Below are 56,873 nucleotides of genomic sequence, written 5' to 3'. Positions count from 1 at the left end.
TTCGATGGTGGTCGGGGACGGCGTCGATCCGTCGACCTCCGGTTTTTCAGACCGGCAGTTTCAGTGGTCTGACCTGGGGCGTTGGGTAGCGGAGTCGGCGTGAGTCCGTCGGCGCGTCAGGCTTGGGCGGCGAGTTCAAAGATGGAGCGCATGGCGCGGACCGCCCTTCTCGCTTCGTCACGGTGGGGTCCACTTCTTCGTACTGTGCCTTGTGTTTGATCGACAACAATGTCTCCAGGTGGCGCCTCGCGTCCCGGCCCACCTCTCCTGCCTCCTCGACGAGCGCGAGTGCCCTCTGGTGGTCGTCGCCGGCGGCGTGGCGGCCGAGACGTCGGCAGCAGATCGAGTCGGCGGCTGCGATCCCGGCCAGGACGGCGTTGCTGACCGCTGCCGACCGTTTCGGTCCGTCGTCGGCCTCTGGATCCAATCCGGCCAGGTCGGCGAAGGCTGTGGCTTGGTCGTATCGCTGCGCCGCGTCCTGAGGACTGCAGGGCCGGATGCGGGCTTTCCTGGCCATCAACGAGCGAGAGCTCCGATCAGATCGATCCCTTCGGAATCGATGGCTGCACACAACTCCGGGGCCCTCTCAGCGAGGGTGTCGAGTTCCTCAGCGGTGTAGTGGAGAAGGTTGCAGGCGTTTCCAGTCAGCTCGCTGACCCGAGAGGCGATATTCCCTTCGGTCTCTTCGTCTGCCTCCGCGTCTGGCCACACCAGCGCGATATCGATGTCGCTGTGCTCGCCGGCGCTGCCTCTTGCCAGCGAGCCGAACAGAATCGCCCGCCTCGCCTCCGGAGCCTCCTCGGAGACGATGGTCGCGAGTCGGTCGATCAGCTCGCCTCTCAGACTGACGATGCGGCTGATGTACGGAGCCAGGATGTGCTGCCGGTTGAGCGTGTTGAGGATCGATCCTCCGGCGGACACCTGTTCGACGATCCCGTGGGCTGCCAATTCGTCCAGGGCATTCTGGACACCCTGCTGGCTGGCCTCCCGACGCAGCAACCGCATGACGTGTCGACCAGACAGGGGATAGGAGGTGTTGACCAGCACCTCGAGGACCTGTCCTGAGAGGGTGGTCACCAGTGATGAGAGCGGATGTCCTAGGTTCATCGGTGCCAAGTATAGTGGGCGATTGCCAATAATACTAGGCACATGTTCAAAGCGACTAGCCGATTCTGATCTCGTCCCTGTCGGCCTTCGCGAATCAACTCGTCGAACTTGGACGCGAGCTCGTCGAGACGATCTGGGAAGAGGTGTCCGTAGATGTCGTAGGTGATGGAGATGGAGGAGTGGCCGAGCTGAGTCTGGATCAGCTTGGGATCAGCGCCCTGGTTGATCATGAGGGAGGCTGCGGTGTGGCGTAGCTCGTGGATCTCCAGAGCCGCGAGCCCGGCCCGCTCGACTGCGGGGGAATGGGCGTTTCCGGCACATCCGCCTGGTGGTCAGGGACGGCGTCGATCCGTCGACCTCCGGCTTTTCAGACCGGCAGTTTCGCTGACCTGACCTGGGGCGTTGCGTTGGCGAGTCCGCGAGGAGTCCGTCCTTTCGGCTGTCCCGCCTTCGTTCCCCGGACTCAGGACCCTTATCTGGAGTGACGCCCGTTGGAACCTTGGTGCCGGCAGTACTGATCGGGAGCCATGACCCAGACCAAGACATCGGACCGCGTTCTCGCGGCATTCGAAGGTTGCTACGAAGCGGAGAGGGCCGCAGCGCTAGCGCACAGCCGCACACACCACTCTCGGTGAGATATCGATGTGTCCGGGATTGCCGGATGTGGGCGGTTTCCGGTACTCGTTCTCGGCGGCCCTCGACCCATCGCCGTAGACCGAACTACAGTGAGCGCCCGAAGCCAGCGCAGATCAGTTGGCTCGGCACAAGCCGAAAGGATCAGTCGTGCGCGGTTTCACTGCGATTCCGATTGTCGCGTTCTCATTGATCGCCGTCGGGTGTTCCTCGGATTCCGGTGGCAACGCCTCGGACTCGACATCAACAACCATCCCAGCTGCGACCACAACGACGGCAGCAGCAGCAGCGACCACAACGACGGCAGCAGCAGCGACCACAACGACGGCAGCAGCAGCGACCACAACGACGGCAGAACCGAGCTTTGTTGAGACAACCGACTTGGTCTATATGACGATCGGTGATGCCGAGCTCTTGGTGGATGTCTACACGCCCGTTGGCGACGGACCGTGGCCCGTCGTGGTTGCGTTCCATGGCATTGACTCAGACGGGAAGGACGGAGATGACACCGCCACGTTGGCAGAGGCTGCGGTAGCGGAAGGACTAGTCGTCTTCGCCCCGTCGTGGATCGTCTGGCGGCCACCGATCCCGCCAGTCCCGGTCCCTCTCGTGACGTTCCGCGAGTGGACGGACGCAGCTAGCTGTGCTGTGGCGTTCGCCCAGCAGAACGCACCTGATTTCGGTGGCGACCCTGCCAACACGATCGTGTACGGGTTCTCGGCAGGGGCGGGGGTAGGGCTGGCAGCGTCCATGGACGCAAACGAGGACCCGATACCGGGATGTTCGACCGACTCACCACCCGCACCGGTGACCGGCGCTGTCCTCGGCGACGGCGAATACTGGCTGCATTCGGAGAACTTCGACCCTGCGTTTGAAGCCGACCCCGCTGCAATGCAAGCGGAACTCGCCGCACTGATGGATCCGGCGTCCTGGCCAACAGACCTCGACGCCAAGTTCCACTTGTGGGTTGCCGATGATGGCACGAGCCCCAGAGCAATCGATGACCCGTCAGACCCGTCTGGGTGGTTCGCCCTGCGTGACCCGGATGGCTCGATCCAACGTGATCTCGAACGACTCGATCAGTTTGACGACGGAACCGTGACGTTCATCGACGCTGGCCAACTGCTCGAACTCCGCCTCTCCGAAGCCGGAATCGAGGTGACGATGGACGAGTATCCCGGCGGTCATACTCCCCTCAACAAGGTGGCTGAACTCGTTGCCTATCTGAAGACAGCTGCTCGGTAGGGCGCACATATCGGCACTTCCAGGGTGCCTTTTCGTTGCCAGGCCACCACTCAAAGTGATCAACACTCGAAGGCCATAGGCCATTCATTGCGGTTCCGACCCAATGCAGAGTCCGCGAGGCTCCGCAAAACGCCCAGAAAGGTCGCGAAAAGTTGCGAAACCGGAAGGAGTGGAGGACGCCCCAGAAACCCAACTGATAAGGGCGAATTGGGCGTTTACGCAGCTAGATGGATGGTGGTCAGGGACGGCGTCGATCCGTCGACCTCCGGTTTTTCAGACCGGCGCTCTACCAACTGAGCTACCTGACCAGGGCCCGAGCGAGCCCGGGCAGCGATCTGCGCCGTGCCTCGACCGTCGCGTACGGCGGTCGCAACCACAGCACATGGCGGGAGCGACGGGATTTGAACCCGCGACCTCCGGCTTGACAGGCCGGCGTGAACTCCAGACTTCACCACGCCCCCGCGTGTGCCCCCAGGGGAATTCGAATCCCCGTTGCCGCCTTGAAAGGGCGGAGTCCTGGACCGCTAGACGATGGGGGCTCAAAACGGCCCGGATGTTACATCCTCGCCTGGCGCACCACTCCTGGGCGACCGCGAGTATAGAGGTCAGACAGGGGACCAGACGGCCCAGGTTCCGCTCGAGATCCTCACCGGCTCGGCGTCGGGTCGGGCATCCTGGCGCCAGATCCCGTCGACTCCGTCAACGCTCCCCGGGAACACGAACGCCGAACCGTCCGGCGCCCACAGCGATGAGCTCTGGGCGTACTGGTCGAAAAAGGCCAGGTAGTCGCGGATGAAGGTTGGGGAGGGCACGATGTCCGGAAAGGCGGTCGAGCCCCCGTCGTCCCAGACCTCCCAGTGGATGCTCCGACCGTCCCCGGTCAGGGAGAGCAGCCTGTCGCCACCGGGGCTCCAGAAGAACGCCGCCACCGGGTTCGCGCCTGCCTCGACGTGCTCGCCGGTCGCAACGTCGATCACGACGAGACGGCCGGCAGCCAGTAGGGGCGCGTCTTGTAGGTAGGCGGCGTCGATGCCCGCCCCCTCGTCTACGAGGCTCTGGACGGCGACCCTGGCACCCGACCTGGCCGCCGTGAATATCGATGGCCCCGGAACGGTGGCGAGAATGCGCGGTTCGCCGTCCGGGTCGGTGAGCGTGAGCGCCTGGTTCACGGCAAGCACGCTGAGGTGGAAGATGCCGAGCGGCGTCCACTGGGGGGAGGGGAAGGCGCCCGGACGGGATCCGAGCTCGACCGACCCCCCGGCGGGATCGAGCAGCTCGAGCCTGTCGACGCCAATGTGCGTCGCCAACCGATCCGAGTCGGGACTCCAGGAGTAGTAGAGCGGCTGCCCGCCGTCGATCGTGCGCACATCGTTCGCCTCGACGTCGAGTATGTCGAGCTGCAGTCCGCCGGCTGCGGATTCACGGAGAGACGTGAGCCGTGAGCCGTCGGGTGACCAGTACATGTAGAACACGTTCGAGTCCGTCGCGAAGCGTTGTGGCTCCTCGCCGTCGTCCGACGTCATGACGACGGCGGGGCCGTCCAACGACACCTCGCTGTATGCCACCCGCACGCCGTCGGGCGCCCATGTCGGCTGGAACGGGATGACGTCACCGGCGTCGGCGATGGTGCGGCGGCTTGCGCCGTCACGGTCCATCGTGACGACGGCTCCCTCGTCGATCACAAGGATCCGATCGACGGCCGCAGGCCCCGCGGTCGACGTCTGCTGCGGGGTCGTGTCCACGGTCGACGTCGTCTCGGTGGCGGACCGCGTGCACGCCACCGAGAGCACCACGAACGTGACGAGAGCCGCTGCCGGACGCCAGGAAGCCATCGCCATCAGCGTACCGCTTCGCCTCCCGGTCGGTGGGTTTGCGCGTTCATTGTTGTTTGACGATGTATTGCAGTATGTTGTCGCCACGTTCTCGCAGAGGCAGGCTCGATGACGCAGGTGGCGATGACGCGGATCCGCGGAGTCGGATATTCGATCTCGGTTCCCCGAGACTGGAGGACGTCGAACATCGAGCCTCGCACCACCGTCTTCGTCGGGCCAGGCAGCGCCGGCGCGGACGCCACGTTCGCCGTCGTGGCGCAGCAGGCGACCCTTCCGGCCGGCCCATGGCTGCGAGCCATCACCGCCAAGCAGCTGGAGCTCCGTGCCGGCTTCACGATCCTGCGGGACGACGCCGTCTCGTTCGACAGCGGCGAAGCGTTCGCCCGCTATGCGACGTGGCATGACGAGATTCGCCGGATCACACGGTTCGAGCGACTCGTGGCCGTCGTTGTCGCCGGGACGCGCTGGGTGATGGTCGCCGAGCAGCCCGACAATCCTGCGCGCAAGCTGGTCGACCAGGTCTTCAGGGAGATGATCCTGTCCTTCAGGGCCACGGCTTCGGGGGCGGGGTGACCGGGAGGTCTGCCCGGACCCTCGCGAGGCGGTGGCTCAACAAATCCTGGCGACGTGCCGATGGAGCTGGAGAAGGCGCGCCTCGCCGCGACACTGCCGATCCGAAGGCCCACCGCCCGTGAACCAAGCCCTAGCAGACATCTTGCACGACCTCGCTCTCGACAGGAACGAACGCCCTGCGACCAGCGGAGGATGGAGGCGCCTCCTCGACCGCGTCTCGAGCGCGCTCGACGCCCGTTGTGAGGAAGCCAAGTGGCGAGAGAAGGCTGACAGGACCGAGCACCACTACTCCCACCTCTTCGAGGAGTCGCCGATCCCGAGCTGGGAGGAGAACTTCACCGCAGTCGGCGCCTGGCTCGATCAGCTCGAGCGCGCCGGGGTCGCCGACCTCTCCGGGTACTTCGAGGCCAACCCCCACGAGCTGCTCCACGGCGCCTCACTCATCGAGGTCACGAACGCCAACACGGCCGCCCTCACGATGCTCGGAGTCAACTCGAGAGGCGACGTGCTCGGTCGCTTCGACGTCGAGTCCTTCAACGAGGACTCGCGCCACTCGTACCAAGCTCAGTTCCTTGCCATCTGGGACGACGTGTCACGGATCGCCTACGAGATCACCGGCCAGAGAGCCAACGGCGAGCGGGTGGACGCCATCCTGCACTGGAGCGCCCCGCGGGTTGGCGGTGCGCTCGATCTCAAGAAGGTCGTCGTCCAGATGGTCGACATCACCGAACGCAAAGAGGCGATGGAGAGAATGCAGGCTCTCATCCGCTCGAAGGACGACTTCCTGGCGACGGTGAGCCACGAATTGCGCACGCCGCTCACGTCCGTGTACGGGTCGTCCGAGACGCTTCTCGACCAGTGGAGCTTGCTCGATTCGACGGTCAAGCTCGAGCTGGTGCAGTTCATCGCGCAGGAGAGCGGCGAGCTCGCCGACCTCGTGGAGGACCTCCTGGTGGCGGCGCGGGCGGAGATCGGCCTCGTGTCGATCGCGCCGCGACTCGTCGAGCTGCGGCCCCTCGTCATGGGCGCCGTCGAGGCAGCCACCCGATCGAGCACGGCGAAGCACATCGACGCCAGTCGCGTCGACCAGACCGCATGGGCCGATCCGCTCCGTCTCAAGCAGGTCGTGCGCAACCTCCTCACGAACGCGATTCGTTACGGCGGCGACCACATCGTCGTCGAGGCCGAGCAGGCAGGCTCGCAGGTTGCGCTCACCGTCCTCGACGACGGGAGCGGCGTGCCCATCCACCACCGGGAGTCCATCTTCGAGCTGTACCAGCGGGCGCACTCGCGTGCCGGCAACGTGGCGTCCGTCGGCGTCGGCCTGGCGGTGTCGCGCCAGCTCACCGAGTTGATGGGCGGCGAGCTCACCTACGACTACGCCGCCGGGTGGAGCCGATTCAGGATCGAGATCCCGGCCTTTCGCCCATCGACGCTCCAGGCGGAAGAGATGGCCGCCGGCCGCTGAGCGCACCACACGCCGTGCCGCCGCCCCGCGGTGATTGCGCCGCCCTGCGGCGGTTGCCACCTAGATTCCAGCGGATGACTCAGGTCGCTCCGGAGACCGGCTTCATGATCGAGGCTTCGGGAGGCGACACCGCCGTCCTCCTCCATGGATGGACGGGCTCGCCTGCCCATCTGTGGCCCCTCGGCCAGGCACTGGCGGCCGGCGGGATCTCTTCGATCGCGCCGCTGCTCGCGGGACACGGCACGTCCGAAGCACACATGGCGCGCACCGGGTGGCGGGACTGGGTCGCCAGCGCTCTTCAAGCCACCGCAACAGCACCCGGCGATCGCAGGCACCTGGTCGGGCTCTCCATGGGTGGGCTCATCGCCATCCTGATCGCGGCAGTCGACGACGTGGCGACGATCACGACGATCAACACGCCCCAGAAGGTCTTCTCGCGTTCCGCCCGCTTCGCCGGCATGTACCGAGGGTCGGCCCGGATCAGGGTGGCACCCGATCCGGACCCCTACCCCGAGGAGACCGCGCAGTTCGCTCGCCAGTACCGCGACGTGCCGATCGGAACCGTGGCCGAGTTGACCGACCTCATCAGGGCCGCCAACCGCGCCCTTCCGAGGGTCACGGCCCCTGCCCTCGTGATCCAGTCGAAGGCCGACCAGACCGTGAGGCCCGCCAGCGCCCAGGTCATCTACGACCGGCTCGGATCCCGTGACAAGAAGCTCCGCTGGCTGCGCGGGAGCCGTCACGTGGCGACACTCGACCGAGAACGCGATCTGATCCACCTGCTCGTCTCCCAGCACATCCGACCTTCGACGTGACCTGCGTCCCGTGTGGGCGCCGGGCGCCGCCGGTGATCCCATCCGGATGACAGGCCACGGAACCGTCGCCGAGGCCACCGGTACGATGTCGGCGACGAATACGGAGAAGGAGCCTCACGTGGCCGAAGGCAGCCAGGCGATCGAGAACCTGCTCAACGAGGACCGAGTGTTCCCACCGGCGCCCGAGTTCGCCGCCAACGCCAACGCATCGCCAGACATCCATGCAGAAGCCGCCCAGGACTGGAAGGCCTTCTGGCACTCGCAGGCGCTCGAACGGATCACCTGGTTCCGAGAGCCGCGAGAGATCGTCGACGAATCCGATGCCCCGTTCTTCAAATGGTTCGAGGATGGTGAGCTGAATCTGGCATACAACTGCCTCGACCGACATCTCGACGAGAGGGGCGACAAGGTCGCCTACCACTGGATCGGCGAGCCGGGAGACACCAGGACGATCACGTATCGCGACCTGTACGAGGACGTCTGCCGGTTGGCGGCCGCCATGTCGGAGATGGGGATCGAGAAGGGTGACCGGGTCGCCGTCTACCTCGGGATGATCCCGGAGCTTCCCGTCGCCATGCTGGCGTGCGCCCGCATCGGCGCCGTCCACTCCGTCGTGTTCGGGGGGTTCTCCGCCGATGCGCTCGCCGACCGCGTCGAGGACGCCCAGGCCAAGGCGATCGTCACCTCGGATGGCGCATGGCGGCGAGGCTCGGTGGTCGCCCTGAAGGACGCGGCGGACGAAGCGGCCGCCCGCTGCCCGAGCGTGGAGCACGTCATCGTCGTGAAGCGCACCGACAGCGACGTCGCCTGGGTCGAAGGCCGTGACGTCTGGTACCACGAGGCGGTTGCCGGCAGGCATCCCGAGTTCGAGCCCGCCGTCATGAACGCAGAGGACCTGCTCTATATCCTGTACACGTCCGGCACAACGGGGACGCCAAAGGGGATCGTGCACACCCAGGGCGGCTACCTCACAGGAGTGACGACGACCCACCACTACGTCTTCGACGTGAAGCCCGACGACGTCTACTGGTGCGCCGCCGACATCGGCTGGGTCACCGGGCACTCATACATCGTCTACGGCCCCCTGGCGAACGGCGTGACCGGGGTCATGTACGAGGGAGCGCCCAACTTCCCGGGCCTCGACCGGCTGTGGTCGATCATCGAGGAGTACGGCGTGACGATCTTCTACACCGCCCCTACTGCGATCCGGTCGTTCATGAAGTGGGGAGACGAGCATCCCGCCGGCCACGACCTCTCGTCGCTGCGGGTGCTCGGCACCGTCGGCGAGCCGATCAACCCCGAGGCGTGGATGTGGTACCACGAGCACATCGGGGGCGGCAGCACGCCGATCGTCGACACCTGGTGGCAGACCGAGACCGGGGCCATCATGATCACCCCCCTCCCGGGAGCCGTGGCGACGAAACCCGGCTCCGCCACCAAGCCCTTCCCCGGCATCGGCGCCGACGTGGTCGACGACGACGGCAATTCGGTGCCACTCGGCGGGGGCGGGTACCTGGTGATCGATCGGCCGTGGCCTGCCATGCTCCGCACCATCTACGGAGACGACCAGCGCTACGTCGACACGTACTGGACGCGCTTCCCGGGGCGCTACTTCCCGGGCGACGGGTGCAAGCGGGACGCCGACGGTTACTACTGGCTGCTCGGGCGGGTCGACGACGTGATGCTGGTGTCCGGCCACAACATCTCGACCACCGAGGTCGAGTCCGCTCTCGTCGACCACCACGGCGTCGCAGAAGCCGCCGTGGTCGGGAGGACGGACCCCATCACGGGTCAGGCAATCGCGGCGTTCGTGACGCTGCGTGACGGCATCGAGGGCAACGCCGACCTGATCGAGGAGCTGCGGAACCACGTCGCCAAGAAGATCGGGCCGATCGCCAAGCCGAAGAGCATCGTCTTCACGAACGACCTTCCCAAGACCCGCTCCGGGAAGATCATGCGCAGGCTGCTGCGAGACGTGTCCGAGCATCGGCGCCTCGGCGACGTCACGACCCTGGCCAACGCAGACATCGTCGAGGAGATCGCTGCCAAGGCAGCCGTCTCGGACGAGGATTGAGCCCGTCCCCACGATGCGGCGCCGGTCGCTCGAGCGGTCGAGGCATGTCGGCGTCTCGTCCCCGGAGGTCCCGCTACATTCTGAAGGATCCTCGAGAGGGGTTCGTGGATGTCATGGCGAGACGACGAGCCGGGGCTGCCGATCAAGCTCGGGCCCGTATCGAACGGGGAGTTCCTGCCTCAGCCGCTCGCTCCGACCGTCACCGAGGCGCTCCGGCTCGCCCGAGAGCAGTGTGATCGAGCCGCCCGCAAGCTCGGCATGGATCGACGTGAGTTCCTCAAGTCGGCGACGGCGTCTGCCATCACGCTCTTCTTCCTCGACAGGATGACCGCCTCGGCGCATGCGGACCCGGGCGGCAGGTACGCCATCCCCGCCGACGCGCTCTGGGAGCCGCTGGCCGCCGAGGAGCGGCTGACGGGCGACGAGTTCATCATGGACGTCCAGGGGCATCTCCTCGAGTACGAGCTCAACCCGGCAACCAGGGGCAGGCGATTCTGGGGCGACCAGTTCCCGCAGATGAACTGCGGGGACGACGACCCTCGCTCGTGCTTCTCGATGACGCACTTCATGGAGGAGATGTTCCTTCGGTCGGACACGTCGATGGCCGTCGTCTCTGCATTGCCGATCCATCCAGAGGGAAGCCCTCTCCCGATCGAGGTGATGGACGAGACGAGGCGAGTCTCGGTGGGCCTGACGAGGGACGACCGGATCAAGCTGCACGCCCAGGTGTTGCCTCAGGTCGGCTCGATCGAGGCCACTCTCGAGGAGATGGAGCGCACGGTGGCGCGCTACCCGATCGCCGGCTGGAAGACGTTCACCCACTTCGGAGACCCCGTCACGGGAAACAGGTACTGGCTCGACGACCACGAAGAAGGCGTCCCACACGTCGGCCGGCGGTTCATCGAGAAGTCGCTCGACCTCGGGGTGAACATCATCTGCGTCCACAAGGGGTTGTCCGGCGGCAGTCGATTCGGATCTCCCGTCGACATCGGGCCCGCAGCCAAGGCATACCCGGAGATGAACTTCGTCGTGTATCACTGCGGATTCGAGGTCGACCACGTGGAGGGTCCGTACAGCGATGAGTCGAACGGCGTCAACCGCTTCATCGCCACCCTCCGAGAGCACGGGATCGGTCACGCTGGCAACGTGTACGGCGAGCTCGGATCGACGTGGTGGTACCTGATGCGCACCCCGACGCAAGCGGCACACGTGCTCGGCAAGCTGCTCGACACACTCGGCGAGAACCGCATCCTGTGGGGCACGGACTCGATCTTCTACGGGTCGCCCCAGGATCAGATCGAGGCCATGCGAGCTTTCACGATCACCGAGTCGTATCGGGAGCGCTTCGGCTACCCGGTGCTCGGGGGGCGCACCAAGCGCCGGATCTTCGGGCTCAATGCCGCCGAGCTCTACGGGGTCGACCCGGTGAAGGTCCGTTGGGACTTCACTCGTGAGGAGCTCCGTGAGATCCGGCTCACGTTCCCGGACGGGAACAACACCCTCGGGCCGACGAACGCAACCGAGTTCCGCCGCTTTCACGAGCACCACCGAGGCTGGGCGTGACAGGCCCGGGCCGGTATCGGCGGCGCGGCGTCAGAGGTCGCCGCGTCCGGTCCTCACGTCTGGTGCGCCCAGGCGGGCCGCGTCGGCGGTGTGGTCGTCGGGCATCGTCTGCGATTCGAGCTCGGCCTCGACCCTCGCCAGGTAGTGCTCCAGCTCACGAGCCTTGGTCGCCTCGTCCCATCCGAGCACCTCGGCCATCAGCTCGGTGACCGCAGGGGCGGCGGCCACCCCCCGATCCGGGGTCTCGATCGAGATCCTCGTCCTCCTGGTGAGCACGTCGTCGAGGTGCAAGGCCGCCTCATGGGTCACCGCGTGCCGAATCTCGGCTGTCAGGTAGCCGGGGGCCCCTGGGACCGGCGCTCCGAGCTGGCGCCGATCGGCGATCGCCTCCATGATCTCCGACGTCTCGGAGCCGTGGCGGCTGAGCAGGTGCTCGACCCAGTGAGGATCGATACCTGCCGCCTCGGCCGCTGCGTGCCGGGCGGTCCATGCCTCGTGGTAGCCGGCCGCGCCATGGATGGGGATGTCCGCCGTCCGCGAAGCGGGCGCTCCGGGCCCGAGCGCCGCGTCGACTGCGTCGCGAGCCATCACGCGGTACGTCGTGTACTTGCCACCCGCAACGGTGAAGAGCCCGGGCACCTGCTCGACGACGGCGTGCTCACGACTCAACTTGCTCGTCGAATCGGACTCGCCGCGCAGCAGCGGTCGCAGCCCGGCGTAGACACCGACCACGTCGCTCTCGTCGAGGGGATCGGCGAGGAGCTCGTTGACGTGACCCAGCAGGTACTCGATGTCGGTGCGGCTGGCAGCCGGGTGGGCGAGTCCGAGGCGCCACGACGTGTCCGTGGTTCCGATCAGCCAGAAGTCGCCCCACGGGATCACGAAGAGGACGCTCTTCTCCGTGCGCACGATGATCCCCGTGGAGGATGCGATCCTATCTCTCGCGACGACGAGATGGATCCCCTTCGAAGCGGCAACGTCGCCCGAGGACTCGCCGGCGAGTCTCTCGACTTCGTCCGTCCACACGCCGGTGGCGTTGACCACCGCCCGCGCCTCGACGCGGAGCCTCCTCCCGGTCTCGAGGCAGTCTGCGTCGACCGCCGCCACCCTTCCCGAGACGCGGTCGAAGCCGGTGACCCGCGTGCTGGTGAGGACGACTGCGCCCAGGGCGGCCGCAGTGCGGGCGACGGCGAGCGCGTAGCGGGCGTCGTCGACCTGAGCGTCCCAGTAGCGGATTCCCCCGACGAAGACATCTGGACGCAGGCCGGGGAACAGCTCCAGCGTCGTCCGCTTCGTCAGGTGGCGGTGGCCGGGCAACGTGCTGCCGGACGAGCGCGCCAGCGTGGCGTAGAGCAGCACCCCGGCGCCGACGTAGGCGCGCTCCCAGATGTGGTGCCGCAGCGGGTACACGAAGGACACCGGACGGACGAGGTGCGGTGCCAGCTTGGTCAGCAACAGCCCTCGCTCGCGCAGCGCCTCTCGTACGAGGCCGAGCTCGAGCTGCTCCAGGTATCTCAGGCCACCGTGGATGAGCTTGCTCGACCGGCTCGATGTGCCGGCGGCGAGGTCCCTCTGCTCGAGCAGCGCGACAGATCTGCCTCGCGAGACGGCATCGAGGGCGCTGCCCGCCCCGGTGATGCCGCCGCCGATCACGACGAGATCGAAGGATTCGTCGTCGAGGCGGTCGAGGTTGGCGGCTCGCTCTCCGGGCCCGAGTCGCGCCGATCGTCTCTCGATCACACCAGGTGGCCGCCCCCGTCGACGCGCAGGATCTCGCCCGTCACGAAGTCGTTCTCGACGAGGTGCCGAACGGCCGCAACCACGGGGTCCGTGCCACCGACGCGGGCGAGCGGGATCTGTGCGGCAAGCCTCTCGGCGTACGACTCGTCCTCGCCGGCGGGCGGCAAGATGATGCCGAGGGCCACCGCGTTGACCCGGATGCGGGGCGCCAGAGCGACTGCGGCGGCTCTGGTGAACGAGTCGAGCGCACCCTTGGCGACGATGTAGCTGAAATGCCGCCGGTACGGGGTGGCGGTTCTCACGTCCGTGACGTTGACGACCGCCCCATCGAGGTCGGCGGGCACCGAAGCGGCGAAGGCCTGCGTGAGGAAGATCGGCGTCAGCAGCGACAGGTCCTGGGTCTTCCTGAAGCCGTCGACCGTGACATCGGCCAGCGTGTCCTCGGGGAAGCCGGACGCGCTGTTGACGAGCACCGAGATCGGCCCGAATTGCTCGTTGGCTGCTCGCACGAGCGAGCCGGCCGCGGCGGGATCGGTGAGGTCGGCAGGCCCGACGAAGGCGCGCACCCCGTGGGCCCGGGCGACTCCCGCCGTCTCCTCGGCGGGTGCCGCCGACGAGTTGTAGTGGATGAAGACGTTGGCGCCGGCCGCCGCCAACTCGAGCGTGATGGCCCGGCCGACTCGGTGTGCGCCTCCCGTTATCAACGCGTTGCGGCCGGCGATATCCATGGCGCTGAAGGGTAGATCGGCGGCACGACGGCCCGGCGACCGCCCCCGCCAACTACGCCCGATGCTCTATCGTTCCGAGCCGTGAGCAGAGCCGATCCCAAGCCCGGGCGATGGATCCTCCCGATCGTCATCGCCGCCCTCGTCATCTTCACGTACACGTTCGTGAACGCCCTGCCACAGGCGGAGGTGGGTCCGACGACGACGACACTGGCGGCGCAAGACACCACGACGACCGTTCCGGAGACGACGACGACGACACTCGAGCCGTCCGTGCAGGCGTTCCTCAACGCCGTCGGCGACTTCAGGGTGACGACGGCGGAACTGAGCAACGACGCCCGGACGACAAACGAGGACTGGGATGCCAGGGACATCGAGTTCGGCGACGCCCGGGACCTCCTCATCGACCTGGCCGGCAGGACCCAGGACTTCGCAGCCGAGGTGGCGGCGTTCGAAGTGCCCGAGTCCGTCACGGAGGTGTGGGAGGACGTCAACGCCTCCGCCGAGGACATGATTCAGGCGGCCGAGGGAATGATCGACGGGCTCGTCAATGCCGAAGGATCGGAAGAGCGGCTGGCGGCGCTCGACGACTACGCGGCGGCAGGTGAGCAGCTCGACGCGGCCCTGCAGGCCGCAGTCGACGCCGCCGGCGGGTAGCGAGAGCATGCGCCGGCTCTGGGTGACAGCCCTCGTCGTGACGGTCGCATTGGCGAATGCCCCAGCCGCCGCATCCGGCGGCGCGCCGGCGCCGATTCTGCCACCGCGTTGGATCGACGACGTCTCGTCAGGGCATCTGTCCTCCAATGTCTGGGGCGTCGCGATTCCCAGCGGCGGGGGCGTCTACGTCGCCGACCGAACGGACCACGAGATCGTCCGCTACGACTCGGCTGGCACCTTCGTCGCAGCATACGGCGAGCAGGGCACCGGCCAGGTGCAGTTCACCTTGCCAAGTGGCATGTCGTTCGGCCCCGACGGCAACCTGTACGTCGCCGAGCTCGGCGGCGACCGGGTCCACGTCATCACCCCGGCGGGCGGGTTCGTCCGAACGATCGGCTCGCATGGCGCCGGCAACGGCCAGTTTGTCGCGCCCGCAGACGTTGCGTTCGACACGTTCGGGCGGATGCTCGTGGCGGACGCCCTCAACCACCGCATCCAGGTCATGGAGCCCGACGGTACGTTCATCACCGCATTCGGCACGCTCGGCTCGGGCGACGGCCAGTTCGATGAGCCGATCTCGGTCGCCGGCCTCACGAACGGGACGATCGCGGTGGCCGAGGAGAATGGCTCGCGGTTCCAGCTTTTCGACAGCTCGTTCGCCCACATGGCCACGATCGACGACGCCGACGGCACTCCGTTCGGGACGATCAGGGGCATCGAGGTGGACTCGGCTGATCGTATCCACGTGTCATCCGACACTCACGACAAGGTGTTCATCTTCAACCGCGGCGGCGCCTACCTCACCGAGTTCGGATCGAGCGGCAGCGGTGGCGGGCGCTTCCAGGCGCCCGTCCACATCGCATTCGACCCGGCGGGGCGCATCCACGTGACCGACTCGGGGGTCGCCCGCGTCGCGGTATGGGACTACAGGCGATGCGGCGGCAAACCGGCGACGTGGGTCGGCACCGACTCGGCCGACGCCTATTCGGGCACGTCGATGCGAGACGTGATCATCGCTCGTGGTGGTCCGGACGACATCGACGGGGGCAGGGGCAACGACTTGATCTGCCTCGGAGGTGGCGAGGATCGCGGTCGAGGCGGCCCCGGAGACGACCGGATATTCGGCGAGGTCGGCGACGACGACCTGCGGGGGGAGGCCGGGGAGGATCACCTGCTCGGAGGTGACGGCAACGATCTGCTCTCCGGCGGCGACAAGGGCGACCGGCTCGAGGGCGGCCGCAGCCGTGACGTGGTCAAGGGCGGCAGGGGCGGTGATCGCCTCTTCGGGGGTGGGGCGAACGACGACCTGCGAGGGAACACCGGCAAGGACAGGCTGGCTGGTGGCAAGGGAACCGACACGTGTTCCGGCGGCGCCGGCACGGACACCGCGTCGACGTGCGAGGTGACGACCGGCGTCCCATAGCCATGACGACGCTGCGGCCACCAACCGTGGTGGCAGACGGCCGCGCCGCCCGGTCATCGGGTCCCGATCAGCCGCTGGTGTCCAGGTAGCTGCAGACCGTGCTCGTGATGAGCTTGGTCACCACGTAAGGATCCATGTTGGCGTTGGGACGCCGATCTTCGATGTATCCCTTCTGATCGACCTCGGTCTGCCAAGGGATCCGGACCGACGCACCGCGGTGCGAGACCCCGTAGCTGAACTCCGTCCACGGGGCGGTCTCGTGGAGACCGGTGAGGCGCTCCTCGATCCCGGCCCCGTACTGGCTGATGTGCTCGTCGTGCGCCTTGCCGAGGGCCTCGCACGCCGCGATGATCGGCTCGTAGCTCTCTCGCATCGACTTCGTCGAGAAGTTGGTGTGTGCACCTGCGCCGTTCCAGTCGCCCTTCACCGGCTTGGGGTGGAGATGGGCCGAGATGCCGTAGTCCTCGGCGATCCTGTAGAGGAGCCAGCGGGCCATCCAGAGCTGGTCGGCGACCTCCACCGGCCCGAGCGGGCCGACCTGGAACTCCCACTGACCGATCATGACCTCGGCATTCGTCCCCGAGATCTCGATGCCGGCATCGATGCACGCCTTGGTGTGGCCCTCGACGACGTCCCGGCCCCAGATCTCGTCCGCACCCACGCCGCAGTAGTAGCCGCCCTGTGGAGCGGGGAAGCCGCCGATCGGCCATCCGTGCGGGCGACCGTCCTTGAAGAAGGTGTATTCCTGCTCGATCCCGAACCACGGCTCGTGCGCCGCGTGCTTCTCGGCGACCTCGACGCACGCCGCCCGCGTGTTCGACGGGTGCGGCGACAGGTCCGTGAGCAACACCTCGGCGATGACCAGCACGTCGTCGCCGCCGCGGATCGGGTCCGGTTTGACGAGCACGGGCCGCAACACGCAGTCCGAGTTGCTGCCCGGGGCCTGTTCGGTGCTGGATCCGTCGAAGCCCCAGATGGGCGGCTCGGCGCCATCAGGGACGATCTTCGTCTTCGACCGGAGCTTGGCCGTCGGCTTCTGCCCATCGATCCAGATGTATTCCGCCCGATACGGCATGGACTTCCTCCGTTTCAAGTGTTCGGTTCGACTCTGGCCGCGCCAACGCCAACGAGGCCGCAATGCACGCTCCTCCACGATCGTAAGCCGCCGTTTCACGGCGATTGCGGAAATGTGAATTCTGTGTTTCGTGGCAGTCGAGGGGTGTCTGGCGAGCTTGGCGGCGGGTTACGATGCGCGCCCGGCCAGGAGGCTTCGGTGGACAACCAGAAGGAATACGTCCTCAAGACGGTCGAGGAGCGCGGGGTTCGCTTCGTGCGCTTGTGGTTCACCGACATCCTCGGCTTCCTCAAGTCGTTCGCCATCACCCCCGCCGAGCTCGAGACGGCGTTCGACGAGGGTATGAGGTTCGACGGGTCGGCGATCGACGGCTTCTCCCGCGATCAGGAGTCCGACATGCTCGCCATGCCCGACGCCCGGACGTTTCAGATCCTGCCATGGCGTCCCGGCGACGCCGGGGTCGCCAGGATGTTCTGCGACATCGTGACGCCGGACGGCGAGCCATTCCCCGGCGACCCTCGCTGGGTGCTCCGGCAAAATCTCGAGCGGGCCCACGAGCTCGGCTACTCGTTCTACGTCGGGCCCGAGGTCGAGTACTTCTACTTCCGTGACAGCGGCCCGGACCCGCAGGTTCTGGATCGCGGCGGGTATTTCGACCTGACACCTCTCGACGTCGCCCAGGAGTACCGGCGGGCAACGATCATGGCGCTCGAGAACCTCTCCATCTCTGTCGAGTCATCGCACCACGAGGTATCCCCCAGCCAGCACGAGCTCGACCTGCGCCACACGGACGCCCTCAGCATGGCAGACAACCTCGTCACGACCCGCCTCGCTGTGAAGGAGGTGGCCATGGAGCACGACATCTATGCCACCTTCATGCCCAAACCGCTCGAGAACTACGACGGGTCGGGCCTCCATCTGCACCTCTCGCTCTTCCAGAACGACGAGAACGTCTTTCACGAGGACGGCGCCCCGTACGGTCTGTCGAAGATCGCCACCAAGTTCCTGGCCGGGTTGTTGCGGCACGGCCGTGAGATCACTGCGGTCACCAACCAGTGGGTGAACTCGTACAAGCGCCTCGTTTCGGGGTTCGACGCTCCCGTCTACGAGACGTGGGGCGTCAGCGATCAGACGGCCGTCGTCCGAGTGCCGACGCCGAAGGTCGGCAAGGCGTCGGCAGCTCGCATCGAGTACCGGGCACCAGATCCTGCGTGCAATCCATACCTCACGTTCTCGGTGATCCTGGCGGCGGGCCTGGCAGGGATCGACAACAGCTACGAGCTCCCGGAGCGACCCGGCGAGGTGGCCGGCCCGCCTGTCGGCGCACACCGTCTCCCGGCCAGCCTCGCCGAAGCACTCGACGCCATGGAAGGGTCGGAGCTGGTCCACAAGGCACTCGGCGACCACGTCTTCTCGTGGTTCCTCAAGAACAAGCGCCGCGAATGGGAGCGCTACGAGCACCACGTCTCACGGTTCGAGCTGGACAACTACCTACCAGTGCTGTGATGTACGTCCCCATCCACCCCCCGACCCCATCGACGTCCCTGACGGCGGCATTGATCGGGGCCGGCTGCCAGCCGGTGCCGTTCGAGGCACTGGACGAGTTGGAGAGCAAGTCGCCCAAGGGTGGCTGGGGCCCGGCCGTGGTCGAGGTGCGCGACGACATCGGGTCGGCGGCGGCGATCGCAGCCAAGGTGCGGGCCGAGCTCGGCCTGGCGGTGCTCCTGGTCGTCGACCGGACCGCCACGGAGCTGCTCGCCGAGATCGACGAGTACGACGACTTCCTCCTCTCGCCGATCGACCGCACCGAGCTCGAGATTCGCCTCGCCAAGCTGGGCGGGATCGACGTCGCCGATGCGGACCCGGGCAAGGACGTCATCCGTTTCGACGACCTCGAGCTGAACACGGCCACGTATCAGGCGACCGTCGGCGGGGCGCCGCGCGACCTCACGTACATGGAGTACGAGCTGCTGCGCTTCTTCGTCGAGCATCGCGGCCGCGTCTGGTCCCGCGAGCAGATCCTGTCGAAGGTGTGGGGCTACGACTACTTCGGCGGGTCCCGCACCGTCGACGTCCACGTCCGCCGCCTGCGCGCCAAGCTGGGCGAGGAGCGAGCGAGCTGGATCACCACGGTCCGCAGCGTCGGCTACCGCTTCGGGTGATCCGGCGCTGCAGGTAGCGCCTCGCCGGCGGCGCCGCCAAGTCCCTCTTCCTGACACGCTCGCCCCACTGAGCACCCCGCCGGCGACGGGAATCTCGCCCCGGCGACGACTAAACCGGTGAGAGATGACCCAGCGGGGACCGGATGAACATCCGATCGTGCTCGACGAAGACTCGTTCCGCGAGTTCTACGACCGTGCCCTCCCGGCGGTCTACGGCTATCTCTCGAAGCGGTGCGGCGGGCGTCGAGACATCGTCGAGGACCTGACACAGGAGACTTTCGTGGCAGCGGTGAAGGCGATGCAGGCGGGCGAGCCGATCGGAGCGCCAATGGCGTGGATCGTCACGATCGCCAGGCGGCGGCTCGTCGACCACTGGCGGCGGCAGTCGGCATCCCTTCGCCGCCTGGCGATACTCGAGGCGACGAGCGGGTCGCGATCGCTGGACCCCCCGGAGCCGGCCAGTCCGATCATCGCGGCCCTCGAGTCGCTCACGCCACCACACCGGGCTGTGCTGGTGCTGCGTTACGTCGACGACCTCTCCGTGAGGGACGTCGGGAAGCTCCTCGGCAGGAGCGAGCGAGCCACCGAATCGCTCTTGGTGCGCGCCAGGACCGCCCTGTCGGCGGCGTATCGAGGTGCCGCAGGTGGCTGACATGAACGAGAGAGACGTTGCCGCCCTCCTGCGGTCGCTCGACGAGCAGGCCCCCTCGGCCGAGTTCGCCGAGCGCCTCTATCGCACGCTCACCGAGTCCGGCCGCCCCGGCGAGGGCGCCGTCAAGGTTCTCGATCCGGGAGCCGCCGACGGGTGGGCAACCCCATCTCGCCGACGTCGGACGGTTGGCGCTCGGTGGCGCCTCGCGGTCGCCTCGGCGGGCGTGGTGCTGCTCGGCGGGCTGCTCGCCTGGATCGGAACCCCGGGGGACGAGCCTGTGTCGCCGGGCACCACGCCGAGCGGCACGACCTCGGCGACGACCGCCCAAGAGATCGACGCCGAAGCCGTCGGCGACGTGATCCGAGCCCCCGACGGCATGGGGATAGTGTCGGCAGCGTTCGACGGGAGCCGATTCTGGGTGATCGCGGTCGCCAATCCGCCCCTCGACATCGATGAACCTCGGGAGCAGTCGATCGTCTTCTCGCTCGACCCGCTCACCGGCGCCGAGCTGACCAAGACGCCACTGTCAGACGGACCATTCCAGATCGACGCCGACCCGGCCGCCGGGGTGTGGGTGGCGCACTGGCCGTCGGGAAGGCTCACGAGGCTCGACCCCGTGACCGGAGCAGCCGTCGCACAGGTCGAGCCGAGCCTTCCGTTCGCCGTGGGGTCAGGACCCGAAGCTCGCCGGTTCGTGCCGTCGAAGCTGCTCGTCGCAGAGGGTTCGGTGTGGCTGTTGACGGCTCGCGGGGCGCTGGCACGCATCGATCCGGCCGCAAACGAGGTGACGAGGATCTACGAGTTGGGCACGTCGATCCCGGGGGACGTCGCCATCTCCGGGGGCGACGCCTGGCTGGTCATGAGCGCAGGTGACCCGCTCGTCCGCCTCGACCTCGAGTCGGGATCGCTCGAGACGATCGTCGACGTTCGTACTCACTCCGATGGAGTGCTTGCACTCAACGGCAGCACGGTGTACATCGCAGGCGACACGCCGCCCGACGACCCGGACGCCTCCAGCCGGGTCACCCGGATCGATACGACGTCGTCGTCGGTGACGGACACACGCGGGTACCACGGCAGCGTTCGCTTCATCGGGTGGGTCGACGGCGCCTTCGGGGTCCTCGATTCGACCGGCACGCTGCATAGCTCCGCGCCCGACGAGGAGCTCGCCCTCCGGACGAACTGGGAAGACAACTGGGCGGGAGCGGAAGGCTTCGTGACCATCGGGGTGCAGACCTGGACCGTCGACCGAGGAGCCGGGTACGTGCTCCGTCGACTTCGGATCACGGGCACACTGCCGCCGCCTCTTCCGATCGCCATCCCCGACGAGTTCGAACCGCGGCCCGTTCCGAGCGATCTGGCTCTCTCGCCAGACTGGGAGGCGCTCGATCCCGGGCCGCCGGCTCCGCAGTGGCCCAACGTGGCTCAGTGGACCGGCGACGAGATCGTCCTGTGGGGCGGCGAGCCGGGGGGCTCCACCAGCGGCGCGGCGTATGCCCCGGACACGGGGACGTGGCGCCAGATGGCGGAGGCACCCATCGCCTCGGTCGGCGACGCAGTGTCGTCGGTGTGGACCGGTCGGGAGCTGATCATTTGGGCCGGTGGCAGGGCCCATGCGTGGCAGCCGTCGACGAACGCCTGGCGCACGATCGAGGACTGGCCCCTGCAGCCGTCGCACGTGACCAGGGCGGTGTGGACGGGGAGCGAGATCATCGACGTCGACGCCCGCCTCGCCGTCGATCCCGAGAGCGGCTCGGTACGACCGATCGCCGCTCCTCCCGCGGAGTTTCACGAGAGATCGCGTGCCGTCTGGGCCGACGGGCTGGCGGTGGTCGTCCCGAACGGCCCCTCCTACGACGCCGCCGCCGACGAGTGGATTCCCTCCGTGAGCAGCCTCACGCCGCTGGCGACGTCGGGCGTCTGGACCGGTACCGAGGTCTTCGCCGCCGACTACGAGATGCGCGCCGCAGGGTTCGACCCCGACACCAGGGCGTGGACCGCCTACCCCCCGGTGCCGCTCCGCTTCTACGAGTGCCAGCCGCGGGCGCACGCGGTGAACGGCCGTCCCGTCGTCGAGCATTGCGCCGGCTATGCCCTCTGGAGCACGGGGTCCGAATCGTGGCTCCCGATCACCGCCCCGTCGTTCGACGCACCCCAGATGACGATCTCGACGGGCGAGCACCTCTACGCATGGACGGCCGAGGGCTTGTACCGCCTCGATCCGGCGGTGCTCGAGTCGGGGCCGCGCCGCCTCGCCATGAACACGAGCATTCTCGACATCCCGGCGGGCTGGGAGCTCATCGCCGTGACCGGGAGCAGCGGGACTGACGACTTCTACGAGGCGTCGCGCATCCGTGTCGAGCTGGCGCACCCCGACGGCGGCCGCTGCACCGTCACCGGAACTCACGGTGACGCCGAGGCGGCGATCCGAAGCGCCCTCGGCCACGAGGCGGTGGTGGTCGCCTTCGACTACGCGGTCGGCGGCGATCCGGTCGAGGGGCTCTCCTACTCGGCAGCCGGCGAGGAGCATCTGCTGTGGCCCACCGGGTCGACGGACGTCGTCGACGTGGCCTGCCGGACGCCCGAGGTCGCTCTCGACATCGCCCGGCACGTGTGGACTCCATGGCAGTGACCGCCTGAACTATCGTTCACGGTGTAACCGTCTTCATCGGCTTGACCTATTACACACCTCGTGATAATCTGCAAGGGTCGTAATCGGCTACACCTATTACGGCTGAAGTGTGAAACGAGGTGAAACATGATGAACGTGCACCCCATCGTGGCGGTTGCCCTGGTACAGCAGAAGCTGCGGGAGGATCGCCGCGCAGCAGAACGCCGGCGTCGCAACCGCGGTCGCTGAGCTCAGCATCGGGCCCGGATGAGCACCCCGCTCCCGGGTCCGACTCGCGTCCGGGGGACGACCTGGGGCCCGGCTCACCTCAGCCGATCGACGATCCCCCGCAAGTAGCGGGCCTGGCCGGCGTGCTGGATGTTGTCGCTGATCACGCTGACGAGGCGGACGCCCACCGACACTGGCGGGTCGTAGGCAGTGTCGATGATCCTGTCGAGCTCGTCCTCGTCGACGGTCGCCAGGTAGCGCCTCGTCCGATCGGCGACGGCGTCGTGGTAGGCGAGCAGGTCGTTCGGGGTCTTGGGGCTGATCGCGGCGACTTCGTTCGGACCGTCTCCCTGCCCGGTTCTGGCCGGGTCCGGGTCCATGCCGAGGCGTGGCGCCCACCCCTCCCCCACCCATGCCTGCTCGAGCCCGGCGATCTCTGAGACGTGGTCGTCCTGGATGCGGGTGAGGTGCCACACGAGCCATGCGATCGAGTTCGCCCCCGGCTCCGGACGGTATGCCAGATCCTCTGCACCGATCGCGTATGCGGCGACATGCACCAGTTCCCTGATCCGGTTGTAGGCATCGGCGAGCACGTCCCGTGACTCCATCGCACCTCCTCGTCGTGGTTGGCCGACGGTACCCGCCCGGGGCGTCCGGCACATCTCGATCGCTATCTTCGGAACATGACCACGATCAGACGCCTCACGGACTCGTGTCTCCTCATCACCAGCGACGACGGGGTGACGCTCACCGATCCGGGATTCTTCACGTTCGAGTCCGGCGAGGTCGACCTGGCCTCGATCGGCCAGGTCGACCGGGTGCTCATCACGCACGAGCATCGCGACCACGTCAACCCCGGGTTCGTGAAGTGGCTGCGTGACCGTTCTCCCGACGTCGTGGTGTACGCCAACACGGCGGTCGCCGGACTCCTCGCCGAGCACGACATACCGGCAGTGACGGACGACCTGCCCGGCTACGTGACGGCCGAGGACGCCCTCCACGAGCCTTTGCCGAACGGGTCGACCGTGCCCAATCGCAGCTACACCATCGGCAACGTCGTCACCCATCCCGGCGACAGCTACTCGCTGACGAAGACCGCCCCGGTCCTCGCCTTGCCCCTGCTGGCTCCCTGGGGATCGACGACGCAATCGGTTGCCTTCGCCAAGAGGCTCGGACCACGCCAGGTGATCCCGATCCACGACTTCTTCATGAGCCCCCTCGGCCAGGAGTTCCTCTACGGGATCGCCGGAGGCGTGCTCGCCAACGCCGGCATCGAGTTCGTCCCCCTCAAGTGGAACGAGAGCTACTCGGTCTGAGGGTGGCCTCGACCGGGGGCCTCAGCCGAACTCGATGCCCTGGGCGAGCGGCAGCTCCGAGCTCCAGTTGATCGTGACCGTCTGGCGGCGCATGTAGGCCTTCCACGAATCCGAGCCGGCCTCGCGGCCGCCACCGGTCTCCTTCTCGCCTCCGAAGGCGCCGCCGATCTCGGCGCCGGACGTCCCGATGTTCACGTTGGCGATGCCGCAATCCGAGCCCTCGGCCGAGAGGAACCGCTCGGCGTTGCGGAGCGAGTCGGTGAAGATCGCCGAGGAGAGGCCCTGTCGCACGCCATTCTGCACGGAGATCGCCTCGTCGAGGCTGTCCACCTCGATCATCCACATGATCGGCCCGAACGTCTCCTCCTGGACGATCGCAGCCGATGCCGGGATCTTGACGAGTGTCGGCTCGAAGAAGTGGCCCGGTCGGTCGACCGGGGCACCGCCGTACAGAAGGACGCCTCCCTGCTCGAGGGCGATGTCGAGGGCGGCCTTCGTGTTGGTGACGGCGTCTCCATTGATGAGCGGCCCCATGAGCGTGCCGCCGTCGAGGGGATCCCCGATGGGGATCTGCGCATACGCCTCCACCAGGCGCTCCGCCAGGACATCGGAGATCGCCTGATGGACGATGAGGCGGCGAAGGCTCGTGCAGCGCTGCCCGGCGGTTCCCGCGGCAGCGAACAGGGAGGCGCGAACGGCCAGGTCGAGGTCGGCGTCGTCCATCACGATGATGGCGTTGTTGCCGCCGAGCTCGAGGATCGAGCGCCCGAGCCTCCCGGCCACCTTGGCGCCTACCGTGGCGCCCATCCGCACGGAGCCGGTCGCCGAGATCAGCGGCAGGCGACTGTCTCCGACCATGGCCTCTCCGACGTCGATACCGCCGACCGTGAGGTTGAAGACACCCTCGTAGCCGGTCCCGGCCATCACCTCGGCACAGATCTTCGTCGTTGCGATCGAGGTGAACGGCACCGCCGGCGACGGCTTCCAGATCATCGTGTCACCGCACACGGCGGCCACGAAGGCATTCCACGCCCACACCGCCACCGGGAAGTTGAAGGCGGTGATGATCCCAATGGGACCGAGGGGGTGCCACTGCTCGTACATCCGGTGCCGCGGCCGCTCCGACACCATCGTCAGCCCGTAGAGCTGCCGGGACAGGCCGACGGCGAAGTCGGCGATGTCGATCGCCTCCTGGACCTCGCCCTCGCCCTCGGCGCGGATCTTGCCCATCTCCATGGAGACGAGCGCCCCGAGAGGCTCCTTGTGATCGCGCAGGGCGTTGCCAATCTGGCGTACGTAGTCGCCCCGCTTCGGTGCCGGCAGCATCCTCCACTCCAAGAACGCCTCCTCGGCGGCCGAGACGACGACGCCGTAGTCGGCGACGGAGGCCTGCCGGACGGTGCCGATCGAGCCACCTGTTGCCGGGTTCTCGCTCTCGAGCGGCTCGCCTGACGGGTCGAGCCAGGCTCCTCCGAAGACGCCGGAGGGTTGCGTATCGAGGCCCAGGGCAGAGAAGATCTGGTCGCGGTCCAACGTCCTGCTCCTTCGAAGTCGTTCACGGAACGCTAGCGGTGGCACCATCCCGGGGTGACCGGGGGCGTGCGGGCTACGCCTCAGTCGCAGAGGCCGGCGGTCAGGTCTCTCTGCCACACGTCTGCGAAGTCATCGTGGACCACGAAGAGCACCGACTCATCCGACTCGTCGATCCACATCACAGAGCCGCCCTGCCGGTATCCCGTGTCGATCGCCGTCTGGGGGAGATCGGCGAGATCGATCGAGTCGGCGAGCGGTCCGTCGAACAGGACATGCTCCGGATCCCAGACGTAACGGTTGATCGTCTCCTCGGTGTAGACCCCGGTCGCGGCGCCGAGAGGGCGGCCGATCGTGATGAACTCGGCGGACTCCCAGTCACAGTGGGCCGCACCGTGGATGTGGGAGATCACGTCGAGCCTCACCTTGCACCCCGAGCCGTCCGTCCAGCGCTGGTGATCGCCGAACGCCTCCCAGTCGGCCGGCTCGACAGATAGGTCGGTCGGCGAGCCGGGCTCGGCGTCACATTCGTGAGGGGCGGCCGCCTCGGTCGTTGCGAGGGAGGGAGCCGGCGGTTCCTCGCCGCTCGTACACGCCGGGACGACGAGCGCGAGGGCGAGGAGGGCGATGATCTGCCTCATGGCACGTTCGACGGTGGGCGAAGTCGCGGCGTTCCTAGCGGGCGGCGACGATCTCGATCTCGACCGCTACGCCGAGAGGAAGGGCGCCGACCTGGACCGTCGTCCTGGCAGGCTTCGACTCGGCGACGAACGCGCCGTAGACCTCGTTGACGGCGGCGAAGTCTGCGATGTCCCTCAGGAAGATCGACGACTTGGCGACGTCGGCGAGCGACAGCCCGAGCTCGGCGAGCATCGCCGTGATGTTCGTCATCACCTGGCGAGCCTCGGCGGCCACCCCACCGTCGACGACCGTACCGGTGGCAGGGTCTATCCCGACCTGCCCCGACAGGAAGACGAAGCCGTTTGCCTCGGTGGCCGCCGAGTAGGGGCCGACGGCCTTCGGGGAGCTCTCCAAATGATGAATCGTCTTCGGCAATGGATCCTCCTCGCGCTACGTGCGGAGCGCATCGTACGCACGACGCAAAAGCGGGCCCCGTGGGGCCCGCTGGTTGGATCAGGATGTCTCGAGGTCAGCAGAAGCTCTGGCCGCAGCCGCACGAGCGCTGCTGGTTCGGATTGTTGATGGCGAACCCCGAGCCCTGCAGACCCATCTCCTTGTAGTCCACCGTGGCCCCGGGGAGCATCGAAGCGCTCTGCTCGTCGATGACCAGCCGCACTCCGCCGGTCTCGCTCACGACGTCCGTCGGGTCGACCTGGGCATCGAAGAACATCTCGTAAGAGAACCCGCTGCAGCCGCCGGGCCGGACCGCCAAGCGCAGAGCCAGAGAAGGATCACCCTCAGCCGCGATCAGCTCCGCCACCTTGGCAGCCGCCGAATCTGTGAGCATTGGCTGCGTGACCTGCTGGTCTGCGATTGCCGGTTCGTTCGTGATCACGGTGACCCAACCTCCTGGAAGCCTGGCTTCTTCCCAAGCGACTATCGGCGTCCTACCCGTCGAGTATAAGGCCGCATCCGACACGAGTTGAGCGCCCCCGGGGCGGCGGCCGCCCACCGGCACCGCGTGGCAGGGATACCATCGGAGCATGGTCGCCAGACAGGAAGTCGAATCGGCGCTGCGTGGCGTCATCGATCCCGAGCTCGGCGCCGACATCGTCGAGCTCGGGATGGTGAAGGACGTCGTCATCGACCGCGGAAGCGTCACCATCAAGATCGCCCTCACGATCGCCGCATGCCCGATGCGCGACCAGATCGAATCGGACGTGGTCCGCAAGGTCAGGGCGATGCCGGGCGTCGAAGAGGTGACCGTGCAGGTCACCGCCATGTCGCAGGAGGAGCGGTCCGGCCTGATGATGACGGCGCGGAGGCACGCCCGGGAGAACGTCGCCCCGACCATGGTGAGCCCGCTGACGAGGGTCATCGCCGTCTCGAGCGGCAAGGGAGGCGTCGGCAAGTCGTCGCTCTCGGTCAACCTGGCCCTCGCCATCGCAGACCAGGGCCATGAGGTGGGGCTGCTCGACGCCGACATCTGGGGGTTCTCGGTCCCGCGCATGCTCGGGGCCGCAGACCGTCGCCTCGAGGCCCGTGAGGATCGGAAGATCGTTCCCGTCGAGGTGGAGGGGATCCACCTCGTCTCGACGGGGCTGATCGTCGGGGACGAGGACACGGCTCTCATGTGGCGGGGACTGATGCTCTCGAAAGCACTCGAGCAGTTCCTGCGGGACGTCGCCTGGCCGTCGAGTCTCGGCTACCTGGTCCTGGACATGCCACCCGGGACCGGCGACATCCAGATGGCGCTCGCCCGGCTGCTGCCGCAGGCGGAGATGGTCGTCGTGACGACGCCGCAGAAGGCTGCCCAGAAGGTGGCGGCCCGGGTCGCCGACATGGCGCGCCGGTCGTTCATGCCCGTCGTCGGCGTCATCGAGAACATGTCCGGCTTCACCACCGATGAAGGCCGCCACTACGACTTGTTCGGAAGGGGAGGGGGGAGCGCCCTGGCCGCCGATCTCGGGGTGCCGCTCATCGGCCAGATCCCACTGGATCCCCATGTGGTCGAGGGCGGTGACGAGGGAAGGCCGGTCGTGCGTGAGCATGCCGCGTCGCCCGCCGGTTCGGCGATCATCGCGGCAGCCAAGGCCCTCACAGAGTTGGTGCCGCCCGCCGAGGACGAGACGTGCACGTCTCGCATCGCCGTCCTCGCCGACCAGTTGGAGCGGCTCGGCAGCTGAGCCGTCAGAGGCAGAGGCCGCGGACCAGCGGGTACGGGTTCACGGCTCCGCCGCCGCCCGGGTGGCGCTCGAAGTGCAAGTGCGGCGATGTGTACACGGCGTTGCCGGTGTTGCCGACGTACCCGAGCCGCTCACCCATGGACAGGCGATCGCCGACCCCGAGCCCGCTTTCCCAGGCGTCGAGGTGGGCGTAGTAGTACGTGTCGCCGCTGGCACCTCGGATCCACACGGTGATCCCACCGAGACCACCGTTGCCCAGGCTGGCCACCGTTGCGTTCTCGATGGCTACCAGGGGGGTTCCGCGAGCAGCCATCATGTCGACGCCCATGTGAGCGCGGCCACCGGATCGAGGCGCTCCGAAAGAGTCGACGAAGGTCGTGGCACCCGCGACGGGACACGTCATGTCGCCGTCGGGCGGCGGCTCGGAAGGAGGCTCGGTGGTCGTGGTCGTCGTGTCGTCGCCACCATCGTCGCCTCCGTCATCGGCGACCGTCGTCGTCGTCTCGTCGCCACCATCGTCGTCGGGCGCCTCGGTCGTCGTCGTCGAGTTACGCCGGCGACGCTCCTCTTCCTCGCGACGGCGGCGCTCTTCCTCGAGGCGAGCCTTCTCCGCCTCCTGCGCCTCATAGGCGGCCACCAGCGAGTTGTAGGCCTCGTCGGCGGCCTGCAGGCGGCCGAGGATCTCGTTCGACAGCTCTTCGAGCTGCCGCTCGACCGCCGACTGCTCCGTGATCGCCTCGTCGAGGCGGCTCTGCTGATCGGCGTAGCTGCCCTTCACCGCCTCGAGCCTCGACAACGTCGCCGCGTCGCTCTTGGAGACATATCGGAGGTAGCCCTGCCGGACCGGGTACTCGTTGATGGATTCGGAGTCGAGGAGCAGCAGCAGCCCGGAGTCACCGCGCGACATGTAGAGCTGTCGCGCCACCGCCTCGGCCTGCGTCCTGATGATCTCGAGCTCCTGCTCGCGTGCCGCCAGCTCGGTGACGAGCTGCGCCAGGTCGGCGGACAGCTCGGCCGACCGCACCGCGGCTGCGTCGTACTCCCCGAGGACGCCGGCGAGCTCCCGACCAACGGCGCGGCGCTCGGCGTCGGCGGCGGCCAGGTCGTCCGGCGTGATCTCGCCCTGCGCAATCGCCGCGTGGAGGTATGCGGGCGCGCCCATGAGCCCGAAGAGCACGAGCACTGCGACCAACCGCTTCACCGTCATTCCTCCAACGCGTGGAAGCTGCCGCCCTCATCCGTGCCCCGCCGGGAGGATAGCCGCGACTCCGACGTCAGTTTCTGGAGAACCGCTCTCACCTGGAGCGCAGCCGCCAAGTGGAGCGTGGGATCGACGTCGGTGTAGACGGCGGCGACGATCTCGTCGACCGAATGCGCCCCGGCGCGGACCGCCTCGACGATCTGATCCTCACGCAGCCGGCGGTGGGCGACGTACTCCTCGACGGCCGCCCTGGCATCCGGCAGCTCGGGACCGTGCCCCGGATAGAGGTGGCGAGGGTCGACGGCGAGAACCTTCTCGAGCGACGCCATGTAGGCGGCGGCGTCCTCGATGACGACCGTCGACCCGCCCATGATGTGGTCGCCTGTGAAGAGCACGTCGCCGACCAGGTAGCAGAGGTGATCTGCGGTATGGCCCGGTGTGTGCACCGCCACGACCTCGAGGCCCCCATCGGTGAACGCCTCGCCATCGCCGATCGTGACATCGGGGCTGAAGTCGGGGCCGGGGCCGTACCCGACGACGGGGACACCCAGACGAACACCGAGGGGATTGGCGGCGGGAGCGTGGTCCGGATGGCAATGCGTCACCAGGACGGCAGCCGCCCGCCGATCGCCGATCTCGCCGACGATGGCATCGAGATGACCCGGGATCACCGGCCCCGGGTCGATGACGGCAACCGTGCCCTCGTCGCCGATGACGTAAGTGTTCGTGCCGGGCCCCGTGAACAGTCCGGGATTGGGGGCGAGGACGACCGCGACGCGGATCATCTCGGCATTTCGGGAAGCTTCACTCCCCTCCCCTCGGCACGGCGTACGGCCGACCTGAGGGCCCCCTCGTCCGGGGCACGCGTCTCGTCCACCTCGTCGAAGCCGGCGTCGCCCGGCATGAGGATCTCAAGGTCTCCCTCCGGGTCGACGTGCAGCTTCGGCTGGATCGGCTCGACGCTGTCGAGCCGGCGGGCGTGGGCGACGAGATCCTCGGCCGAGGAGAACGAGGCCAGGTGCCGGAGGATCTCCTGCGTCGGCAGCGGGACCACCATCGAGGAGGTCACCAGCGCTTCCGAGGGTGTGATCCAAGTGGCTGCTGCGATCTCTCGTCCGTCGGGATGCGGATCGACTCCGCCGGGGACGACCGCCGCGTAGAAGCGGGCGTCGAAGCGAACCGGCACGAGCGTCGGGGTGATCCAGTTGGCGAAATAGCCGAGAGCCGCGCCGTCGAACACGAGGCCTTCACGCCTGAGACGCTCGTACACGGCGGCGCCTTGGCGGCGATCCGGCTCGCCGAACGGCTGCGGAGTGAGCCATATGCCGACCTCCTCGACGAGCTCGCGCAGTGCAGCCAGCATCCACGGCACGTCGTCGCCGTCGGCGGCCCCGGTCAGCAACCCGGCGTTGTCCCCGAGGCGGTCGATGTCGTCGACGGCGCCACCGGGGAAGACCCAGGTGCTCGCCATGAACCGGGCGCCAGGTGATCGCTGCACCATGAGCACCTCGAAGCCGTCCGGTTCCGTCGGGCGCAGGCAGCAAAGCGTCGACGACGGCCTTGGCTCCGTCATCCGAGGTCCACGACCCCCCTGCCGTAGCGCCGCGCCAACCACGCCCTGACCCTCTCTCTGACAGGCGGGACGAGGAGCAGGAATCCGGCGGTGTCCGTGATGAATCCGGGTGTGAGGAGCAGCGCTCCGGCGAGGAGGATCATCGCCCCATGGGCCAGCTCGGCACTCGGGAAAGCCCCCGCCATCAGGGTCGTCCTTGCACGAGCGAGCTCGCCGCGACCCTGACGCGACACCAGCGAGGCGCCGATCACGGCCGTGGCAAGCACGATGACGAGCGTCGGCAGCACGCCGATCCTGCGCCCCACGGCCAGGAAGAGGGCGATCTCGGCCAGGGGGACCGCCACGAACGCGATGACCAGTAGAGGGGCAGGACGCATGGCCCTCAGGATACCGAAGCCCGAGGAGTGGGTCTCCGCGAGCCCTCTAACCTGCGCCTCCATGGAGCCTCGCGACCTGCCGAGCGTCGATGTCCTCGCCGATCGGGTGCACACTCGCCATGACGCACTCCCCAGGTCGCTGGTCGTCGAGCTCGCCAGGGTGGCTCTCGACGACGCCCGCCGGACGATCATCGACGGAGGCGAGGCCGATCCGGACGAGCTCGTCGAGGCGCGTGCCCTGCGCCTGTCGACGGCGCGTCCCCGCCGCGTCATCAACGCCACCGGCGTGTTGCTCCACACGAACCTAGGGCGGGCGCCACTCCACCCGGCCGCCGCGTTGCAGGCGTCCGAACAGGCAACCGGGTACGGAAACGTAGAGCTCGACATCGTCACCGGCGCCCGCGGCGGCCGGGCCGGATACGTGAGACGACTCCTGACAACCCTCGCCGGCGCCGAGGCCGCTCTGGCCGTCAACAACAACGCAGGAGCCCTGTACCTGGCGCTGGCGGCCATCGCCGGGCGAGGGAAGGTGGTCGTCTCGCGCGGAGAGCTCATCGAGATCGGCGGCTCCTTCAGGCTTCCCGAACTGATGGCGGCATCCGGCGCAGAGCTCCACGAGGTCGGCACGACGAACCGGACCCGCCTCGCCGACTACGAGCGCGCCGTCGAGGGGGCCGCCGTCATCCTCAAGGTACACCCGTCGAACTACCGGATCGACGGCTTCACCGAGGACGTCGGGTACCGGCAGCTCGGGGAGCTCGCAGCCGCCAAGGGAGTCCCTCTGGTAGCCGACATCGGGAGCGGCCTCCTCGACACGCGCACACCGTGGCTGGACGATGATCCACCGTCGTGGCTACGCCAGGAGCCGGGGGCTCGCCAGACGATCGAGTCGGGAGCGTCTGTCGTGCTGTTCAGCGGCGACAAGCTGCTCGGCGGGCCGCAAGCCGGCATCGCGGTCGGCCGCCGCGATCTCATCGAACGTATGGCCGGGCACCCTGTCGCCAGGGCGCTGCGCCTCGACGGGCCGACGGGCGCCGCCCTGGCGGGGACCCTCGAGCTGTACGCCTCGGGGCGGGGACGCGAGATCCCGTTCTGGCGAATCGCAACCCTCTCGTACGACGACCTGGCAGCTCGCCACACCGCCGTCCTCGACGCCGCCGGCGTCGAGGGGAAGGTCGTCGACGGAGAGTCGTTGCCGGGAGCCGGTTCGGTGCCCGGCGAGGCGATTCCTTCGCCGAATCTCGAGCTCCTCGGCGGGGCAGACGCCTGGTGGAAGAGGCTCATCGGCAACAGCCCACCGATCCTCGGCCGCCGGCGCGGCGATGCATTCGTTCTCGACTTGCGTACCGTCGAGCCGAGCGACGACGAGACGGTGGCGACCGCGCTCCGCGACGGGCGCTGAATGCCAATCGTCGGCACCGCCGGGCACGTCGACCACGGAAAGTCCACCCTCGTCCTCCGCCTCACGGGCCGCGACCCCGATCGTTGGCCGGAGGAGAAGGCACGAGGGCTCACGATCGACCTCGGGTTCGCCTGGGCATCGGTCGGCTCGCACTCGGTCGGGTTCGTCGACGTGCCCGGCCACGAACGCTTCATGAAGAACATGCTGGCCGGTGTCGGCGCAATCGACGTCGCCCTGTTCGTCGTCGCCGCCGACGAAGGCTGGATGCCCCAGACCGAGGAGCATCACGCTGTTCTCGAGCTGCTCGGCATCCGTCGCGGCGTGATCGCGCTCACGCGCGTCGACATCACGGATGATGACGTCGTCGAGCTCGCAGAGCTGGAGATCGCCGACCGGATCGCCGGCACCGGGATGGAACCGTGGCCCATCGTCCGCGTGTCTGCGATCACCGGCCGCGGGATCGACGACCTCGTGGCCGCCCTCGACGCCGAGCTGAGCGCCGCAGGCGAGCCTGATGATGCCGGAAGGCCGAAGCTCTGGGTCGATCGCAGCTTCGTGATACCGGGCGCAGGCACGGTCGTCACCGGCACCCTCGCCGGCGGCGCCGTGGCCCGCGGCGACGAGCTCGCGATGTGGCCGCGGGGAACTGCCGTCCGGGTCCGCTCGATCCAGTCGCATGAGGAGGAGGTCGACTCGGTCGGACCGGGCAACCGGACCGCTCTGAACCTGGCAGGCGTCGACCGGCTCGACGTCGAGCGAGGAACGATGCTTGCGCGGCCGGGTCAGTTCAGGACGACCCGGGCGGTGATCGCCGACCTGCGTGCCGTGCGCGGCCTCGGCGGCGAGGTCGGCGATCGAGGCGCGTATCACGTCCACGTCGGGTCCGGGAGCTGGCCGGCCAGGCTGCGGCTCCTGACGGCGGAGACTCTCGAGAACCCCGGCGCGGCGCTCCTACAACTGACCGGCGAAGTCCCTCTGGCCGTCGGCGACCGTCTCATCCTGCGTGAGACCGGCAGGCGCGCCGTCGTCGCCGGCGGGACGGTCATCGACCCCCACCCCGGTCCCGTCCACATGCGAGCCCTGCGGGCAGCGGTGCCGCAGTTGCGGGCGGCGGCGGCCGACGACGCCGCCGCTCAGGCAACGACGCTGCTTCGCATTCGAGGAACCGCACCCCTGGCGGAGTTGGCGACGGACACGGGAGGTGGAGCGCCGAACGAAGCACTCATCGCAGGCGGCACCGCCCTCTCCATCGAGAAGGCCGAGGACGCTGCTGCTCGCATGGCCGTCGCCGTAGCGGGGTTCCACGCGGCCAACCCGCTCCGTGCCGGTATGCCCAAGGCGGCGCTCGCCTCACAACTCGGGCTGCCTCCTGCGATCGTCGACGCCCTGGTTGCCTCGGCGGCCGGCCTGGTCGACGACGGGTCGACCGTGCGATCGACGTCGTTCGGGGGCGGGTGGGATGATCGCCACGAGGCGGCGCTCGGAGATGCAGCCAAGGCATTGCGAGCCGACGGGTTGGCCGTGCCCAGAGCCCGAGACCTCGGCATGGACGAAGAGACGATGCACGCCGCATTGCGCCGCGAGCGTCTCGTGAGGGTCGCCGACGACCTCGTGTACCTGCCCGAGCAGATCGAAGAGATCCGAGGACACCTCGAGGGCTTGCCGGACGGGTTCACCGTTGCCGAGTTCCGGGACGCCCTCGGCGTGTCACGCCGCCACGCGGTTCCGCTGCTCGAATGGCTCGACAGGACGGGCTGGACAAGCCGTCAGGGCGATCTCCGCCGTCTCAGACGGCAGCCCGGGCGAGGATCTGACGGCGCTCGGCTTCGGTGAGCCCTCCCCAGATGCCGTACGGCTCCTTGATCGCCATCGCATAGTCGAGGCACTCGGAGCGTACCGGGCAGACCTTGCAGATCGATTTGGCCCTCACCTCCCGCCTCTCGCGCTCGTCCTTCCGTTCCGCCGTGCTCGGCGGGAAGAACAGGTGCGAGTGGTTGCCCCTGCACAGTGCGACTGGTTGCCAGGTCCGGTCGAGTGGGACCACGCGACTCCTCCTCCGCGTCTCCTCCAACAGCCCCGGCAACCTAGCGAGCGACTTGTCCACAGGCCAGGGAAAAAATGGCGCAGTGCGCCGGCTAGAGCGGCGACCAGAAACGTTCGCATGCTTGGTGGGGGTGCACGAGGGGGCGGCCCTTGTGCCGGCCCCCTCGTACTGGTCGGAGCGGCTTGCCGCTTCGACCAGGGCAACAGGCGCGGCCGGCAGGCCGCACCAGCAGAGCCGAAGCCCCGGTAGGGGCGCAGGCGACAAACTCGACCAGCAACCGCAGGTTGCTGGTCGGAGCACTAGCCACCGCCACCCTGCGGGGGACCGACCTCGAGGACGATCCCGTTCACCTCGAGCACCTCGATACGATCGCCTGCGGCGATCCCGGCCGCCCGGTGCGAGCGAGCCCGCCACCGTCCACCGTCGATCAGGACATACCCCTCGGGATCGAAGCCGGTCTCGGCCACACCGAGGCGGCCGACGAGGTACTCCCGCCCGATGGTCCTCGTGGAGAACCGGGCGCGCATCACGGTCGTCAGCGCGAACACGTAGAACAGCCCGGCGCCCAGCACGGTGAGCGCGATCGCCCACCACCTCGGCGCGAACTGGGGCGCCGCCGTGGTGAGCGTCAGCCCTCCGTAGACGAGCAGCACCGTGCCGACGACGGATCGCCACCTGACTTGGTTGCGCTGGAAGTCGGCGGTCCAAGCCGCCATCCCGACGAGGACCGCAACCAGAGAGCCCCAATCGATCGGCAGGGTTGCGACCCCGTAGCCGGCGAGGACGAGGCACAGCGATGCGACCCCGGCAGTGATCCCCACGCCCGCCGCGTAGAACTCGAAGGCCACCGCCGCCAACCCGGTGACCAGGAAGAAGAACGTCGCCTCGGGCCGCGACGCCAGGCGGAACGTCCTGGTCAGGACGTCCGGCTTGATGAACCGGACCTGGACGGAGGGCTCGAGGACCACTGTGCCGTCCTCGAGGGTGCGCTCCTGCGCCGTCTCGACCACAACGCCGTCGAGCGTCTTCCCGTCCAGGCCGGCGATGAACTGACCGATGGTCGGGACGACACTGTCGAGCATCACGGTGCCGGCATCTGCGCTGGTGATGTCGACGGTCCCATCGATGGCGGCGATCGCTGCCAGTCGGTCGGGTCGAGCGGGATCGCCCCCGAGCAGGTCGTCTGCTCCCCTCGCAACGATCGGGCTGGGGTGTCCGATGCGGGCACCCTGGGCAGCTCCTGCGATGTCGGCGAAGGCGAGCAGCGCCGCCACTCCCCCATACGCCTCGGCGCCGGCCGGCCCGACCCACGCGGCGATGGGGGTCCGGGACGCCACGATCGCATCGATGAGGGACGACGGATCCCCGGATGCGATGCCCGGGTTGTCGATCTGAAGGACGACGACCTGGGCGTCAGGCGTCTCGACGGCTGCCGTGAGAAAGTCGAGTGCTCGTTGATCCAGCGGGCCTCTCACGTCCGCCACGATCACGGCTCCACTCGCCGGCTGCGCCCCGGAGCCTGCCGTCGAGAGCAGCAGCACAGACATCGAGGCGAGCGCGGAGAGCGTGAGAGCGCGGCGCATGGGCGGGATGCTAGGGGGGAGGTTGCGGCCCCGATCCTGACAACGCGTCGGTAACGCGCCGCCCCGGCGTGCGGCGCGCCGGTGGCGGCACACTATCCTCGCCGCGATGTCCACGATCCTCGTCGTCGCCGACGAGCCATGGGTGCGCAACGAGGTCCACGCCGCCCTCACGACACCCGACTTCGACCTCATCGACCACTCGAATCCTGCCACCGTGACCGCCGAGCTGGACGCCGATCCATATGACGCCGTAGTCGTCGACCTCCAGGTGGGATCGATGGGCGGGATGGCGATCACCCGCTCGATACGGCAACGAGCCGCCATCGACAACGAGAAGGCGACGCCGGTCGTCGTCCTGCTCGATCGGCAGGCCGACGCCTTCCTCGCCAAGCGAGCCGGAGCGGCCGCATGGGTCGTGAAGCCGTTCACCGCTCACTTGTTGAGCACGGCCGTCGAATCGGCCATCGCCGGCAACCTCGTGGGTCAGGCCGCCGAGTGACAGAGCGCGCCGGAGACCCTGCCAGTACGGGCTCCTCTCGGGGAGGCTCGTGAACACCGCCGACACGATCTACGTCCTCATCCTGGCGACGTGCGCTCTGGCGTCCGGTTTCTTCTCGGGGTCGGAGACGGCCTTGATCGGGATCGGCAAGGAGCGGGTCCACCAGCTCGCCGAGACCTCGAGGCGGGGACGCCGTGTCCAGCAACTCGTTTCCGACCCGGATCGACTGCTGAGCACGCTGTTGGTCGCCAACAACCTGGTGAACATCCTCGGCGCCGCCGTTGCGACCACCCTCTTCATCGACCTGCTCGGTCAGCGGTGGGGTCCCTGGCTGGCGACGCTCGTCGTCACCGCGGTGATCCTCGTCGTCGGCGAGATCACGCCCAAGACGCTGGCAGCCCGCTATCCCGAGGCGTTCTCGTTGGCCGTGGCGCCTTTGGTCTTCCAGCTCTCCAGGGTGCTCGCCCCGATCGCTCGACTCTTCACCTCGATCACGCGAATTCTGTTCCGCATGTTCCGAGTCCCGGCGCGCGTCGAGCTGAGCGCCGTCACGGAGGAGGACATCAGGGCCCTGGCAGCGCTCGGGCATGCCGGAGGAGAGATCGAGGAGGTCGAGCGGGAGATCATCGACGCCTTGTTCGGCCTCGCCGACCGACCGGTGAGGGAGGTGATGACGCCGCGGGTCGACATCGAGACCCTCGCCCTCCCCGTCACGGTCGAGGCTGTCCGGAAGGCTGTCGCCGAGACAGGCCACTCCCGGTATCCCGTGGCGGAACGAGAGCTCGACTCTCTACGCGGCGTCCTCTACGTCAAGGACGTCCTGCAGCTCGCCGACGACGCAACCCCCGCCGCGATCGAGCGGCTCATTCGCACGCCACATGCCGTCCCCGAGTCGGCTCCGATCCTGCAGGTTCTCCAGGACCTGCGACGACGGAGATTCGCCTTCGCGGTCGTCGTGGACGAGCACGGCGGCATCGAGGGCATCGTCACCATCAAGGATCTGGTGTCGGAGCTCGTCGGAGAGCTCCAGGACGAGTACGACCCCGGGATACCTTCGGTCGTGAAGATCGGCGCCGACCAATGGCTCGCAGACGGCAGGCTCCCCATCGAGGACCTCGAGGACGCGCTCGGGTGCAGGCTCCCCGAGGGCCCGTACACCACGGCGGGCGGGCTCATCATGTCGCTCGCCGGGCGCATCCCCGACGAGGGCGACTTCGTGGTCGCCGATGGCCACCGCTTCACGGTGCTTTCCATGGAGCGCAACAGGATCGACAGGATCAGGGTTGAGCCGGTCGCCTGACCGGCGGCATCGCTACAATGGCCGCCCCGATCGGGACGTGGCGCAGCTTGGTAGCGCGCATCGTTCGGGACGATGAGGTCGCCGGTTCAAATCCGGCCGTCCCGACCAGTCGAACGAGGGCCCGCGTCGGCGGGCCCTCTTCGCGTGGTGGAGCCGGCTTCAGGAGTCGTCACTGCGGCAGCGACTCGCCTCTGATGGCACGCCGCAAGCCCTCGAGCTCTGCAAGGAGGCGCTTCGCGAAGCTCCGCGACAGGATCGGCCCGAGGAGGACCGAGGCGATGCTGCTGGAGAGGCTGTCCGGCCCGGCCTCGATGATGTTCGTCACCTCGGTCTCGCCGTCGACCGTCGCCAGCTCCATCCGTCCCTCGAAAGCGAACTGCCCCTTCGCCGTGCGAATCGCCAGCAACGTCGGGGGCTGGAACTCGACGACCTCGAGCTCCATCTCGTAGGGTCGCCACCCCCTGATGTAGTCGAGCACGAAGTGGGCTCCCTCGGCCATCTCGGCGGAGACGAGCCGGGCCGACTTCACGCCCATCATCCAGCGCGGCATGTTCTCGATCGTCGTCACGAACCTGAAGACGTCGGCGATCGGAAGGTCGATCCTGATCGATGCGGTCGACTGCACGTCCGTTCACCCCATGTCGCGTACCGATAAGGTACAGCAACGGCCGCATTTTGGGCTCCCAGAAGCCCCATGCCCTACCTCAGCCGGACTCGAAGAGCGACTTCCGACGAGCTTCGCCCTCACCGGTCGCGCATCCCACACGGGAGACGAGGGAGAGTCCCGGTGGGGCCGCTACAACAGCTCTGCGATCTGAACGGCGTTGAGCGCGGCGCCCTTGCGGAGGTTGTCACCAACCGCCCACAGGCTGATCCCGCCCGCTTCGCCGAGGGTCGAGCGGACCCTGCCGACGAGCACGTCGTCGATGCCGACGCAGTCGAGCGGGGTCGGCACCTTGCCGTCGCCCCAGAGCTGGGCGCCGGGTGCCGCCGCCAGGATCCCCTTCGCCTCATCGAGGGTGATCGGGCGCTCGAAGGCCATCGTCGCCGCGATCCCGTGCCCGACCATCACGGGAACCCGGACGCAGGTCGGCTCGATGCTCACGTCGGGGGCCTCGAGGATCTTGCGGGTCTCGTTGACGAGCTTCCACTCCTCGTCGGTGTAACCCTGTTCGGTGAACGACCCGGCGTGCGGCAGGACGTTGAATCCGATCGGGCGGGAGTAGAGGTCGGAGCCCGGATCGGACCAGCCGCCCTGGGCGAGCAGCTCCGGGTCCTTGGCGAGCACCTCGATCTCGTCCGAGAGCACCGTCATGCCCGTATGCCCCGAGCCCGACACCGATTGGTACGACGTCGCCACGAGATGACTGAGGCCGGCAGCGCGATGCAGCGGTGCGGCGGCCATCATCAGCACCATCGTCGTGCAGTTGGGGTTGGCGACGATGCCGCCATGCCCAGCAACGGCATGGTCGTTCACCTGGGCAACGACGAGCGGCACCTCTTGCGCCATCCGGAACGCCGAGGAGTTGTCGACGACGACGGCTCCCGCGGCGGCGAAGCTCGGGGCGAACTCGCGAGACCGGACGGCCCCCGCCGAGAACAAGGCGACGTCGATTCCCGCCGGATCTGCCGCCGCGAGATCCTCGATGACGACGTCGCCCCACTTCGTGGGCACCATCCTGCCGGCCGACCTCGCCGACGCCATGAGACGTAGTTCCGAGACGGGGAAGTCCCGTTCCTCGAGGATCGACTGCATCGTCGTGCCGACGGCGCCGGTTGCGCCGACGATGGCGACTCGCTTGCTCATCACGACTCCTTCACAGGCGCCACCGGCGGGTCGAAGCCCTCATGGAGGCGCCGCACGGCTTCGTCGACGTCATGCTCGCGCACGACGCACGAAATGCGAATGGGCGAAGTCGAGATCATCTCGATGTTGATGCCGCTCTCGGAGAGGATCCGGAACATCCTGGCTGCGATGCCGAGCTCGCTCTTCATGCCGGCACCCACGAGGCTCACCTTCCCGATGGCGTTGTTCACGTCGATCCCCCCGACACCCACCCCTTCGAGCGCAGCTCCGGCGACCTCTCGTGCCCGGTCCGCGTGCGTCTTCGGGACCGTGAAGCTGATGTCGGTGACCCCGTCGATCGAGACGTTCTGCACGATCATGTCGACGTTCACCCCGGCGGCGGCGAGCGGTTCGAAGAGGGCGGCGGCGACGCCCGGCTTGTCCGGCACGCCGTGCACGGTGAGCTTCGCCTCCGACGTGTCATGGGCAACGCCCCGGATGATCGCCTCTTCCATCGTGTCCTCCTTGACCCAGGTTCCCTCACCGTCGTGGAAGGCCGACCGCACGTGGATCGGGATGTCGTAGCGCCGGCCGAACTCCACCGAACGCGCCATCAACACTGCTGCGCCGTTGCCGGCAAGCTCGAGCATCTCCTCGAACGACACCTCGTCGAGCTTCCTGGCATCGGGTACGACTCGAGGATCGGCCGTGTACACGCCGTCGACGTCGGTGTAGATCTCGCACATGTCGGCGGAGAGAGCGGCGGCGAGGGCGACGGCGGTTGCGTCCGAGCCGCCTCTCCCCAGCGTCGTGATCTCCTTGGCGACGGGGTCGACGCCCTGGAACCCGGCAACGATGACGACCTTGCCGGCTGCGAGGCCGTCGAGGACCCGTTCGGCTCTGATCTCGAGGATCTCCGCCTGGCCGTGCACCGATGTGGTGAGGATTCCCGCCTGAGAACCGGTGAGGCTCGTCGCCGGAACCCCCAGGTCGCCGAGGGCCATGGCGCACAGGGCCATCGAGATGCGCTCCCCTGCGGTGAGCAACATGTCCATCTCGCGTGGGTGGTGACGGGGGCTCACGTCCGCCGCCAGCGAAATCAGCTCGTCCGTCGTGTGGCCCATGGCGGACACGACGACCACCACCTCGTGGCCCGCCTCGTGGGTTTCGGCGACGCGCCGAGCGACAGCGCGGATGCGATCGGCGTCGGCGACCGACGTTCCGCCATACTTCTGAACGATTCTGGCCACGCTGCCGCCGAGTGTACCGGTGGGTCGGGCATCCACCCCTCACCCGGCCAGGGGTCGTACCGCCCGTCCCCTCCTACCATCCGCGCCCATGTCGAGGCTCGCCATGATCGCGGTGGCGCTCACCCTCCTGGCGGGTGGGTGTGGCGAAAGCGCCGCCCCGACGACCACCCGACCACCGCCGGACACGGTGCCGGAGATCCCCCTGATCCCGTCGGACTACGACGAGTTCCGCGCCAGGACGACGGCGTGCGGCGCCGAGGCACCTGCAGCAGTCGAGAGAATGACGTTCTCGTCGCCGGATGACATGGGCATACCGCTCGAGAGCCATCCAACGGCCACCATCGCGACGTCGTGCGGCGAGATCGTCGTCGAGCTCAATCCGTCGCTGGCACCCGCCACCGTCAACTCCTTCGTCTTCCTGGCGTCGCGTGGCTACTTCGACGGCACGGTGTCGCACCGCATCGTTCCCGGCTTCATCATGCAGGGCGGCGATCCGACGGCAACCGGGCTCGGAGGACCGGGGTACTCCATCCCCGACGAGTACCCATCTCCCGACTTCACGTACGAACGCGGCGTCGTCGCGATGGCGAATGCGGGTGCCGGCACCACGGGCTCCCAGTTCTTCATCATGCTCGACGACGCCGGGCTCACCCTGAGCTACAGCATCTTCGGCAAGGTGATCGCTGGCGAGGACGTCCTCGCCGTCATCGCCCAGATCCCGCTGGCGCCGAACGTTCAGGGCGAGACGAGCGTCCCCCTCGAGACCCTGTACATCGAGGCGGTGACGATCGACGGATCGTGACACGGGACGGGGCACGACATCGAAAAGCCATACCCGTCCGCTCTATCATCCGGCCCGATGGCAACCGACAAACGCGCCCGCCAGAGAGCGAATCGCGAGCTGAAGGCTGCAGAGGAGCTGAAGGCGGAGCGCCGCAGGCGGATCTTCACCACGGGCAAGAGGATCCTCATCTGGGCGGCCGCCTTCGCGCTGCTTGTCTGGGTCACCACGCTGATCTTCGGCGGCGGCTCCGACACCGAGAGCCTCCGCTTCGTGTCCGCCCTCTGAGGTGCCGGTCGACCTCCACCTGCACTCGACGTTCTCCGATGGAACCGATTCGCCGGCCGCGATCGTCGAGGCCGCCCGGCGCATCGGGCTCAGCGCCATCGCGCTCACCGATCACGACAACCTCGACGGCATCTCGGAAGGGCGCACCGCCGCCGAGGCAGCAGGGGTCAGGTTCGTCGCCGGCACCGAGCTGTCCGTCGTGTGGGACACAGGTGCGATGCACATGCTCGTGTACTTCCTCGAACCGGGACCGGGCCCGTTGCAGGACCGACTGGTGTGGCTCCAGCAAGCGAGGGCGAGCCGCAACGAGCAAATCGCCGACCGACTCGCCCAACTCGGCCTCGACGTGAGGTTCGCCGAGGTGGTCGAAGAGGCGGGCGGGCATGGGATCGGTCGGCCTCACTTCGCTGCCGTTCTCGTGCGCAAGGGCTACGCCGTCGACATGGCAGACGCCTTCGACCGTTACCTGGCCGCCGGCCGACCTGGATACATCTCGAGAGAGCGGCTCGACGCCCACGAGGCGATCAGCCTCGCTCGGGCATCGGGGGCGGCCCCCGTGATCGCCCACCCGCACACGCTCGGCGTGGCCGCCGAGGACTACCGATCGGCGTTCGTCGAGCTGGCCGAGGCGGGACTGGCGGGCATCGAGGCCTATTACCCCGAGTACCCGGGCGAGCTGCGCGCCCACTTGGCGGAGGTGTGCGCCCACCTCGGGATCGCGGCGACGGGGGGCTCCGACTACCACGGGACTTACAAGCCTGGGCTCGCCGTGGGAACCGGCTACGGCGACCTCGTCGTCCCGGACGACGCCTTGAATGATCTCGCTGCGGCTGTTGCAAGGTGAGCGCGTGGTGTTGAATGTCAAGGGTGGCTTCCCACCATCCGATACGACTGAGGTGAACAGCGTGGGCACCGAAGGCCGCTCCGCGGCACGCGCCCCGATCTCGTACATCGATGTTCGCAGTGCGTTCAACACGACGCGTGCCGTCGGCGGGCTCGTGGTCGTGATCCTGGGGCTCTTCAGCTTCTCGAGCGGCTGGCCGGGATCGCCGTACGTCATCGGCGCCGGCGTCATCGTGATGGTCGACGGCGTCATGGCGCGCTCCCGAGGCGTCTCGGCGCTCCCTCGGCTTGTGATCGACCTCGTCGTCGTCACCGCAGTCGGAATCATCCGCGGCCAATCCAACGCCATCGGGGCGGCTGCCGTGGCCTACCTCCTGACTGCCTCGATCCTGCTCCTGCCTCTCCGCAGAGCCGTCCTGATCAGCGTGCTGGGATTCGTCTTCGTGTCGCCGGTCGGTGAATGGGTGCCGGCCTTCGATCTTGCTCCACCCGACGAGTTGGCCGAGCTGGCGGACGGGTTGGCGTCGCTGGTGTTCCTCGGTTTGGCCACCCAGATGCTGTTCATCGCGGCCCGGGCGCTCCGCGTCGCCGCCAGGCGCAACCAGGAGGCCCTCGAGTCCGAGCGACGCGCTTCCCAGCTCAAGAACGAGTTCGTCTCGATGGTGAGCCACGAGTTGCGGACCCCGCTCACGTCGATCGGGGGGTTCGCCGAGACACTCCGCGAGTCATGGAGCGAGATCGACGCCGTGGAGATCGACGAGTTCCTGATGATCATGGGGCGGGAGGCGTCCCACCTCGGCGACCTCGTCGAAGACATCCTCGTCATCCCGCGGCTCGAGGCGGGTCAGCTGAGGCTCGAACCGACCGACCTGTCGGTCCGGTCGGTGGCGTATCAGACAGGCGAGATCGTGTTCCAGGGCTCGGACAAGGAATTCAGCGTGTCGATCCCGATCGACGTGACGGTCGTCGCCGACCACGTGCGGACGAAGCAGATCCTCCGCAACCTGCTCGAGAACGCCCGAAAGTATGGCGGCGACCAGATACTCGTCGAAGGCGAGCAGACCGGCGATCTGTTCCAGGTGGTCGTCGCGGACAACGGCCCGGGCGTTCCGGAAGGCGACAGGGAGCGGATCTTCGAGCACTTCGAGCAGCTCACGAAGGGCGACTCCCGCTCCGACCGCGGGTTCGGCCTCGGCCTCCCGATCGCTCGCAAGCTGGCGAGGGCGATGGGCGGCGACCTGTGGCACGAGTCCCGCTTTCCGACCGGGTCGAGATTCTGCTTCACGCTCCGGGTCGCCTCGCCGGCGGAGCGGGACCACGACGAGCCTGTTCGCCAGTCGAGCCCAGCCGTCGGCTGAGCATCAGGACTCGGACGAGCCGTCGATCCTGTCGAGCTCCGCCCAGGCCAGAGTGTCGTACGAGCTCGGCGGCACCGCGGCGGGCAGCTCGCGATTCTGGGAGGCGAGAACCCACGTTGGAGGGCGCGGCACCCGCGGCGGGGTTGCCCTCGCCCCGGCCTCCTCGTCGAGCAGCCTGGCGATGACCGCCGAGACGGCGGCGGCCTCGTCGGCGGTCGGACCGCCCAAGATCTGAACTGCGCCTCTCGTCATGGCAACTCCACCAGCTCGACGAGCGTCCCGGCCATCGTACGCGGGTGCACGAACGCGATCCGGGCGCCCCGCCCTCCGGTCCGAGGCTCTTCGTCCACGAGAACGGCCCCGGCCTCGGCGAGCGACCTGAGGGCGTCGTCGATGTCACTGACCGCAAATGCGAGATGGTGGAGCCCTTCGCCGCGTCTCTCGATGAATCGGCCGACCGGCGTCTCCGGCCCGAGCGGCTGGATGAGCTGCACGTAGGAGCCCCCGATCGGGATCATCGCCTCGATGACGCCCTGGCTCTCGACGACCTCCGTCGAGAGGGGTTCGACTCCGTAGAGCTGCATGTGACGCTCGACGGCCTCTTCGAGGTCTCGTACCGCGATGGCGACGTGGTCGATGTTGTACGGGAGCACTCCCGAAACGGTAGCTGGCGCGCCGCGTGCGTCGACCAAGGGCGACCGCGCCCACCGGTTCCGGCGCCCCCGCATCGCACATACGCGACAGGGGTACGCAAGAACGGAAGGGGCGGGGGGCCGGTAGCATTCGGTTGGACACGAGGAGTCACATGCCTGAGCCGGTCATCTGCTCGGTGGCACGAACGCCGATCGGTCGATTCAACGGAGTCTTCAGCCCGCTGGCGGCGGTCGAGCTCGGGGCGGCCGCCATCAGGGGTGCCCTCGAGCGTGCGGAACTCGATCCGGGTCAGGTCGACGAGGTGCTGTTCGGTCACGTCATCCAGGCAGGTCAGGGCCAGATCACCGCCCGCCAAGCGGCCGTGAGAGCGGGTGTGCCCATGACGGTGCCGGCGACGACGATCAACAAGGTGTGCCTCTCAGGCATGACGGCGGTCGCCGAGGCGGCCCGCCACGTCCAGCTCGGCGAGAGCCGATTCGTCGTCGCCGGCGGGATGGAGTCGATGACGAACGCCCCCTACGTCCTTCCCGGAGCGCGTCGAGGCCTCCGGATCGGGGACGCGACCCTCGTCGACAGCATGCAGCACGACGGCCTCTGGTGTGCGTTCGACAACTGCACCATGGGTGAGTCGTCCGACCTCAAGAACCAGGCCCTCGGCATCGGCCGGGCCGAGCAGGACTCATGGGCGGCGGCGAGTCACGCCAGGGCCCTCGCAGCGACCGAGTCGGGCGAGTTCGCCGCCGAGATCGTCCCGGTGGAAGTCCGGCAACGAAAGGGCGAGGCGCTCACCGTCACGGTCGACGAAGGGATCCGCCCGGGCACGACGGCGGAGTCCCTCGGCTCGCTGAGCCCCGCCTTCCGCCCGGGTGGCTCGATCACGGCCGGCAACGCGTCACAGATCTCGGACGGCGCGGCGGCCCTCCTCGTCGCCGACCGGGCAGCCGCCGACGCGGCGGGACTTCCGGTGATGGCCCGGATCCTCGGGTTCGGCCAGACGGCGGGACCGGACGCCACCCTCCACGAGCGCCCCGCACAGGCGCTGGAGATCGCTGCCAAGCGAGCCGGAGTCGAGTTGGGCGACCTCGCCCTCGTCGAGATCAACGAGGCCTTCGCAGCCGTGACCCTTTGGTCCGCCAAGCTGCTCGATCTCGACCCGGCGATCGTGAACGTGAACGGAGGGGCGGTAGCACTCGGACACCCGCTCGGAGCGACGGGGGCACGCATACTCGTGACCCTGGTGAACGCGCTGCGGCATCGCGGCGGCGGGATGGGCGGCGCCGCGCTGTGCGGTGGAGGCGGGCAGGGCGAGGCGATGATCGTGGAGGTCTCATGAGTGTCGAGCCGGACAGAAACCTCGCCCTCGAGCTGGTCCGGGTGACCGAGGCGGCCGCCATGGCGGCCGCCAGGTACCAGGGACGAGGCGACAAGGAGGCAGTCGACCAGGCCGCCGTCGACGCCATGCGTACCGTCCTCTCGACCGTCGAGATGGACGGCATCGTGGTCATCGGCGAGGGCGAGAAGGACGAGGCGCCGATGCTCTACAACGGCGAGCGGGTGGGAAACGGAAGCGAGCCGGAGGTCGACGTGGCAGTCGACCCGGTCGACGGCACACGCCTCACCGCACGAGGGATGCCGGGGGCTCTTGCGGTGATCGCTCTGGCAGAGCGTGGCTCGATGTACGCCCCCGGCAAGCTCGTGTACATGGACAAGATCGCCGTCGGCGAGACGGCGGCCGGGCAGGTCGACATCGAGGCCCCGGTCGCCCACAACCTCCAGCAGGTCGCCAAGGCGAAGGGCAAGTCGCTGTCAGACGTGACGGCGATCATCCTCGACCGGCCGCGCAACGAGGATTACGTGCGCCAGGTGCGAGAGTCGGGTGCCAGGATCGCCCTCATCGGTGACGGGGACATATCCGGCGTGATCTCCACCGCCAAGGAAGACAGCGGGGTCGACATCCTGTTCGGCATCGGTGGCTCGCCGGAAGCGGTCACCGCGGCGTGTGCCATGGCTTCACTGCGAGGTGAGATCCAGTGCAAGCTCTGGCCGCGCGACGACTCCGAGCGGCGTTATGCCGAAGACATGGGCCTCGACCTCGATCAGGTGCTGACGACACACAACCTGGTCGACTCCGACAACACGTTCTTCGCGGCCACGGGCGTGACCACCGGCGAGCTGCTCGACGGCGTCGAGTTCCTCGGAACCCAGATTCGGACCCATTCTCTGGTGATGCGGTCACGAACGGGAACGGTGAGGTTCGTCAACGCTCTCCATCGCGTCGAGTGGATCGATGCAGTCGGAGCCGTCGGCATCGAGTGACTTCCGCCGCGGCCTGACGTTCCGGCACGTTCCACAACATCACAGTCTCCACCCTGCTTCGAGCTCCTACCGCCTCCGACCTTCCGCCACGCCCATGAGAGTGGCGTCGTATGCGGGAGCCATCACCTTCCAGTCGAAGCGAGCCATCTCGGCCCGCAGGGCAGCACAGATGCCGGCGGCCTCCTTCGGATGCTCGATAACCCAGCGGACCAGTTCGACCATACCGGCCCCGTCCTCGTACAGGCACCGCAGGTGGTGGCGCTCGGGGATGCGCTCCGGGTAGACCAGCCGGTTCGGGAGCACGGGAAACGCCCCGGCGTAGACGGCCTCCGTGATGGCGACTCCGAAGAACTCCTGGCGCGCCGTCGAGACGACGACGTCGGCGCTGCGGAGCAGCTCCACGTAGCGCATCTCGTCGGCGTGGCCGAAGTGCACGAGTCGATCACTCAGCAGGGCAGGGAGCCTCTCGAACGCCGCCGGAGGCGACACGAACTGCTCGCCGCACACGGCGAGCTCGAAGTCGGCGCCCGAGGCGACCAGACCGACGGCGAAGTCGACGAGGTCGTCCGGGCCCTTGTCATGATCCCAGCGGTGGTTCCACAAGATCCTCGTCGTCCCGCCCGATCGAGAGCCAGGTGGGTCGATGCGGCCCAAGTCGACGCCGACCGGCAGTACCGAGCTCCTCGCCGCCACAGACTCGATGAGATGGGTGTGGGTGTGGTCCGGGAACCGTCGGGTGAAACCGACGACCGCCTCGAACCACGACTCCAGGTGATGATTCGAGTTGAAGATGACGGCGTCGGCGACGGTCATCGAGGCCCAGTTGATCATGGCGTACGTCTCGTCCTCGCGGTCGAGGGGCGACAGGGGGTACGTGAGTTGGTTCTCGTGCATGTACACGACGAATGCGCTCCCCGCCCGAGATGCGCCGAGGGCGCCCAGGAAGGCAGCGCCGTGGAGCGTCGACGTGCCGACGATGACGTCGAACGGACCGGCGCTCTCGACGAGCCGACGCGCCTCCTCGGCGAGGGTCACGAACGCTCCCTGCATCCGCCACTTCCAGAAGCGCGCCTCGTGGGCGACCACCTCGACGTCGTGCGTCGAGGCGTCCCGGTAGCCCTCGGCCCATGCCCTGTGCGAACCGCCCCAGTAGGGAACGGCGAGCAGAACCTTCACGAGACCTCCCTCGTCGGCTTGCACCGCTCCGGATCGACCGGCGCCACGGTTACCAGCGCGACGCGTCCCGGCGCCGGCTACAGCTCCTTGCGCCCCGTCAATGCCCGCCCCAGAGTGATCTCGTCGGCGTAGTCGAGATCTCCACCCACCGGGAGCCCGCTGGCGAGCCGGGACACGATCACGCCGAGCGGTTTGAGGAGTCGGGCGAGATAGAGCGCCGTCGTGTCTCCCTCGACGGTCGGATTGGTGGCCGCGATGACCTCCTTGACACCCTCCGAGTCGATCCGGGCGACCAGCTCCCTCACGTGGAGTTGGTCGGGGCCGATCCCCTCGATCGGCGAGATCGCCCCGCCGAGCACGTGGTAGCGGCCGTTGAACTCTTGGGTGCGCTCGAGAACGGGGATGTCCTGGGCTCGCTCGACGACGCACACCACGGCGGGATCTCGCCGCAGGTCGACACAGATCGAGCACTCCTCCTTCGCCGTCACGTTGAAGCACCTCGAACACAGCCTCACCTGGCGCCGCATCTCACCGATCGCGTCGGCGAGCCTGAAAGCGTCCGCTTCCTCCACATTGAGGATGTGGAAGGCAAGACGCTGCGCGCTCTTTTGGCCGATACCCGGCAGCCGTGCCAACTCGTCGATCAGGCGCTGGACCGGCGGCTCGAACATCAGCCGAGCAGACCGCCGAGATCGAGGCCGCCCGTCATGCCGCCAACCGCCTCACCGGCCTCGGCGGCTGCGGCGGAGAGGGCTTGGTTGACCGCGGCGACGACGAGATCGCCCGCCATCTCAGGGTCGTCCGGATCGAGCACGGATGGGTCGAAGTCGACAGATACGAGCTGGCCGGAGCCCTTCACGACCGCCTTGACCACGCCCCCGCCCGAGGACCCCTCGTAGGTCTTGTCGTAGAGCTCCCGCTGGGCGGCCTGGAGTTGCGCCTGCATCCGCTGCGCCTGCTCCATGAGCTGGCGCATGTCCTTTGGCATGCGTGACATGGGCTCAGCGTAGCGACAGGGGGTGACACCAATGCCTCCCCGGCCGGCCCCTCATATTCGAGCCTGACCGGCCCACCACTCCGTCACTCGCTGACGATCTCGCCACCGAGCAGGTCGGCGAGAAGCTCGGTCGGGTCATCGCCCTTGCCCTCTTCGAGCAGGTCGTCTCGATCGGGGGCGCGCTCCGGCTCGGCAACGGGCATGAGCTTTCGATCATCGTGCGGCGCAGGCACGAACTCCAGAGTGATGGCGCCGCCGAGCACATCGATCGCGACCGACGACACCACCTCGTGCAGGCCGCGGTCCTCCCGGAGCTGCTCCAGATGGAACGGGAGGTGGGTGGGAACGTGGAACGTGACCGTGCCGGCTTCGACGCCGGCGGGGACGGCCTCCTTCAACCATGCGTGCCGCGACGGTCCGGCCACCTCACGAACGCGGGCGACGATCGCCGGCCACGACGCGCCGAGCGTGCCCAGGTCGAGGTCGACGAGCGTATCGGCGTCCCCCGATGCGGCACCCGGCGGCCCGTCGTCGCCGTCATGGCCGGCAACGACGACAGGCTCGGGCGTCTCGAATGGGGCATCGGCCGCCACGGACTCAGGCTCGACCGCCTGCTCGTGCCCTCGAGGGGCGACGTTTGGTCCACTCACCACCTGGCCTGCCAGCTCCCGGACTCTCGCCTCGAGGCGCCCGAGCCGCGTCTGGAGCGACTCGACGTCGACGGCGGTCTCGGGCCGAGTCAGCCGCAACATCGCCAACTCGATGACCAGCCGCTCCTCCCTGCCCTGGCGAACGTGGAGGAGCGCCTCGGACAGTTGGTCGACGGCCCGCAGAACGTCCGACACCTGCAGCTCGGTGGCGAAGGCGCGCCACAGCGCCAGCGTGTCCGGCGACTCGTCGGCGATCTCCTCCAGGTTGGGCGAATACTGGGCGAGGAACACGCCCCTGAAGAACCCGACGGACTCGGATACGAAGCGGCGCAGGTCGGCACCCTGCGAGGCGAGCTTGGCGACCAGGCCGAGCGCAGCCGGGGCGTCCTGGTCGCGAATCGCCGACGCCAGAGTCGAGAAGGCGTCCTTGTCGGCCAGCCCGAGCGCTCGTGACACCATCGCCGCCGCAACCTTGCCCTCGCCGAGGGCGGCCACCTGCTCCAGGAGGCTGAGGGCGTCCCGCATCGAGCCGGCTGCGTGATTGGCGACGAGGGTCATCGCCTCTGCGTCGACGTTGAAGCCTTCCCGGGCGCTGACGTCGTCGAGGTGGTCGACGAGCACCTCGAACGGCATCGGGTGGAAGTCGAACCGCTGGCTGCGGGAGCGGATCGTGTCGAGCAACTTGTATGGCTCGGTGGTGGCCAGAACGAAGACGACGTGTTCCGGCGGCTCCTCGAGGGTCTTGAGGAGAGCGTTGCCCGCCGCTCGCGACAACATGTGCGCCTCGTCGAGGATGTAGACCCGGCGCGCCCCGCCTGCTGCGGCGACGGTCGAGACGTTCACCCTTATCTCACGGATGTCCTCGACCTTGTTGTGGGATGCCGCATCGAGCTCGATCACGTCGAGCGACGTGCCCTCGGCGATGCCGACACACGACGGGCACTCGGTGCACGGCTCACCATCTGCACCCCGGTTCGTGCAGTTGAGCGATTTGGCGAGAAGCCGGGCGGTCGTCGTCTTACCCGTGCCGCGCGGCCCGGCGAAAAGGTAGGCGTGGGCCACCTTGCCCTCGACGACCTCTCGAAGCAAGGTCGCCGTCACGTGATCCTGGCCGACGACCTCACCGAATCGCTGCGGGCGGTATCGGCGATAGAGCGCTTGGTAGTCCATCGGTCGTTCATCGTACTCTCGGGCAGTGACGCGCCCGCAGAGAGGACGCCACCGAGCGAGCCCCAGCTGTCCTCTCGCCTGCGACCCCCGGCGAGCTCCTCGAGAGCCGGTCACGCATCGCCCGAAACCACTAGTGGTCTGTCGTCCAATTGGTGACCTCGGCTCTGGACCGCCGGGTGGCCGACGCCGCAAACCGGGGACGGCCACACAAACGCTGTCTCCCGCTCCGCGGGGGACCGGCGAGCGGTCGCCCTGCGACCCGAGCCGAGGGGGCACCTGGTCGCCACACACTGCCGGACCCCCTCGACTCGGCCTGCGGCGCTCGTCGATCCCCCGGAAACCGGGGGATTGCGTAGAGGCCTGCGAACCGTACGGACGGCCACACACACGCTGTCTCCCGCTCGGCGGGGGACCGGCGAGCGGTCGCCCTGCGACCCGAGCCGAGGGGGCACCTGGCCGCCACACACTGCCGGGCCCCCTCGACTCGGCTTGCGGCGCTCGTCGATCCCCCGGAAACCGGGGGATGAGCGTAAGAAACCGAACCGAGGGACACCCGCCAACCGCACGGACGGCCATCCACGCTGTCTCCCGCTCGGCGGGGGACCGGCGAGCGGTCGCCCTGCGACCCGAGCCGAGGGGGCCGCTTGGCAGACCGGACCGCAGGGCCCCCTCGACTCGGCCTCCGGCGCTCGTCGATCCCCCGGAAACCGGGGGATTGCGTAGAAGCCTGCGAACCGTAGGACCGCCACACACACGCTGTCTCCCGCTCCGCGGCGGAGGGGCGAGCAGTCGCCCTGCGACCCGAGCCGAGGGGGCCGCTTGGCAGACCGGACCTCCGCGTGGCCGACGCCGCAAACCGGGACAACCGCGGCGCGTGGTCATGAATCCCGCGACAGACCGCTAGGTTCACCCACCGATGAGGCTGGGCATCGACCTCGACGGAGTCGTGGCCGACTTCAACTCGGGCTGGATGAAGCTCTACAACGCCGAGTTCTCGGCAGCGCTGGAGGCTCACCAGGTGATCGAGTGGGACGGCCTGTACTCGCTCACCCATTTCGGGTCCACGGGCGATTTCTGGACGTGGGCTCGGGGAACGGATCGGCCGTCGATCTTCCGGAACCTCGACACCTTCCCCGGCGCACTCGAGACGCTCGAGTCGCTCAGCCTCGACCACCAGATCGTCATCATCACCACCAAGCCTCGCTGGGCGATCCCGGACACGTTCGCCTGGATCGGCGACAAACGCATCCCGACGCGCGAAGTCCACATCACTCGGCGCAAATGGGAGGTGGAGTGCCACGTCTACCTCGAGGACTCCCCTGCTCACCTCCCGGCGATCGTCGCCAGGCGGCCCGAGGCGACGGTCTGCCGATTCGTTCGATCGTGGAACGATCCCGTGCCCGGCGCGCACGACATCTTGGACTGGCAAGACTTCGCCAACTTCGTCGCCGAGCTGCAGGAGAGTCCGTGAAAGTGCACCGAGATCGAAAGGCGCGTTACGCTGCGACCTGCGGCGCGCCTGGCAACAGAGGCGCGGCATTCGAAATGAGGAGAACATGAGATACCGGAAGCAGGCAGCCGGCCTCGCCGTATTCGCGCTCATCGTCGTCGCCTGCGGCGATGGCGGCACGACGACTACGACGGCACCGCCCGCCGACACGACCACGGTGGCGCCGACAACGACGATGGCGCCGACAACGACGGCGGCCGCCGCGGTCGGGACCGCAGACAACCCCGTCAAGGTGATCTTTGTCCCATCCGTCGAAGGCGACGTGATCGTCGCCGGCGGCGAGGTGATGAGGCAGGCTCTCGAGGAGGCCACCGGCCTGTCGTACGAGGTGGTCGTGCCGACGTCGTATGCGGCGGCGCTCGCAGAGATGTGTGCATCGCCCGAGAACACGATGGGATTCATCCCCGGGCTCGGGTACGTGCTCGCCGCCAACGAGTGCGGGGTCAACGTGGCGTTCAAAGCCATCCGATTCGGTTTCGCCGAGTACTGGGCCCAGATCCTCGTCCCGCGTGAAAGCGAGATCACGAGCGTCGACCAGCTCGAAGGCCTGTCCTGGGCGTACCCGGACTCCGGGTCGACATCAGGCTTCATGGTCCCGACGTTCATGTTCGACCAGGCGGGCGTCACCCCGGGCGAGCCGGTCGAGTCCGGCGGTCATCCGCAAGCCGCCCTCGCCGTCTACCGCGGTGAGGCCGACTTCGCGACCACGTTCTTCAGCCCGCCGCTGCTGCCGGAAGGCAGCTGGGAAGTCGGCGATCCTGCCGACATCCCGGATGACATCGTCGACACCTGCGCACCCAGCGAGGACGGCGATCAGCTGCTGTGTGGTGAGGGTGGCGAGTACCGGGTTCTCGACGCCAGGGCGTCGGCACGCGCCGATGCGCCCGACATCATCCAGGCGTTGCGGATCCTCGAGATCTCGCCCCCGATCCCGAACGACACGCTCTCGTTCGGACCGGAGTTCCCGGCGGACGTGAGGGCGCAGATCGAGGAGGCGCTCCTCGCCTTCGCGGCCGAGTGCGACACGAACGAGAACTGTGCCTGGAACGACTCGATCGGCAACCAGGACTTCTACGGCTGGACGAGCATCGCTCCAGCCACGGACTCCGAGTACGACGACTTGCGCCGCATCGTCGAGCTCGTCGGCTTCACGCCACCCGACTGAGCAGCAGACGCATTGGTACGGCGGAAGGGGCAGCGAGCGATCCCTGCCCCTTCCTCGTCTCGTGTCACCGAGCAGCGAGACCGCATGTCGGGTGACCGCTACTCGACCACCGGGCGGGACTTCTGGGATACTCCGGCACCATGCTGAAGGTCGAGCACCTCACCAAGGTCTACGGCAACGGAACGCTCGCCCTCGAAGATGTCAGCTTCGAGGTGCCCGACGGGCAGTTCCTCGCCATCATCGGGTTGAGCGGTTCGGGCAAGTCGACTCTGCTGCGCTGCATCAACAGGCTCATCGAGCCGACAGAAGGTCGCATCACCTGGAACGGCGAGGACATCACGGCCGCCACCCAGGAAGAGATGCGTTGGATCAGGCGGCGCATCGGCATGGTGTTCCAGCACTTCAATCTCGTGCACCGATCCAAAGTCATCACGAACGTGCTCCAGGGCAGTCTCGGCTACGTCAACCCCGCCCTCAGCATCATCAACCGCTTCCCCGGCGACCAGGTGCAGCGAGCCCTCGAGCAGCTCGACCGGGTGGGGCTCAGGGACAAGGCGAGAGCACGAGCAGACTCCTTGTCCGGCGGGCAGCAGCAGCGAGTCGGTGTTGCTCGCGCCCTCATGCAGAGCCCGGAGATGATCTTGGCGGACGAGCCGGTCGCCAGCCTCGACCCGGTCCTGGCCCACAGCATCATGCACTACCTGGAGGAGATCAACGCAGACTCGGGAGTGACGGTGCTCTGCAGCCTGCACTTCCTCGACCTCGTGCACCGCTACGCAGACAGGGCGATCGCGCTCAGTGCAGGTCGGCTCGTGTTCGAGGGAGCCCCGGCGGAGATCGACGACGCCCGATTCAAGGACATATACGGCCAGGAGGCCGAGCGCGTTGGCTGAGAGGACTCCCGATCCGACGAGATCGCCACGCTCGCTCCGGCGGACGATCTTCGTCTGGCTGGCGGTCATCGCGACACTCCTCGTCTACGCCTTCGGCTTCGAGACGACCAAGGTGAGCCTCGAGGAGATCAGCTCCGAGACCCGCCAAGAGAACCTCGTGAACGTCTTGCGCGACTTGGCGCGTCCCGAGTTGATCACGTACGAGCGGGTCCCGACGAACACCGATGCCACGTTCTACATGCCCTGCCCTTCGGGGGGATTCACCCCCGAGCAGCCCGGCGCCGGCTCGCGGCACGTCACCGTCGAGCCGCCGTGCGTCGAACCGGGCGGCACGATCACGATCACAGGCCGCAACCTCGCCTCGAACGCCAGGGGAACCCTGGCGCTCGTACCCCCTTCCGGCGACCTCGAGCTGAGGCTCGGCACGTTCCTGGCGGACGCCAACGGAGACTTCGAGCTGACGGTCGACACGCGGGAGCGGCCCGAGGAGGGACCGCAGATCATCAGGGCGGTCACGAGCGAGAACGTGGGCTCGCTGTTCAATCGTGAGCAGGTGTGGCAGGACGACAACGAGAACGCGGTCCAGGATCCGGTGACGATGCCCGACTCCGGGCGTTTCACCGTCGACCTGTCCATCTCGACCCCCGCAACTCCCGGGATCGCCCTCGTCGACCCAGGCCGGGACGTCGCCCAGTTCCTGACCTTCGGCGAGCCCTTCCAAGCAACGTCGGGCATCGCCCAGGGCGACACGGCGGTCCCGCTCGCAGAGGACGCCACGACGGGGCTGCGGGTCACCGTGCTCGGCGACGATCAAGTCACGCTCGAGGGCGACCCCGGCACCGACCTCTCCGGCTGGTCGATCGCCTTCTACGACGCCACCACAGGGATCGCAGCAAACAGCGTTGCCGTCACGGACTCACTCGTCATGTCGCCGCGCATCAGTCAGGCGGCCTCCGACACGTTCGATCGCATCGTCGAAACCGTCTTCCTGGCGCTACTGGCAACCACGGCCGGCATCTTCCTCGCAGTGCCTCTCAGCTTCCTGGCGGCCCGCAATCTGATGCGCGACGTGAGCACGACCGTCATCCGGCTCGCCCTGCAGATACTGGCGCTCCCCATCGGCGTGGCCCTCGGCATCGTCGCCGCCGGATGGGCCAGCTCGCTCTCCGAGCTCCTGACCGACAACGTCATCCTGGTGTTGCTCGGCCTGCTCGTGATCCCTGCCGGGATCATCGCCGTCACCCGCTGGGCGCTGCCGACCATCGAAGAGGCTCCACCGACGCCAACCGAGCGGGCGGCTCGCCTGGTGGGACTGGCAGCCGCGGGCGTCGGCGCCATCGTCGTGCTGTTCTTGGTGGCGGACCTGCTCGGTTCCGTCGGCAACTGGCTGGCAGAGCGACTCGGCTCACTCGACTTCGTCGGGAGCTTCTTCGCCAAGCTCGGAGAGATCCTCGAGGCGATCATCACCGTCCTGGCAGCTCTGGCGACGGCCGGGTTGCTCATGAACCTGGCCGGCCGTCTCGGGACATCGATTCGCAAGCGAGCCGCCCTCGCCACCGTCATGGGCGTCGGCATACCGCTGTCGGCGCTAGCAGGAGGCGTCCTGGCGGTGCTCGTCGCACAAGGGTTCGCATGGCTGTACGAGATCACCGACCCCTCCAGGACGCTGTGGATCCCGTTCGGGGTCGGCGCCGTCATGGGGATCGCATTGGCGGTCCGCTCCTACCGCACGGGCGGCACCGTCGGGATCGGACTCTCCATCTACTACATCGCTCGCACCATCTTCAACGGGATCCGGTCGATCGAGCCGCTCATCATGGT

The 56,873-nt window shown here is 68.0% G+C and carries 53 protein-coding genes, 5 tRNA genes and 1 pseudogene; 29 read left to right on the top strand and 30 right to left on the bottom strand.

What is annotated here, in order from left to right:
* Positions 1-516: 516 nt before the first annotated feature.
* The 3 genes and pseudogenes from VGC47_03555 to VGC47_03545 form a co-directional block, all read right to left on the bottom strand.
* Positions 517-1,107: a nucleotidyltransferase domain-containing protein gene (locus VGC47_03555; GenBank protein ID HEX9854364.1), complete on the bottom strand. Its 591-nt coding sequence runs from the start codon at positions 1,105-1,107 to the stop codon at positions 517-519.
* Positions 1,104-1,391, bottom strand: a pseudogene (locus VGC47_03550) (tyrosine-type recombinase/integrase). Before VGC47_03550 ends, VGC47_03555 begins: the two are co-directional and overlap by 4 nt.
* Positions 1,392-1,433: 42 nt before the next feature.
* Positions 1,434-1,502, bottom strand: a tRNA-OTHER gene (locus tag VGC47_03545).
* A 388-nt stretch (positions 1,503-1,890) separates the two neighbouring features.
* Between VGC47_03545 and VGC47_03540 the strand changes: the two genes are divergently transcribed.
* Positions 1,891-2,985: an alpha/beta hydrolase gene (locus VGC47_03540; protein ID HEX9854363.1), complete on the top strand. Its 1,095-nt coding sequence runs from the start codon at positions 1,891-1,893 to the stop codon at positions 2,983-2,985.
* 232 nt (positions 2,986-3,217) lie between these two features.
* Here VGC47_03540 and VGC47_03535 read toward each other — a convergent pair.
* The 4 genes from VGC47_03535 to VGC47_03520 form a co-directional block, all read right to left on the bottom strand.
* Positions 3,218-3,293: transfer RNA gene (locus tag VGC47_03535), tRNA-Phe, on the bottom strand.
* Between the two features lie 75 nt (positions 3,294-3,368).
* Positions 3,369-3,446: transfer RNA gene (locus VGC47_03530), tRNA-Asp, on the bottom strand.
* Positions 3,447-3,451: 5 nt separating this feature from the next.
* Positions 3,452-3,524: transfer RNA gene (locus VGC47_03525), tRNA-Glu, on the bottom strand.
* A gap of 66 nt (positions 3,525-3,590) precedes the next feature.
* Positions 3,591-4,817, bottom strand: coding sequence for a hypothetical protein (locus tag VGC47_03520; GenBank protein HEX9854362.1), 1,227 nt, complete (start codon positions 4,815-4,817; stop codon positions 3,591-3,593).
* Between the two features lie 123 nt (positions 4,818-4,940).
* Between VGC47_03520 and VGC47_03515 the strand changes: the two genes are divergently transcribed.
* The 5 genes from VGC47_03515 to VGC47_03495 all read left to right on the top strand — a co-directional run bounded on the left by VGC47_03515 (position 4,941) and on the right by VGC47_03495 (position 11,310).
* Positions 4,941-5,390 (top strand): hypothetical protein, encoded by a 450-nt coding sequence (locus VGC47_03515; protein ID HEX9854361.1) that lies wholly within the window; start codon positions 4,941-4,943, stop codon positions 5,388-5,390.
* Between the two features lie 118 nt (positions 5,391-5,508).
* The gene (locus tag VGC47_03510) at positions 5,509-6,858 is read left to right on the top strand and encodes a PAS domain-containing sensor histidine kinase (protein ID HEX9854360.1); all 1,350 of its coding nucleotides are present in this window, start codon (positions 5,509-5,511) and stop codon (positions 6,856-6,858) included.
* A gap of 74 nt (positions 6,859-6,932) precedes the next feature.
* Entirely contained in the window at positions 6,933-7,673 is a 741-nt protein-coding gene (locus tag VGC47_03505) for an alpha/beta fold hydrolase (GenBank protein ID HEX9854359.1), read from the top strand.
* Between the two features lie 118 nt (positions 7,674-7,791).
* Positions 7,792-9,747 carry an acetate--CoA ligase gene (gene acs, locus VGC47_03500; protein HEX9854358.1) on the top strand — a complete coding sequence of 652 codons (1,956 nt, stop codon included), beginning with the start codon at positions 7,792-7,794 and terminating at the stop codon, positions 9,745-9,747.
* 108 nt (positions 9,748-9,855) lie between these two features.
* Positions 9,856-11,310 carry an amidohydrolase family protein gene (locus VGC47_03495; protein HEX9854357.1) on the top strand — a complete coding sequence of 485 codons (1,455 nt, stop codon included), beginning with the start codon at positions 9,856-9,858 and terminating at the stop codon, positions 11,308-11,310.
* A 30-nt stretch (positions 11,311-11,340) separates the two neighbouring features.
* Here VGC47_03495 and VGC47_03490 read toward each other — a convergent pair whose 3' ends face one another.
* Both VGC47_03490 and VGC47_03485 read right to left on the bottom strand, forming a co-directional pair.
* Positions 11,341-13,050, bottom strand: coding sequence for a glycerol-3-phosphate dehydrogenase/oxidase (locus VGC47_03490; protein ID HEX9854356.1), 1,710 nt, complete (start codon positions 13,048-13,050; stop codon positions 11,341-11,343).
* Positions 13,047-13,778, bottom strand: a complete 732-nt coding sequence (locus VGC47_03485) for an SDR family oxidoreductase (GenBank protein HEX9854355.1) — start codon at positions 13,776-13,778, stop codon at positions 13,047-13,049. Before VGC47_03485 ends, VGC47_03490 begins: the two co-directional genes overlap by 4 nt.
* An 81-nt stretch (positions 13,779-13,859) precedes the next feature.
* Between VGC47_03485 and VGC47_03480 the strand changes: the two genes are divergently transcribed.
* Positions 13,860-14,432 carry a hypothetical protein gene (locus VGC47_03480; GenBank protein HEX9854354.1) on the top strand — a complete coding sequence of 191 codons (573 nt, stop codon included), beginning with the start codon at positions 13,860-13,862 and terminating at the stop codon, positions 14,430-14,432.
* A gap of 7 nt (positions 14,433-14,439) precedes the next feature.
* A complete protein-coding gene (locus VGC47_03475; protein HEX9854353.1) occupies positions 14,440-15,855 on the top strand; it encodes a 6-bladed beta-propeller in 1,416 nt (471 codons plus the stop codon).
* Positions 15,856-15,922: 67 nt separating this feature from the next.
* On the opposite strand, the gene glnII is transcribed toward VGC47_03475, so the two are convergent.
* Positions 15,923-16,930 carry a glutamine synthetase GlnII gene (gene glnII, locus VGC47_03470; protein ID HEX9854352.1) on the bottom strand — a complete coding sequence of 336 codons (1,008 nt, stop codon included), beginning with the start codon at positions 16,928-16,930 and terminating at the stop codon, positions 15,923-15,925.
* 198 nt (positions 16,931-17,128) lie between these two features.
* On the opposite strand from glnII, the gene VGC47_03465 reads away from it, so the two are divergent.
* The 4 genes from VGC47_03465 to VGC47_03450 all read left to right on the top strand — a co-directional run bounded on the left by VGC47_03465 (position 17,129) and on the right by VGC47_03450 (position 22,376).
* Positions 17,129-18,436, top strand: a complete 1,308-nt coding sequence (locus tag VGC47_03465) for a glutamine synthetase family protein (protein HEX9854351.1) — start codon at positions 17,129-17,131, stop codon at positions 18,434-18,436.
* Positions 18,436-19,092, top strand: a complete 657-nt coding sequence (locus tag VGC47_03460; GenBank protein HEX9854350.1) for a response regulator transcription factor — start codon at positions 18,436-18,438, stop codon at positions 19,090-19,092. The genes VGC47_03465 and VGC47_03460 overlap by 1 nt, the downstream gene beginning before the upstream one ends.
* Positions 19,093-19,249: 157 nt before the next feature.
* Positions 19,250-19,744: a sigma-70 family RNA polymerase sigma factor gene (locus tag VGC47_03455; protein HEX9854349.1), complete on the top strand. Its 495-nt coding sequence runs from the start codon at positions 19,250-19,252 to the stop codon at positions 19,742-19,744.
* A gap of 1 nt (position 19,745) precedes the next feature.
* A complete protein-coding gene (locus VGC47_03450; GenBank protein ID HEX9854348.1) occupies positions 19,746-22,376 on the top strand; it encodes a hypothetical protein in 2,631 nt (876 codons plus the stop codon).
* Between the two features lie 302 nt (positions 22,377-22,678).
* Here the strand turns inward: VGC47_03450 and VGC47_03445 are convergent, their stop codons facing one another.
* Positions 22,679-23,191 (bottom strand): DUF664 domain-containing protein, encoded by a 513-nt coding sequence (locus VGC47_03445; GenBank protein ID HEX9854347.1) that lies wholly within the window; start codon positions 23,189-23,191, stop codon positions 22,679-22,681.
* Between the two features lie 75 nt (positions 23,192-23,266).
* On the opposite strand from VGC47_03445, the gene VGC47_03440 reads away from it, so the two are divergent.
* Entirely contained in the window at positions 23,267-23,899 is a 633-nt protein-coding gene (locus VGC47_03440) for an MBL fold metallo-hydrolase (protein HEX9854346.1), read from the top strand.
* Between the two features lie 21 nt (positions 23,900-23,920).
* On the opposite strand, the gene VGC47_03435 is transcribed toward VGC47_03440, so the two are convergent.
* From VGC47_03435 to VGC47_03420, 4 genes are all read right to left on the bottom strand, one after another.
* The gene (locus VGC47_03435; protein ID HEX9854345.1) at positions 23,921-25,432 is read right to left on the bottom strand and encodes an aldehyde dehydrogenase family protein; all 1,512 of its coding nucleotides are present in this window, start codon (positions 25,430-25,432) and stop codon (positions 23,921-23,923) included.
* An 80-nt stretch (positions 25,433-25,512) separates the two neighbouring features.
* The gene (locus tag VGC47_03430; GenBank protein HEX9854344.1) at positions 25,513-26,070 is read right to left on the bottom strand and encodes a hypothetical protein; all 558 of its coding nucleotides are present in this window, start codon (positions 26,068-26,070) and stop codon (positions 25,513-25,515) included.
* Positions 26,071-26,104: 34 nt separating this feature from the next.
* Positions 26,105-26,485, bottom strand: a complete 381-nt coding sequence (locus VGC47_03425; protein HEX9854343.1) for a Rid family detoxifying hydrolase — start codon at positions 26,483-26,485, stop codon at positions 26,105-26,107.
* A 94-nt stretch (positions 26,486-26,579) separates the two neighbouring features.
* On the bottom strand, positions 26,580-26,945 hold the full coding sequence (locus VGC47_03420; GenBank protein ID HEX9854342.1) for an iron-sulfur cluster assembly accessory protein: 366 nt from the start codon (positions 26,943-26,945) through the stop codon (positions 26,580-26,582).
* Between the two features lie 148 nt (positions 26,946-27,093).
* Here VGC47_03420 and VGC47_03415 point away from each other — a divergent pair, with 148 nt between their 5' ends.
* A complete protein-coding gene (locus VGC47_03415; GenBank protein ID HEX9854341.1) occupies positions 27,094-28,236 on the top strand; it encodes an Mrp/NBP35 family ATP-binding protein in 1,143 nt (380 codons plus the stop codon).
* A gap of 4 nt (positions 28,237-28,240) precedes the next feature.
* Here the strand turns inward: VGC47_03415 and VGC47_03410 are convergent, their stop codons facing one another.
* From VGC47_03410 to VGC47_03395, 4 genes are read right to left on the bottom strand one after another with little or no spacing between them, the layout of a single operon-like run.
* A complete protein-coding gene (locus VGC47_03410) occupies positions 28,241-29,437 on the bottom strand; it encodes a peptidoglycan DD-metalloendopeptidase family protein (GenBank protein ID HEX9854340.1) in 1,197 nt (398 codons plus the stop codon).
* 2 nt (positions 29,438-29,439) lie between these two features.
* Positions 29,440-30,222 (bottom strand): MBL fold metallo-hydrolase, encoded by a 783-nt coding sequence (locus VGC47_03405; GenBank protein HEX9854339.1) that lies wholly within the window; start codon positions 30,220-30,222, stop codon positions 29,440-29,442.
* Positions 30,219-31,010: an NUDIX hydrolase gene (locus VGC47_03400; GenBank protein ID HEX9854338.1), complete on the bottom strand. Its 792-nt coding sequence runs from the start codon at positions 31,008-31,010 to the stop codon at positions 30,219-30,221. The genes VGC47_03405 and VGC47_03400 overlap by 4 nt, the downstream gene beginning before the upstream one ends.
* Positions 31,007-31,387: an FxsA family protein gene (locus VGC47_03395; protein ID HEX9854337.1), complete on the bottom strand. Its 381-nt coding sequence runs from the start codon at positions 31,385-31,387 to the stop codon at positions 31,007-31,009. Before VGC47_03395 ends, VGC47_03400 begins: the two co-directional genes overlap by 4 nt.
* 61 nt (positions 31,388-31,448) lie before the next feature.
* Here VGC47_03395 and selA point away from each other — a divergent pair, with 61 nt between their 5' ends.
* Positions 31,449-32,789, top strand: coding sequence for an L-seryl-tRNA(Sec) selenium transferase (gene selA / locus VGC47_03390; protein HEX9854336.1), 1,341 nt, complete (start codon positions 31,449-31,451; stop codon positions 32,787-32,789).
* Complete coding sequence (gene selB, locus VGC47_03385) at positions 32,790-34,622, top strand: selenocysteine-specific translation elongation factor (protein ID HEX9854335.1); 1,833 nt, start codon at positions 32,790-32,792, stop codon at positions 34,620-34,622.
* On the opposite strand, the gene VGC47_03380 is transcribed toward selB, so the two are convergent.
* Both VGC47_03380 and VGC47_03375 read right to left on the bottom strand, forming a co-directional pair.
* Positions 34,576-34,833, bottom strand: coding sequence for a WhiB family transcriptional regulator (locus tag VGC47_03380; protein HEX9854334.1), 258 nt, complete (start codon positions 34,831-34,833; stop codon positions 34,576-34,578). The two genes, selB and VGC47_03380, sit on opposite strands and share 47 nt — an antisense overlap.
* 299 nt (positions 34,834-35,132) lie before the next feature.
* Positions 35,133-36,416, bottom strand: a complete 1,284-nt coding sequence (locus VGC47_03375; GenBank protein ID HEX9854333.1) for an NfeD family protein — start codon at positions 36,414-36,416, stop codon at positions 35,133-35,135.
* A gap of 106 nt (positions 36,417-36,522) precedes the next feature.
* On the opposite strand from VGC47_03375, the gene VGC47_03370 reads away from it, so the two are divergent.
* The 3 genes from VGC47_03370 (at position 36,523) to VGC47_03360 (ending at position 38,323) form a co-directional block, all read left to right on the top strand.
* The gene (locus VGC47_03370) at positions 36,523-36,915 is read left to right on the top strand and encodes a response regulator (GenBank protein ID HEX9854332.1); all 393 of its coding nucleotides are present in this window, start codon (positions 36,523-36,525) and stop codon (positions 36,913-36,915) included.
* A 49-nt stretch (positions 36,916-36,964) separates the two neighbouring features.
* Complete coding sequence (locus VGC47_03365; protein ID HEX9854331.1) at positions 36,965-38,215, top strand: hemolysin family protein; 1,251 nt, start codon at positions 36,965-36,967, stop codon at positions 38,213-38,215.
* Between the two features lie 31 nt (positions 38,216-38,246).
* Positions 38,247-38,323, top strand: a tRNA-Pro gene (locus VGC47_03360).
* A gap of 61 nt (positions 38,324-38,384) precedes the next feature.
* Here the strand turns inward: VGC47_03360 and VGC47_03355 are convergent.
* The 3 genes from VGC47_03355 to VGC47_03345 form a co-directional block, all read right to left on the bottom strand.
* Positions 38,385-38,840 carry an SRPBCC family protein gene (locus VGC47_03355; protein ID HEX9854330.1) on the bottom strand — a complete coding sequence of 152 codons (456 nt, stop codon included), beginning with the start codon at positions 38,838-38,840 and terminating at the stop codon, positions 38,385-38,387.
* A gap of 171 nt (positions 38,841-39,011) precedes the next feature.
* Positions 39,012-40,022 carry an aspartate-semialdehyde dehydrogenase gene (locus VGC47_03350; protein ID HEX9854329.1) on the bottom strand — a complete coding sequence of 337 codons (1,011 nt, stop codon included), beginning with the start codon at positions 40,020-40,022 and terminating at the stop codon, positions 39,012-39,014.
* Positions 40,022-41,251 (bottom strand): aspartate kinase, encoded by a 1,230-nt coding sequence (locus VGC47_03345; protein HEX9854328.1) that lies wholly within the window; start codon positions 41,249-41,251, stop codon positions 40,022-40,024. Before VGC47_03345 ends, VGC47_03350 begins: the two co-directional genes overlap by 1 nt.
* 88 nt (positions 41,252-41,339) lie before the next feature.
* Here VGC47_03345 and VGC47_03340 point away from each other — a divergent pair, with 88 nt between their 5' ends.
* The 4 genes from VGC47_03340 to VGC47_03325 all read left to right on the top strand — a co-directional run bounded on the left by VGC47_03340 (position 41,340) and on the right by VGC47_03325 (position 44,521).
* On the top strand, positions 41,340-42,053 hold the full coding sequence (locus VGC47_03340; protein HEX9854327.1) for a peptidylprolyl isomerase: 714 nt from the start codon (positions 41,340-41,342) through the stop codon (positions 42,051-42,053).
* A 57-nt stretch (positions 42,054-42,110) separates the two neighbouring features.
* Positions 42,111-42,320 carry a hypothetical protein gene (locus VGC47_03335; protein HEX9854326.1) on the top strand — a complete coding sequence of 70 codons (210 nt, stop codon included), beginning with the start codon at positions 42,111-42,113 and terminating at the stop codon, positions 42,318-42,320.
* Position 42,321: 1 nt separating this feature from the next.
* Positions 42,322-43,164, top strand: a complete 843-nt coding sequence (locus tag VGC47_03330) for a PHP domain-containing protein (protein ID HEX9854325.1) — start codon at positions 42,322-42,324, stop codon at positions 43,162-43,164.
* Positions 43,165-43,225: 61 nt separating this feature from the next.
* A complete protein-coding gene (locus tag VGC47_03325; GenBank protein ID HEX9854324.1) occupies positions 43,226-44,521 on the top strand; it encodes a HAMP domain-containing sensor histidine kinase in 1,296 nt (431 codons plus the stop codon).
* Between the two features lie 3 nt (positions 44,522-44,524).
* Here the strand turns inward: VGC47_03325 and VGC47_03320 are convergent, their stop codons facing one another.
* A complete protein-coding gene (locus VGC47_03320) occupies positions 44,525-44,773 on the bottom strand; it encodes a hypothetical protein (GenBank protein ID HEX9854323.1) in 249 nt (82 codons plus the stop codon).
* A complete protein-coding gene (gene mce / locus VGC47_03315) occupies positions 44,770-45,174 on the bottom strand; it encodes a methylmalonyl-CoA epimerase (protein ID HEX9854322.1) in 405 nt (134 codons plus the stop codon). The genes VGC47_03320 and mce overlap by 4 nt, the downstream gene beginning before the upstream one ends.
* 152 nt (positions 45,175-45,326) lie before the next feature.
* Between mce and VGC47_03310 the strand changes: the two genes are divergently transcribed.
* Positions 45,327-46,508 carry an acetyl-CoA C-acyltransferase gene (locus VGC47_03310; protein ID HEX9854321.1) on the top strand — a complete coding sequence of 394 codons (1,182 nt, stop codon included), beginning with the start codon at positions 45,327-45,329 and terminating at the stop codon, positions 46,506-46,508.
* Entirely contained in the window at positions 46,505-47,491 is a 987-nt protein-coding gene (gene glpX / locus VGC47_03305) for a class II fructose-bisphosphatase (GenBank protein ID HEX9854320.1), read from the top strand. Before VGC47_03310 ends, glpX begins: the two co-directional genes overlap by 4 nt.
* A gap of 66 nt (positions 47,492-47,557) precedes the next feature.
* On the opposite strand, the gene VGC47_03300 is transcribed toward glpX, so the two are convergent.
* The 4 genes from VGC47_03300 to dnaX form a co-directional block, all read right to left on the bottom strand.
* A complete protein-coding gene (locus tag VGC47_03300; protein HEX9854319.1) occupies positions 47,558-48,667 on the bottom strand; it encodes a DUF3524 domain-containing protein in 1,110 nt (369 codons plus the stop codon).
* Positions 48,668-48,744: 77 nt separating this feature from the next.
* Entirely contained in the window at positions 48,745-49,338 is a 594-nt protein-coding gene (gene recR / locus VGC47_03295; GenBank protein ID HEX9854318.1) for a recombination mediator RecR, read from the bottom strand.
* Positions 49,338-49,664: a YbaB/EbfC family nucleoid-associated protein gene (locus tag VGC47_03290; GenBank protein HEX9854317.1), complete on the bottom strand. Its 327-nt coding sequence runs from the start codon at positions 49,662-49,664 to the stop codon at positions 49,338-49,340. The genes recR and VGC47_03290 overlap by 1 nt, the downstream gene beginning before the upstream one ends.
* An 83-nt stretch (positions 49,665-49,747) precedes the next feature.
* Positions 49,748-51,484: a DNA polymerase III subunit gamma/tau gene (gene dnaX / locus VGC47_03285; protein ID HEX9854316.1), complete on the bottom strand. Its 1,737-nt coding sequence runs from the start codon at positions 51,482-51,484 to the stop codon at positions 49,748-49,750.
* A 916-nt stretch (positions 51,485-52,400) separates the two neighbouring features.
* Between dnaX and VGC47_03280 the strand changes: the two genes are divergently transcribed.
* The 4 genes from VGC47_03280 to VGC47_03265 all read left to right on the top strand — a co-directional run.
* On the top strand, positions 52,401-52,955 hold the full coding sequence (locus VGC47_03280; GenBank protein HEX9854315.1) for a hypothetical protein: 555 nt from the start codon (positions 52,401-52,403) through the stop codon (positions 52,953-52,955).
* Positions 52,956-53,040: 85 nt separating this feature from the next.
* Positions 53,041-54,159, top strand: coding sequence for a phosphate/phosphite/phosphonate ABC transporter substrate-binding protein (gene phnD / locus VGC47_03275; protein ID HEX9854314.1), 1,119 nt, complete (start codon positions 53,041-53,043; stop codon positions 54,157-54,159).
* Positions 54,160-54,299: 140 nt separating this feature from the next.
* Positions 54,300-55,052: a phosphonate ABC transporter ATP-binding protein gene (gene phnC, locus VGC47_03270; protein HEX9854313.1), complete on the top strand. Its 753-nt coding sequence runs from the start codon at positions 54,300-54,302 to the stop codon at positions 55,050-55,052.
* Positions 55,045-56,873: hypothetical protein (locus tag VGC47_03265; GenBank protein ID HEX9854312.1), on the top strand; the 1,829-nt coding region annotated here is incomplete at its 3' end. The genes phnC and VGC47_03265, both read left to right, overlap by 8 nt.

Source organism: Acidimicrobiia bacterium (genome assembly GCA_036396535.1).
In the GTDB taxonomy this organism is placed as follows: Bacteria; Actinomycetota; Acidimicrobiia; order Spongiisociales; family UBA5794; genus DASWKR01.
The sequence above is the reverse complement of the archived record's forward strand: the minus strand, read 5'-3'. Positions and strand labels throughout refer to the sequence as shown.

Bases quoted from the DNA above. Each gene is read 5' to 3' on its own strand.
- VGC47_03555 (HEX9854364.1), bottom strand. From the start codon at position 1,107: ATGAACCTAGGACATCCGCTCTCATCACTGGTGACCACCCTCTCAGGA.
- VGC47_03520 (HEX9854362.1), bottom strand. From the start codon at position 4,817: ATGGCTTCCTGGCGTCCGGCAGCGGCTCTCGTCACGTTCGTGGTGCTC.
- VGC47_03515 (HEX9854361.1), top strand. From the start codon at position 4,941: ATGACGCGGATCCGCGGAGTCGGATATTCGATCTCGGTTCCCCGAGAC.
- VGC47_03505 (HEX9854359.1), top strand. From the start codon at position 6,933: ATGACTCAGGTCGCTCCGGAGACCGGCTTCATGATCGAGGCTTCGGGA.
- VGC47_03495 (HEX9854357.1), top strand. From the start codon at position 9,856: ATGTCATGGCGAGACGACGAGCCGGGGCTGCCGATCAAGCTCGGGCCC.
- VGC47_03485 (HEX9854355.1), bottom strand. From the start codon at position 13,778: ATGGATATCGCCGGCCGCAACGCGTTGATAACGGGAGGCGCACACCGA.
- VGC47_03475 (HEX9854353.1), top strand. From the start codon at position 14,440: ATGCGCCGGCTCTGGGTGACAGCCCTCGTCGTGACGGTCGCATTGGCG.
- glnII (HEX9854352.1), bottom strand. From the start codon at position 16,930: ATGCCGTATCGGGCGGAATACATCTGGATCGATGGGCAGAAGCCGACG.
- VGC47_03460 (HEX9854350.1), top strand. From the start codon at position 18,436: ATGTACGTCCCCATCCACCCCCCGACCCCATCGACGTCCCTGACGGCG.
- VGC47_03450 (HEX9854348.1), top strand. From the start codon at position 19,746: ATGAACGAGAGAGACGTTGCCGCCCTCCTGCGGTCGCTCGACGAGCAG.
- VGC47_03445 (HEX9854347.1), bottom strand. From the start codon at position 23,191: ATGGAGTCACGGGACGTGCTCGCCGATGCCTACAACCGGATCAGGGAA.
- VGC47_03440 (HEX9854346.1), top strand. From the start codon at position 23,267: ATGACCACGATCAGACGCCTCACGGACTCGTGTCTCCTCATCACCAGC.
- VGC47_03430 (HEX9854344.1), bottom strand. From the start codon at position 26,070: ATGAGGCAGATCATCGCCCTCCTCGCCCTCGCGCTCGTCGTCCCGGCG.
- VGC47_03415 (HEX9854341.1), top strand. From the start codon at position 27,094: ATGGTCGCCAGACAGGAAGTCGAATCGGCGCTGCGTGGCGTCATCGAT.
- VGC47_03405 (HEX9854339.1), bottom strand. From the start codon at position 30,222: ATGATCCGCGTCGCGGTCGTCCTCGCCCCCAATCCCGGACTGTTCACG.
- VGC47_03400 (HEX9854338.1), bottom strand. From the start codon at position 31,010: ATGACGGAGCCAAGGCCGTCGTCGACGCTTTGCTGCCTGCGCCCGACG.
- VGC47_03395 (HEX9854337.1), bottom strand. From the start codon at position 31,387: ATGCGTCCTGCCCCTCTACTGGTCATCGCGTTCGTGGCGGTCCCCCTG.
- selA (HEX9854336.1), top strand. From the start codon at position 31,449: ATGGAGCCTCGCGACCTGCCGAGCGTCGATGTCCTCGCCGATCGGGTG.
- selB (HEX9854335.1), top strand. From the start codon at position 32,790: ATGCCAATCGTCGGCACCGCCGGGCACGTCGACCACGGAAAGTCCACC.
- VGC47_03375 (HEX9854333.1), bottom strand. From the start codon at position 36,416: ATGCGCCGCGCTCTCACGCTCTCCGCGCTCGCCTCGATGTCTGTGCTG.
- VGC47_03370 (HEX9854332.1), top strand. From the start codon at position 36,523: ATGTCCACGATCCTCGTCGTCGCCGACGAGCCATGGGTGCGCAACGAG.
- VGC47_03350 (HEX9854329.1), bottom strand. From the start codon at position 40,022: ATGAGCAAGCGAGTCGCCATCGTCGGCGCAACCGGCGCCGTCGGCACG.
- VGC47_03340 (HEX9854327.1), top strand. From the start codon at position 41,340: ATGTCGAGGCTCGCCATGATCGCGGTGGCGCTCACCCTCCTGGCGGGT.
- VGC47_03335 (HEX9854326.1), top strand. From the start codon at position 42,111: ATGGCAACCGACAAACGCGCCCGCCAGAGAGCGAATCGCGAGCTGAAG.
- VGC47_03320 (HEX9854323.1), bottom strand. From the start codon at position 44,773: ATGACGAGAGGCGCAGTTCAGATCTTGGGCGGTCCGACCGCCGACGAG.
- VGC47_03310 (HEX9854321.1), top strand. From the start codon at position 45,327: ATGCCTGAGCCGGTCATCTGCTCGGTGGCACGAACGCCGATCGGTCGA.
- glpX (HEX9854320.1), top strand. From the start codon at position 46,505: ATGAGTGTCGAGCCGGACAGAAACCTCGCCCTCGAGCTGGTCCGGGTG.
- recR (HEX9854318.1), bottom strand. From the start codon at position 49,338: ATGTTCGAGCCGCCGGTCCAGCGCCTGATCGACGAGTTGGCACGGCTG.
- VGC47_03290 (HEX9854317.1), bottom strand. From the start codon at position 49,664: ATGTCACGCATGCCAAAGGACATGCGCCAGCTCATGGAGCAGGCGCAG.
- dnaX (HEX9854316.1), bottom strand. From the start codon at position 51,484: ATGGACTACCAAGCGCTCTATCGCCGATACCGCCCGCAGCGATTCGGT.
- VGC47_03280 (HEX9854315.1), top strand. From the start codon at position 52,401: ATGAGGCTGGGCATCGACCTCGACGGAGTCGTGGCCGACTTCAACTCG.
- phnD (HEX9854314.1), top strand. From the start codon at position 53,041: ATGAGATACCGGAAGCAGGCAGCCGGCCTCGCCGTATTCGCGCTCATC.
- phnC (HEX9854313.1), top strand. From the start codon at position 54,300: ATGCTGAAGGTCGAGCACCTCACCAAGGTCTACGGCAACGGAACGCTC.